Annotated in this window: 46 protein-coding genes (1 of these 46 running past the window's edge); 28 read left to right on the top strand and 18 right to left on the bottom strand. The window is 50.3% G+C overall.

The window, feature by feature from the left end:
• The 4 genes from MoGM_RS10895 to mraZ form a co-directional block, all read right to left on the bottom strand.
• On the bottom strand, positions 1-1,082 hold the 5' portion of the coding sequence (locus MoGM_RS10895; RefSeq protein ID WP_104370075.1) for a penicillin-binding protein. 1,066 nt of this gene lie to the left of the window's left edge; the window shows 1,082 of its 2,148 coding nt (coding positions 1-1,082); it begins with the start codon at positions 1,080-1,082; its stop codon lies off the left edge, out of view.
• An 82-nt stretch (positions 1,083-1,164) separates the two neighbouring features.
• On the bottom strand, positions 1,165-1,680 hold the full coding sequence (locus MoGM_RS10890) for an FtsL-like putative cell division protein (protein WP_233210271.1): 516 nt from the start codon (positions 1,678-1,680) through the stop codon (positions 1,165-1,167).
• A gap of 89 nt (positions 1,681-1,769) precedes the next feature.
• On the bottom strand, positions 1,770-2,714 hold the full coding sequence (gene rsmH, locus MoGM_RS10885) for a 16S rRNA (cytosine(1402)-N(4))-methyltransferase RsmH (RefSeq protein WP_104370074.1): 945 nt from the start codon (positions 2,712-2,714) through the stop codon (positions 1,770-1,772).
• Between the two features lie 48 nt (positions 2,715-2,762).
• Positions 2,763-3,251 (bottom strand): division/cell wall cluster transcriptional repressor MraZ, encoded by a 489-nt coding sequence (gene mraZ / locus MoGM_RS10880; protein WP_104370073.1) that lies wholly within the window; start codon positions 3,249-3,251, stop codon positions 2,763-2,765.
• A 1,265-nt stretch (positions 3,252-4,516) separates the two neighbouring features.
• Between mraZ and MoGM_RS10875 the strand changes: the two genes are divergently transcribed.
• From MoGM_RS10875 to MoGM_RS10850, 6 genes are all read left to right on the top strand, one after another.
• The gene (locus tag MoGM_RS10875; protein ID WP_146078723.1) at positions 4,517-4,888 is read left to right on the top strand and encodes a hypothetical protein; all 372 of its coding nucleotides are present in this window, start codon (positions 4,517-4,519) and stop codon (positions 4,886-4,888) included.
• Positions 4,889-4,922: 34 nt separating this feature from the next.
• Positions 4,923-5,429, top strand: a complete 507-nt coding sequence (locus MoGM_RS10870; protein WP_104370071.1) for a hypothetical protein — start codon at positions 4,923-4,925, stop codon at positions 5,427-5,429.
• A gap of 7 nt (positions 5,430-5,436) precedes the next feature.
• Positions 5,437-5,778 carry a hypothetical protein gene (locus tag MoGM_RS10865; RefSeq protein ID WP_104370070.1) on the top strand — a complete coding sequence of 114 codons (342 nt, stop codon included), beginning with the start codon at positions 5,437-5,439 and terminating at the stop codon, positions 5,776-5,778.
• Between the two features lie 387 nt (positions 5,779-6,165).
• Positions 6,166-6,993 (top strand): glycerol acyltransferase, encoded by an 828-nt coding sequence (locus MoGM_RS10860; RefSeq protein ID WP_104370069.1) that lies wholly within the window; start codon positions 6,166-6,168, stop codon positions 6,991-6,993.
• A 59-nt stretch (positions 6,994-7,052) separates the two neighbouring features.
• Entirely contained in the window at positions 7,053-8,054 is a 1,002-nt protein-coding gene (locus MoGM_RS10855) for a GNAT family N-acetyltransferase (RefSeq protein WP_104370093.1), read from the top strand.
• Entirely contained in the window at positions 8,051-10,645 is a 2,595-nt protein-coding gene (locus MoGM_RS10850) for a hypothetical protein (protein ID WP_146078722.1), read from the top strand. The genes MoGM_RS10855 and MoGM_RS10850 overlap by 4 nt, the downstream gene beginning before the upstream one ends.
• Positions 10,646-10,714: 69 nt before the next feature.
• Here the strand turns inward: MoGM_RS10850 and dgt are convergent, their stop codons facing one another.
• Positions 10,715-12,052, bottom strand: a complete 1,338-nt coding sequence (gene dgt, locus MoGM_RS10845; RefSeq protein WP_104370092.1) for a dGTP triphosphohydrolase — start codon at positions 12,050-12,052, stop codon at positions 10,715-10,717.
• Between the two features lie 317 nt (positions 12,053-12,369).
• On the opposite strand from dgt, the gene dut reads away from it, so the two are divergent.
• The 4 genes from dut (at position 12,370) to MoGM_RS10825 (ending at position 17,173) form a co-directional block, all read left to right on the top strand.
• Positions 12,370-12,807 (top strand): dUTP diphosphatase, encoded by a 438-nt coding sequence (dut, locus tag MoGM_RS10840; RefSeq protein ID WP_104370067.1) that lies wholly within the window; start codon positions 12,370-12,372, stop codon positions 12,805-12,807.
• A gap of 76 nt (positions 12,808-12,883) precedes the next feature.
• The gene (locus tag MoGM_RS10835) at positions 12,884-14,707 is read left to right on the top strand and encodes a tetratricopeptide repeat protein (RefSeq protein ID WP_158249601.1); all 1,824 of its coding nucleotides are present in this window, start codon (positions 12,884-12,886) and stop codon (positions 14,705-14,707) included.
• Positions 14,704-15,552 carry a DUF4292 domain-containing protein gene (locus MoGM_RS10830; RefSeq protein ID WP_104370065.1) on the top strand — a complete coding sequence of 283 codons (849 nt, stop codon included), beginning with the start codon at positions 14,704-14,706 and terminating at the stop codon, positions 15,550-15,552. The genes MoGM_RS10835 and MoGM_RS10830 overlap by 4 nt, the downstream gene beginning before the upstream one ends.
• A 46-nt stretch (positions 15,553-15,598) precedes the next feature.
• Entirely contained in the window at positions 15,599-17,173 is a 1,575-nt protein-coding gene (locus MoGM_RS10825; protein WP_104370064.1) for a murein hydrolase activator EnvC, read from the top strand.
• Positions 17,174-17,243: 70 nt separating this feature from the next.
• Here MoGM_RS10825 and MoGM_RS10820 read toward each other — a convergent pair whose 3' ends face one another.
• Positions 17,244-18,290 (bottom strand): M20 family metallo-hydrolase, encoded by a 1,047-nt coding sequence (locus MoGM_RS10820; RefSeq protein ID WP_104370063.1) that lies wholly within the window; start codon positions 18,288-18,290, stop codon positions 17,244-17,246.
• 651 nt (positions 18,291-18,941) lie between these two features.
• Between MoGM_RS10820 and MoGM_RS10810 the strand changes: the two genes are divergently transcribed.
• The 4 genes from MoGM_RS10810 to MoGM_RS10800 all read left to right on the top strand — a co-directional run bounded on the left by MoGM_RS10810 (position 18,942) and on the right by MoGM_RS10800 (position 22,739).
• Complete coding sequence (locus MoGM_RS10810) at positions 18,942-20,747, top strand: long-chain fatty acid--CoA ligase (protein WP_104370061.1); 1,806 nt, start codon at positions 18,942-18,944, stop codon at positions 20,745-20,747.
• Between the two features lie 44 nt (positions 20,748-20,791).
• Positions 20,792-21,913, top strand: coding sequence for a peptide chain release factor 2 (gene prfB, locus MoGM_RS10805; protein WP_104370060.1), 1,122 nt, complete (start codon positions 20,792-20,794; stop codon positions 21,911-21,913).
• Positions 21,914-22,073: 160 nt separating this feature from the next.
• Positions 22,074-22,211 carry a hypothetical protein gene (locus tag MoGM_RS13185; RefSeq protein WP_172205767.1) on the top strand — a complete coding sequence of 46 codons (138 nt, stop codon included), beginning with the start codon at positions 22,074-22,076 and terminating at the stop codon, positions 22,209-22,211.
• A gap of 12 nt (positions 22,212-22,223) precedes the next feature.
• Positions 22,224-22,739 carry a CYTH domain-containing protein gene (locus MoGM_RS10800; RefSeq protein ID WP_104370059.1) on the top strand — a complete coding sequence of 172 codons (516 nt, stop codon included), beginning with the start codon at positions 22,224-22,226 and terminating at the stop codon, positions 22,737-22,739.
• On the opposite strand, the gene MoGM_RS10795 is transcribed toward MoGM_RS10800, so the two are convergent.
• Positions 22,684-23,076, bottom strand: a complete 393-nt coding sequence (locus MoGM_RS10795) for a VanZ-like protein (RefSeq protein ID WP_104370058.1) — start codon at positions 23,074-23,076, stop codon at positions 22,684-22,686. The genes MoGM_RS10800 and MoGM_RS10795 overlap by 56 nt on opposite strands.
• A 108-nt stretch (positions 23,077-23,184) precedes the next feature.
• Here MoGM_RS10795 and MoGM_RS10790 point away from each other — a divergent pair, with 108 nt between their 5' ends.
• The 4 genes from MoGM_RS10790 to priA all read left to right on the top strand — a co-directional run bounded on the left by MoGM_RS10790 (position 23,185) and on the right by priA (position 29,223).
• Positions 23,185-24,546, top strand: a complete 1,362-nt coding sequence (locus MoGM_RS10790; protein WP_104370057.1) for a sodium-dependent transporter — start codon at positions 23,185-23,187, stop codon at positions 24,544-24,546.
• Between the two features lie 46 nt (positions 24,547-24,592).
• A complete protein-coding gene (locus MoGM_RS10785) occupies positions 24,593-25,567 on the top strand; it encodes a helix-hairpin-helix domain-containing protein (protein ID WP_104370091.1) in 975 nt (324 codons plus the stop codon).
• Positions 25,568-25,570: 3 nt separating this feature from the next.
• Positions 25,571-26,764, top strand: coding sequence for an anaerobic sulfatase-maturation protein (locus MoGM_RS10780; protein WP_104370056.1), 1,194 nt, complete (start codon positions 25,571-25,573; stop codon positions 26,762-26,764).
• A gap of 182 nt (positions 26,765-26,946) precedes the next feature.
• Positions 26,947-29,223, top strand: coding sequence for a primosomal protein N' (gene priA / locus MoGM_RS10775; protein ID WP_104370055.1), 2,277 nt, complete (start codon positions 26,947-26,949; stop codon positions 29,221-29,223).
• A 211-nt stretch (positions 29,224-29,434) separates the two neighbouring features.
• Here the strand turns inward: priA and MoGM_RS10770 are convergent, their stop codons facing one another.
• Positions 29,435-30,943 carry an OmpP1/FadL family transporter gene (locus MoGM_RS10770; protein WP_104370054.1) on the bottom strand — a complete coding sequence of 503 codons (1,509 nt, stop codon included), beginning with the start codon at positions 30,941-30,943 and terminating at the stop codon, positions 29,435-29,437.
• Between the two features lie 750 nt (positions 30,944-31,693).
• On the opposite strand from MoGM_RS10770, the gene MoGM_RS10765 reads away from it, so the two are divergent.
• The 3 genes from MoGM_RS10765 to MoGM_RS10755 all read left to right on the top strand — a co-directional run bounded on the left by MoGM_RS10765 (position 31,694) and on the right by MoGM_RS10755 (position 36,610).
• Positions 31,694-33,742, top strand: a complete 2,049-nt coding sequence (locus MoGM_RS10765) for an HD family phosphohydrolase (RefSeq protein WP_104370090.1) — start codon at positions 31,694-31,696, stop codon at positions 33,740-33,742.
• A gap of 139 nt (positions 33,743-33,881) precedes the next feature.
• Entirely contained in the window at positions 33,882-35,399 is a 1,518-nt protein-coding gene (gene gltX, locus MoGM_RS10760) for a glutamate--tRNA ligase (RefSeq protein WP_104370053.1), read from the top strand.
• On the top strand, positions 35,399-36,610 hold the full coding sequence (locus MoGM_RS10755) for a 3-deoxy-D-manno-octulosonic acid transferase (RefSeq protein WP_104370052.1): 1,212 nt from the start codon (positions 35,399-35,401) through the stop codon (positions 36,608-36,610). The genes gltX and MoGM_RS10755 overlap by 1 nt, the downstream gene beginning before the upstream one ends.
• Positions 36,611-36,831: 221 nt before the next feature.
• On the opposite strand, the gene MoGM_RS10750 is transcribed toward MoGM_RS10755, so the two are convergent.
• Positions 36,832-37,380 carry a gamma carbonic anhydrase family protein gene (locus MoGM_RS10750; protein WP_104370051.1) on the bottom strand — a complete coding sequence of 183 codons (549 nt, stop codon included), beginning with the start codon at positions 37,378-37,380 and terminating at the stop codon, positions 36,832-36,834.
• 34 nt (positions 37,381-37,414) lie between these two features.
• On the bottom strand, positions 37,415-38,017 hold the full coding sequence (locus tag MoGM_RS10745) for an epoxyqueuosine reductase QueH (RefSeq protein ID WP_104370050.1): 603 nt from the start codon (positions 38,015-38,017) through the stop codon (positions 37,415-37,417).
• Between the two features lie 286 nt (positions 38,018-38,303).
• On the opposite strand from MoGM_RS10745, the gene MoGM_RS10740 reads away from it, so the two are divergent.
• On the top strand, positions 38,304-38,678 hold the full coding sequence (locus tag MoGM_RS10740; RefSeq protein WP_104370049.1) for a thioesterase family protein: 375 nt from the start codon (positions 38,304-38,306) through the stop codon (positions 38,676-38,678).
• A 79-nt stretch (positions 38,679-38,757) separates the two neighbouring features.
• On the opposite strand, the gene MoGM_RS10735 is transcribed toward MoGM_RS10740, so the two are convergent.
• Complete coding sequence (locus MoGM_RS10735; RefSeq protein WP_104370048.1) at positions 38,758-39,750, bottom strand: malate dehydrogenase; 993 nt, start codon at positions 39,748-39,750, stop codon at positions 38,758-38,760.
• Between the two features lie 467 nt (positions 39,751-40,217).
• On the opposite strand from MoGM_RS10735, the gene MoGM_RS10730 reads away from it, so the two are divergent.
• The 3 genes from MoGM_RS10730 to MoGM_RS10720 all read left to right on the top strand — a co-directional run bounded on the left by MoGM_RS10730 (position 40,218) and on the right by MoGM_RS10720 (position 47,579).
• Positions 40,218-42,020 (top strand): aminopeptidase P family protein, encoded by a 1,803-nt coding sequence (locus tag MoGM_RS10730; protein WP_104370047.1) that lies wholly within the window; start codon positions 40,218-40,220, stop codon positions 42,018-42,020.
• A 306-nt stretch (positions 42,021-42,326) separates the two neighbouring features.
• Positions 42,327-45,290, top strand: coding sequence for a TIM-barrel domain-containing protein (locus MoGM_RS10725; RefSeq protein ID WP_104370046.1), 2,964 nt, complete (start codon positions 42,327-42,329; stop codon positions 45,288-45,290).
• 99 nt (positions 45,291-45,389) lie between these two features.
• The gene (locus MoGM_RS10720; RefSeq protein ID WP_104370045.1) at positions 45,390-47,579 is read left to right on the top strand and encodes a glycoside hydrolase family 3 C-terminal domain-containing protein; all 2,190 of its coding nucleotides are present in this window, start codon (positions 45,390-45,392) and stop codon (positions 47,577-47,579) included.
• Between the two features lie 154 nt (positions 47,580-47,733).
• Here MoGM_RS10720 and MoGM_RS10715 read toward each other — a convergent pair whose 3' ends face one another.
• The 7 genes from MoGM_RS10715 to MoGM_RS10685 all read right to left on the bottom strand — a co-directional run bounded on the left by MoGM_RS10715 (position 47,734) and on the right by MoGM_RS10685 (position 54,993).
• Entirely contained in the window at positions 47,734-49,521 is a 1,788-nt protein-coding gene (locus MoGM_RS10715; RefSeq protein ID WP_146078721.1) for a hypothetical protein, read from the bottom strand.
• Positions 49,522-49,581: 60 nt separating this feature from the next.
• Positions 49,582-49,965 (bottom strand): hypothetical protein, encoded by a 384-nt coding sequence (locus tag MoGM_RS10710; RefSeq protein WP_104370043.1) that lies wholly within the window; start codon positions 49,963-49,965, stop codon positions 49,582-49,584.
• A gap of 162 nt (positions 49,966-50,127) precedes the next feature.
• Positions 50,128-51,870, bottom strand: a complete 1,743-nt coding sequence (locus tag MoGM_RS10705) for a lipopolysaccharide assembly protein LapB (RefSeq protein ID WP_104370042.1) — start codon at positions 51,868-51,870, stop codon at positions 50,128-50,130.
• A 137-nt stretch (positions 51,871-52,007) separates the two neighbouring features.
• Positions 52,008-52,706 carry a hypothetical protein gene (locus tag MoGM_RS10700; RefSeq protein WP_104370041.1) on the bottom strand — a complete coding sequence of 233 codons (699 nt, stop codon included), beginning with the start codon at positions 52,704-52,706 and terminating at the stop codon, positions 52,008-52,010.
• Positions 52,707-52,721: 15 nt separating this feature from the next.
• Positions 52,722-53,171 (bottom strand): hypothetical protein, encoded by a 450-nt coding sequence (locus MoGM_RS10695; RefSeq protein ID WP_146078720.1) that lies wholly within the window; start codon positions 53,169-53,171, stop codon positions 52,722-52,724.
• A 75-nt stretch (positions 53,172-53,246) separates the two neighbouring features.
• Positions 53,247-54,161, bottom strand: a complete 915-nt coding sequence (locus MoGM_RS10690) for a hypothetical protein (RefSeq protein ID WP_146078719.1) — start codon at positions 54,159-54,161, stop codon at positions 53,247-53,249.
• Between the two features lie 22 nt (positions 54,162-54,183).
• A complete protein-coding gene (locus MoGM_RS10685) occupies positions 54,184-54,993 on the bottom strand; it encodes a C25 family cysteine peptidase (RefSeq protein WP_104370038.1) in 810 nt (269 codons plus the stop codon).
• 1,040 nt (positions 54,994-56,033) lie between these two features.
• Here MoGM_RS10685 and rpsU point away from each other — a divergent pair.
• The 3 genes from rpsU (at position 56,034) to hpf (ending at position 57,517) form a co-directional block, all read left to right on the top strand.
• Positions 56,034-56,225, top strand: coding sequence for a 30S ribosomal protein S21 (gene rpsU / locus MoGM_RS10680; RefSeq protein WP_104370089.1), 192 nt, complete (start codon positions 56,034-56,036; stop codon positions 56,223-56,225).
• Positions 56,226-56,306: 81 nt separating this feature from the next.
• Positions 56,307-57,194 carry a tyrosine-type recombinase/integrase gene (locus MoGM_RS10675; RefSeq protein ID WP_104370037.1) on the top strand — a complete coding sequence of 296 codons (888 nt, stop codon included), beginning with the start codon at positions 56,307-56,309 and terminating at the stop codon, positions 57,192-57,194.
• A 23-nt stretch (positions 57,195-57,217) separates the two neighbouring features.
• Positions 57,218-57,517, top strand: a complete 300-nt coding sequence (gene hpf, locus MoGM_RS10670) for a ribosome hibernation-promoting factor, HPF/YfiA family (RefSeq protein ID WP_104370036.1) — start codon at positions 57,218-57,220, stop codon at positions 57,515-57,517.
• Positions 57,518-57,671 lie beyond the last annotated feature (154 nt).

Here is a 57,671-nt window from a genome sequence, read left to right as displayed (position 1 = left end):
TCGAGCGAGCGTGCCATGTTTATGTCCTGATAGCCGCCCCGTCGCCAGTTGTGGTCTTTCATGTCGCGGCCGTGCATCGGCATTACGCCGCTGCCGGTGTGTATCACATAGCTCGTGTCGGCCACCCCGTCATCGAGTGCCACGAGAAACGATGCCACCTTGAATACAGAGCCCGGCTCGCACCTGTGGCTGATGGCGTGGTTCATTATTTCGTGATAGCGCCCGTCGGCACATTTTGTCATGTTCACTATAGCCTTCACATCGCCGGTCTCCACTTCCATCAGTATGACAACACCCATGTCGCCGTTCACGAGTTTCAGCTCGTCGATCAGTGCCCTCTCGGCAAGATCCTGCATGCTTACGTCTATTGTGGTGACAATGTCGGCTCCGTTCTCCGGCGGCATGACGGGGATGTTCATGAACCTGTTCAATATCTTGCGGCGGTGGGTGATGCCGTTGCTGCCTCGCAGTATTGAGTCGTAAGACAGCTCGAGGCCGAACCGTGCCGTATCTTTCGAACCGAACATGTCGCCTACGGTGCGTTGCGCCAGCGAACCGAACGGACGCCGGCGGGCGTTGAACTCCTCCCAATGGAAGCCTCCCTTGAATTTCGACATGTTGAATACCGGCAGTTTCTTGACTTCCGTGTATGTGTTGTAGTCTATCCGCCTTTTCCATATCGGCCAGTTGCGGCTCATCTTCCTGTGTCCTTTTTCGAGGTGGCGTTTGAACTCGGCTGCCGACATCTGCGGGAATATCCTGTTCAGACCTTCGCATATATGGTCTATGCTGTCGTTCCAGATTGAGTCTTTTTCTTCTCCGCCGGCCTGGAAGTCCATGTATATTTTGTATTCCGGCAGACTGCTGGCCATAAGTTGCCCGTCGCAGCTCAGTATGTTGCCGCGACTGGGTTTCACGCTTACGCTGTCTCGTTTGAGCCTTGCCGCCACGTCTGTCCAGTATTGTTTCTTTGCGGTCATGATATATGCCGCACGTCCGATTACGGCTATGCCGATGAACGTGAACACCAGCGCTATGGCGAAATAGCGCGGCATGACCTTGTTGTTGTCGAACTTACTCATTTCCTTGTCTCCTCGTCTACATTACTTCTTTTTGCCATCGGCAGCGTTTCCGCATGGTCGCCGTTCCCCGCCGCCTGGCTTCTCATTCTTCCGTTATTATAATATACGGTGGTTGCTCGGCGATGTGCAGCAGGCTGTCTTTGTTTTGTCTGAGCAGTTCGAGCACGCGGCTCTCCCTATATCGCTCCGTGAGGGTACTCGAACTCGACAATGCCTTGTATTTGGCATCTTTCAGTTGGGTTTGCAACTTGTCTATCATTATCATGTCCTGTTGGCATTGATAGCGGAAAGCCACATATATTATGGTGAACAGCACAATCAGCAGGAAAGCCCAGATCTGGCTCCTTACCAGCTCGGCGTAAAGGATGTCGCCTCCTATTATCTTCCGGAGCGTGAGCGTCGGCGATGGCTTGGGGTCGTCTTCTGTGGCATGTTTCTTCAGCTGTTGCAGCCTTGTCTCTTTCTTTTCCGCCTTGTCGTCGCCTTTGTCGGTTGTGTCTGTGGCGCCGGTCCTTTTCGCTGTCGTCCTGCCTTTGTCGACATCCGTATTTTCGGTTCCGGTCCCTTTCTCTTTCGTTTCTTTATTGTCTGTTTTCATCCTGTTGCCCTTCTTTGTCAATACATAGCTTTGTCATGTGACTTTCATTCCGCGATTACATCTTCAAGCCATTGCTCCTGAATGCCTGCTCACTGCGAGTGCCCGATCTTTTCAGACACTCTCAGTTTTGCGCTGCGGCTTCTCGGGTTGGCGGCCTGCTCCTCCTCTGTAGGAACAATAACCTTGTTGCTTACGGGTCTGAGCGGCGTTTCCGTACGTCCGAAAAAATCTTGTTTTATGTGTCCGTCGGCGTTGCCTGTCTTCATCACGTTTTTCACTATCCTGTCTTCGAGCGAGTGATATGTGATCACGGACAGCCTGCCTCCGGGCGCGAGCAGTTCGGTGGCCGCGGCAAGCATCTCCCGCAGGGCGTCCATCTCGTGGTTTACCTCTATGCGCAGCGCCTGAAACAGTCTGGCCATGTCTTTTTTAGCCCTTTCTTTCGGCATTATATGCTCTACGGCGGCCAACAGGTCGGTCGTGGTGCATAACCGTTGCGCCTGCCTTTTTCTCACAATGGCCGTGGCGAGCTTGCGTGCTGTTTTCAGTTCGCCGTACAGATACAGTATGTCGGCAATCCGTTCCTCGGCATATTCGTTAAGAATGTCTGCCGCAGTCGTTCCGGCCCTGTTGTTCATTCTCATGTCGAGCGGCGCGTCGAAGCGGAAAGAGAAGCCCCGGCTCTCGTCATCGAGGTGATGGCTCGACACTCCGAGGTCGGCCAGCAGGCCGTCTATTCGTTCAATACCGTGGTATCTCATCCAGTTTTTCAGGTATCGGAAGTTGCTTCGCACGAAAGTGAATCGGTTTTTTGAAGACGCCCCGTCTCCGGCAGATGTGTTGGCCTCGGCATCCTTGTCTTGGTCGAAGCCGAAGAGCCGGCCGCCTTGCGCCAGTCTTGACAATATCTCGCGGCTGTGGCCGCCGCCGCCGAAAGTGACGTCTACGTATGTTCCGTCGGGGCGGATGTTCAGCCCGTCGATGCTCTCGTGCAGTAGCACGGGTATGTGGTATGTGGGTGCTTTCGTTGCCATAAATGTTGTTTTGTGAAACTGTTTGACGCCGGAGTGTGTGCGGCGGTGTTATTTCGGGGAGTGGGAAGCCTGGAGAGACTGGTTTCCGGAATTTTCGTCTCCCATTACCATCTCCAGTTCACGGCCGAAGTCTTCCGCCGTTATCGTCGGCATGTCATTGCTGTCGTTGCTCCATATCTCGATGGTGTCGTCCATCCCTATGAACCTGATGTCCTGTCGTATGCCCGCCATCTGCTGGAAACGCTTCGATATGAGGAAGCGCCCGTTGCCGTCGAGGGTTATTGGCTCGACCTCAGCCACAAACCGGCGGAAGAGTTCCCTGTGGGCTTTGTTCCACTTGTTGAGGTGCGCCTGCAACTCGTCCATCTGCTCGTTCCACACGCTTTCGGGGTAAAGAACGAGACACGGCTGGAACACATCCTTGCGCAGCATCATCCGCTCCTCGCCTGCACTTTGCAGCATCTTGCGGAAAGCTGCGGGAAGGAAAGCCCTTCCCTTGGCGTCTGTCTTTGCTTCGATGGTTCCTAAAAATCGCATACGGACATTAATAAAGGCATTTCGCCGTCAAAATTACATATTTTTCCCCACATTCACCCACTTTTCTCCATACTTTTTGAAGGTTGATTTTAATTTTAATATTGTTAATTTTATAAATCGTTGACAATCAGTGATTTTGCTGTTTGGTGTTAAAGGCCGTTCCAGGTGGGGCGGCGTGCCGGCGAACTGTTCGTTTGCGGGCTTGCCCCGAGGTGCATACGGCAGTGCTGCCGTGCGCTCTTGTCTACACGGTTTTCGTCCGTGTTATCACGATGTATATCACGATGTGGCTTGCGTTTTCGGACGTTATGTCGTAAATTTGTCGCGGACCAAACGATAACAAGTTATGAAGATTATGAATAATATTTACAAACGATGTAAGGTTTCGATGCAGGGCGTTGTCTTGTCGGCGGCATGCCGCTATCCGCTCAGACTTTAATTTATGATACGTTTTATTGTCGTTTTCCGACGCTTACATGCCGGAAAAGATATGTATGTGTCTTTTTCGGCATGTAAGCGTCGGAAAACGGCGGTTTCATCGATGCCCAATGAGGGTCTCGCCAAGATATGGCGAGACCCTCATTGTTTTTTTTATACCACCCAAAACGGCTTGCAACGGGCCGCCCGTTACCCTGCATTAAGTACCCGTTGCGCTCTGTTTGGTATCTCTTTGCGCTTTATTAAGTATCCCATTGCACCATGTTCGGTATTCCGTTGCGGCATGATTTTATATCGAATGCGCTGAAATGGCATATCTGTTGCAAATAACTTTGTTATCGGTGTTGATATAATAAATATACTATCAGAAATCAAAGTGAATACGGCTATAATTTATTCGTTTCTCCACTGCTTGTCAATCAAAAAACACCATTTTACCAATAGGATGTTTGCGCTAATTTATTTTACAAATATATATATATCTTTTAAAGTCGCTCGATGTGTGAAGAAAATCGGCTGCGGATGTTTTTGCGCTCCTCGTAAGTCGGAAATGTACGGATAGTTATTGACGATAGTAGAGAGGTGTCGTAATAAGTAGGAATTACCCTCTCAAAGCGTTATAAGTAAAAAAGTGTATAATATATATTAATTATGCTGCAAGATAAAACAAGAAGATTGTTTTTCTAAAAATATTTATAGCCGATGATATTCAATCACTGACTTATATTTTATAATAGGAAGTGGGAGAAAATAGTAATAACAAAAAACTTTTAGTATTATGAGAAGACTATTTAATCGCATTTTTTTCAGTTACCATTATTGGGGTATTGGCATTTTGTGTGAGTTGTAGTAATGACGAAGAGTTTTGTAATGAATATGTTGGTACAGATGAGCCAAAAGTAAACCAATCGACACTTATTAGTACCTTGCAGGACTTAAATGCGCAAATCTTGGAGTCTGATGAGACACGTGGTTTTCGTGATTGGTCCACAAAAGAAAAAGTAGCAGTTGCACATGCGGATGTTGCTGGTGTGGCTGCCGGAGGAAAGGCGGGCTGTGTATTGGGTGCTAAATTGGGAACAGTGTTGGATAGTCCAATCACTGGAGGAGTTTTTGGCGCTTTTTTGGGGTGGAGTAATTGGGGGTGCATATTCTTCTTGGTTGGCATCTCCGAATACACGAGCAATCCCAAGTCTTAACGTTCCCGGATGTAGCTTTATGGCTAATGAATGTATGATATTAGTAAAAGAAGATTTGTCAGTCAATACAGCGGCTGTTATTGTAAAAGATGATAAGATATTAGAAAGGTTGAATGTTGATGAAGAACTTTTAGAACGGGTTAATCTTGATGAAGAATGTTTGACAGTAGGCAGTATTCATAATATTCTTTTATCTTCATTAGATGGTTCTGTTGTTGTTGATTCTAATGTAAAAAATGAAAGTTTAAATATTTATTGTGATAAACTTCTTAATTCGAAAGAATTTATAAATGAGTGTAAATGGGTGGGAGAAAGTGTTAATGCTGGAACTTTATCTGATGATTTAGTAAATAGTGTTATTTCTCTTTTTAATGATGTCTGTTTAAAAAGCTCTGCAACATCACTAGATGTTGTTTATATAATAAATGAGTATGTTAGGGTAGTTGATGCAACGGACGAACTGACGGACATAGAAAAGAAATGTGTAAAGTACGGTCTTGCAACAGCTTTATATAGCTATCAATATTGGGGCGTGATATAGAATTAATATGAAGTACTTAAAAGTAAATATAGTATTTAATACAGCTCTTTTACTGTGGGCGTTGTCTCCTGTATTTGAAAAGAATGATTTTATATTTTACGCCACGTCATTATTGAGTGTTGCTCTGGCATTGTTTTGGATAGGTGTAATGACTGTTTCTGCTGTAAAACACAAAGATTCTATTTTAGATAGAATTTTGGGTAATACTGATAACGATATGTACACCATTGTGATTCTTCTTTGCGGCGCATTGGTTCAGTATATAGAAGGTACTCGACCGATGCTCTACCTCTGGTCGACACTGCTTGTGATTGCTGTCATCAACTTCTTTTGGCGGGTAAAGAGATAAAGGTAATAGGAACGATAGAATGGAGAAACTTTGTTTATGGCGATTAATAGGACGTGTTTTAAACGAGATATAATACATTCTTGGGAAAAGAAATGGTGATTATGCTTCGTTTATTGAATTTGGCGTAATAATCCGATGAAAATAATCTTGTGGTATCGGTAAGTTGTATGCGGTTTGGTGGTACGATTGTCGGTACTGCAATTCTATTGTGACCGAATAATAAATCGAGCAGTTGTCGTTACGTCAACAACATGTTGGGCAGGTTGATAGGCTGCAAATAAACAATAATGACGATAATAATAAATAATGTAGCCTGTTTCTTGACATTTTATTAGCTATTATCAAAGATTTGTTTTACTTTTGCAGTTTGTTAGCATGTAGAGAGAAATGAAACAGATTACGGAGAAAACCATTGACATCGATAGCATACTGCGCGAGAAAATGGGAGCGAAGGCGAAATTCGTGCCGGCTCCGTTCGTGCGCTGGCTCCGCCATATCATACATCAGGACGAAGTGAACCGCTATCTGTGGGAGAGCCGTCACCTCAGCGGGACGGAGTGGCTCGAAGAGTGTGTGCGCTATCTCGACATGACACTCATAGTGGACGGAATGGAAAACCTGCCCGATAAGGATGACGGCAGGCTGTATACGTTTGTGAGCAACCACCCGCTCGGCGGTGAGGACGGTGTGGCTCTCGGGGCGATCATAGGTCGGCACTACGACGGACGCTTCCGCTATCTGGTCAATGACCTGCTGATGAATCTGCCGGGACTTGCACCTGTATGTATTCCGATAAACAAGACGGGCAAGCAGAGCCGCAATTTTCCGGCAATGGTGGAGAGCGGTTTCAGGAGCGACAACCACATGCTTATGTTCCCTGCGGGGATATGTTCGAGGAGGAGGAAGGGCGAGGTGCGCGATGTGGAGTGGAAGAAGACTTTCGTGGTGAAGAGCGTCGAGTATAAACGGGATGTGGTCCCGATACGTTTCGGCGGTGAGAACTCCGATTTTTTCTACCGGTTGGCAAACTTCTCGGACAGGTATGTGAAGAAGGTTAACATAGCGATGCTCTTCCTCGTTGACGAGATGTACAAGAACGCGCACAAGACTTTCCGTGTGGCGATAGGCAAGCCGATTCCATGGCAGACGTTTGACAAGAGCCGCACGCCGGCGCAGTGGGCGCAGTATGTTAAAGATAAAGTATACGAGCTTTGAAAAGCTGCAACGTGATAATTATTGAAAAAGAGAGAGACAAGAAACTGATTAAACCGGAAATGGAACAGGAAATAATAAGACCGATAGACAAAGAGGTGCTCAAAAGCGAGCTTACGCCGGAGAGACAGCTCCGCATGACAAACAAGAGCAATAACGAGATATACATCATCGATGCCCACAACGCCCCCAACGTGCTGCGCGAGATAGGCCGTTTGCGTGAGATCGCATTCCGTGAGGCGGGCGGCGGTACGGGAAAACCGCTTGATCTCGATGAGTTTGACACGATGGAGAACTGCTATAAGCAGCTTATCGTGTGGAATCCGGAGGCAGAGGAGATTATCGGCGGATACCGGTATATACTCGGCAAGGATGTGGATGTGGACGAGAAAGGGCAGCCTGTATTGGCCACGAGCCACATGTTTCATTTCTCCGAGAAGTTCATGCGCGATTATATGCCATACACCATAGAGTTGGGACGCAGTTTCGTGTCACTCGGTTATCAGAATACGAGCAAGAACGGCTCTAAGAGCCTCTTCGCTCTCGACAATCTGTGGGACGGCCTCGGGGCGCTCACCGTAATACAGCCCGACGTCAAGTATTTCTTCGGCAAGATGACGATGTATCCCTCTTACATACGTAAAGGCCGCGACATGATTCTATATTTCCTGAAAAAGCATTTTGAGGACAAGGATAATCTCGTGATGCCGATGAAACCGCTGATTATAGAGGAAGATCCCGCTGAGTTGGATGCGCTTTTCTGCGAGGAGTCATTTAAGGAGGATTATCGTATACTCAACCGTGAGGTGCGTCGGCTGGGATATAACATACCACCGCTTGTTAACGCTTACATGGGGCTCAGTCCTACGATGAAACTGTTCGGCACGGCAATAAACTATGGTTTCGGTGATGTGGAAGAGACCGGTATTCTGATTGCTGTCGATGAAATTCTCGACCAGAAGCGGGTGCGGCATATAGACTCGTTCATAAAGGAGCATCCGGAGGCACTCGCCATAACGAGCGGTGCCAATAAGGTTATATACCAGGAAAAGGTAGGGGCGTGATGTGCGTTTGGCCGGTGGCAGTCCGTATGTTCAGGCGTTTCATGACGTTTCTGGCGGTCACTGCGCTGCTTGCCACTGTCATTCCTGTTTTCTCTGCCGACTATAAAGCTTACCGGTCGCTCGACAGTTCGGACCCGATAATCTTTTTGGGAGACAGTATTATATATGGCGGCCGCACGATAACACTCGGCGAGCGTACCATATTTGTAGACCCGAGGCTTGACAATGCCTTGGCGGATAATTACCGATACGTTTATAATTCAATACGGGATGCGGTGGCGCATCTTGTCGACGGGACGGAGAATGACCCCATGCGGGTGCTCTTCGCTCCCGGAGTATATTGGGCGGACGATCCCGACACACCGGCGGTTGTGACAGGAAAATACGGCAGGGAGCCGTTCGGAATGGTGATAAGATGTGAAAATCTCCATTTCATCGGACTCACGAGGGATGCCCGTAATGTGGTACTAGCCTCTCAACGAGGCCAGACACAGGGCGCGGTCGGTAATTTTACGATGTTCGATTTTCATGGTGACGGACTGCGGGTGAGCAACCTTACCATGGGCAATTTCTGTAATGTTGATCTCGATTTTCATCTTCTTCCGTCGCTCGGACGCAAGAAGCGGTCCGCGACCATAACACAGGCTCATGTGGCTTACTGTCATGGTGACCGTGTGGTGGCCCGCAATGTCAGGTTTATAAGCAGGCTGAATATGAACCCTCTCAATGGGGCAAGGCGCATATTGTTCGACCGTTGCCACATGGAGTGTACCGATGACGCGCTTACCGGAAACGGGGTATATCTCAAATGTACCCTGTCGCTTTACGGGCAGAAGCCGTTTTACACTACCCATAGATGCGGGGCGGTGTTTCTCGACTGTGATTTCACTGCCGGCGGTTCCAATAGGGATATGGTTTTCTGTAAAGCTCCCGGTCAGGTTACGCTTGTGAATTGCAGGTATCATACAGGTGATTCGGTTTATGTCGGGTGGACAAACTACCCCGAGACGTGGCAGAGATGCTATCAGGCGGGATTTACTATGAACGGCAATCCGTATAAAATAGGTGCCCGCAACCCGGAAAATACCGTTGAAATGGATGATTTGCCGCTTTTATCCGCTTTTTATGAGGTATGCGACGGAGATACGGTATATAATGTGTACAATCTTTTGCGGGGCGATGATGACTGGGATCCGACGGGTATCAGGGGTATGGTGGGATGCGGCAACATGGGCACGGCCCTCGTGTTGAACCGTAAAATGGCTTCGATTGTCACCGGAGGCGGCTCCATTTGTCTCTCTGCCGAGGTTATGAGGCACGGTGGTTATGAATTGTTGAAAGAGTCTTCTGATAGCAATGAGAACATACATTGGCGTGTACGGCCGGGCTTTGAGGATATGGTGGAATTATCGTCTTATGATGGCGACTCAATAAAGGTGACACCCCGGAATAATACCGATGAAACGGCGGTTTTTTACATAGAGGCATATACCGATTGCGGTTTGCGCGGAGCTGTGGGCGTCAGCGTAAGTCCGTCGGTTCTTCCACCTCCTGATTTCGTGGGAAATACTCGGTTGACGATGAAAGGCGGAATGCTTGTCGCTGATTATACTCTCGGTTTGTGCGGCAGAAAAGACGAGTCTCTTGTCACATGGTACCGTTGTGTGGATGGCAGGAAGAACGGCGCCATACCGGTTAAAGTGAGCCGTGGGCGTGTCCCGGAGCGCTCGTACAGGCTGACGACGGCGGATAACGGATATTTCATAATGGCACGTATAGAGCCGAAGCACCGGCGTAGCGAGGCGGGGAATGCAGTCGATCTGATTATGAAAAGAGCGGTGAAACCGTCGGATTTTGGAGAAACGGATATTTCACGGACCGGGGGTTCGGATATATACGAGACAGATTTCCGCACGTTTCCGACCGTAAATCAGGTTCGGGTAATACCCGGATTCTGGACTGTCGACGGGTATAAGCCGGCTGATACCGCTGAATTTCCATGGACGTTTGATACGGATAAAGACATGTGGGCCTATGGACGAGGGTTTAACGGTGCGGTCGGTGAAGGGCTGTTGCAGGCTCAGCGCGGTGCGAGACTGATGTATACTCCTGTTAACGGACATTACGGGGATATGTCGTTGACACTTCAAGTCGATCCCACCAAGACTGCGGGTCAGGGTTTCGGAAGCGCCACGGGGCAATATATGGATATTTGTTTGAAATTTGATACGCGCACGCTGACAGGCTACGGGCTTAGGATAATACGCACGGTGAAGCATGCCAAGGCAGTGGATTTCATGCTTGTGGAATATGCCGGTGGTACCGTAACGCCGCTTACAGACCCTGTTTCGGCTATATGTTATCGTACGGGCTGCACGATAGAACTGCGGATGAGGGGTGACAGTCTTGCCGCGCATGTGGAAACGTCGACCGTATTGCCGTCAAATTCGGGACTGGCCACTGTCGTGGACCTGTCGGCCACGGTGACTCCTAACGCTTTCGGCGGAGCGGCCATACAGCATACAGGTACTTGCGGTGAGAGTACGACAATGCTTCATCGCCTCAAAATAGAATGGTTTGGCCCGGGATGAACAGGAATGTCAATGCGGCAGTTTCCGTCTCATGCCGTATATCGGTATCGGGCGGATTTTAAACCGTTGTCAGATGATAGGCAGGCTTATTCCGCTTATCTTTTGATAAACGTCGAGTGCGTATACGTCCGTCATGCCGCTGATATAGTCTATCACCGCCATCAGCCTTGTCTCTATGTCGTTCGCCTTTATTTCATATTGGCTGCTGACCCTGTCTATCAGTTGCTTGGAGTAAAACCTGTCCGGGTGTGCGGCCGCCTCGATCATCTGTTCCATTAGTGTTTCCATTATTTTGTAACCCGATAGCTCAACATCAAGTACAGGTTTGCTGCGGTAAATCTTGTTCTTTGATATTCTAGAACATAGCGTATAGGCGTCACGTTGACGGTCTGATATATGGTCTATGAGGCAACCGGTGAACTCCCCTGAGAGTATTTCGTCCTCATGCTCCACGAACGCTTTCACGCATTCGCGTTCCAGTGTTCCTATCACGCATGCCCTTATGTATACTATTTTCTCGTTGTCGTCTGTCAGCTGTTCTTCCTCTATGCGGCTAAGGATTTTATTCTTGTCCGTTTCATCGAAGAAACCCAGAAGCAGTTCGATTGTTTCCTCAAATGAAAGAATCATCAGTTTGTTCGCATCCTCTATGTCCATGATCTCATAGCAGATGTCGTCAGCGGCCTCTACGAGATATACCAGCGGATGACGGGCATATCTTAATGGCTCTCCCGGTCCTGACAAGCGTTTTATCCCCATTTCATCGGCAATTCTTTCATATATCTCTTTCTCTGTATTGAAGAAGCCGAACTTGCCGTGCCGTCCTGCCGCTGATGCCTCGAAAGGGTATTTCACGATGGCGGCGAGTGTGGAATACGTCATCACGAAACCTCCGTTGCGTCTTCCTCGGAATCGGTGTGTGAGCAGCCGGAAGGCGTTTGCGTTGCCTTCAAAGTGGGTTATGTCTTCCCATAGCTTGCTGTCTACTTCCGCCTGGAGGCGCTTTCCACTGCCTTCCGTGAAAAACGACTGTATGGCTTTCTCGCCGGAGTGCCCGAAAGGAGGGTTGCCAAGGTCGTGAGCGAGGCATGCCGTGGATACAATCTGCCCTATTTCGTTTATCATCGAGTCTTCCAGTTCCGGATGAATACGCAGCAACTCACGTGCCACATCGTTTCCGAGAGACATGCCCACGCTTGCCACTTCAAGGCTGTGCGTGAGCCTGTTGTGCACGAAAACGCTCCCCGGGAGCGGAAATACCTGTGTCTTGTTCTGCAAACGGCGAAACGGCGCCGAGAAAATCAGCCGGTCATAGTCTCGCTTAAACTCGCTGCGGTCATCGCGCTTTCCGATGTGCTTGTGTTCCTGTCCGAGTCTTTTATTGGTGATTAGCCTTTTCCAGTTCATCATAATGATGCAAAAGTAGTGCTTTTTTATATAAAAATACCATAATTTAGAGGTAAAAGTGTGGGCGTTTGGATATTAATCATTACTTTTGCACATTATAATAATGCGAAAACAACGGTGCGACGGCATGTTGCCCACAGTGTGGCAACCGTGTGACAGCGATGAAACAATTTCCCGGCAGTCATGTGATTATATTATAACGGCCGTATCGCAAAATTATCATGCCCGCTTGTAATGCTTGTGACGGTTGCCATATTGATATGCCGCGGCCATGTAGTGAAAATGATAATGACTGTACATAGACAAACAACATACAGATGATAGATATAAAAGTGATAAACAAAGGTGGTCAGCCGTTGCCTGCTTATGCCACAGGGCAGAGTGCCGGAATGGATTTGAGGGCGAATATAGATGAGCCGGTTACACTCCGTCCGATGGAGCGTTGTCTTGTTGGTACTGGGCTTTATATAGCTCTTCCGCCGGGATTTGAAGCCCAGGTGCGCCCTCGCAGCGGTCTTGCCTTGAAGCACGGACTGACCGTTTTAAACTCCCCCGGAACCATAGACGCCGATTATCGAGGTGAGATAAAGGTGCTGTTGGTAAATCTTTCAACCGATGATTTTGTTGTCAATGCCGGCGAGCGGATAGCCCAGATGGTGATAGCGAGGCATGAAACAGCCCGTTTCATCGAGGTTGACGAGCTTGACGAGACCGAGCGTGGCGAGGGCGGATACGGGCATACGGGGGTGAAATGACCCGGAGTATAGTGGTGTAATCAGTTAATACGTATAGACAGGCCGGCAGATGTGTGCGGATAATAAAGTGAATGAGATGTTGAGGACGTTGTTTCTTTTGTTGGTTTCATTGTTTTCGATGCCGTGGTGTGTAGCCAATGCGTCGCAACGGGATGCCATGGCCGACTCGGCACGCAGTGTTCTTTCTGCCGGTAATTCTTCGGCTGGCACGGTTTCGCCCTCATCGGGCATATTGCATATATCGGATGAGTCGGCCGTTGCCGACAATTCGAAACTCAGATACGACTATTTTTTTCTTCAAGCGATATCCGAGCGTCAGAAAGGTAACAGCTCGGCGGCCTTTGACCTGCTGCGTCACTGCATCGAGATAAATCCCGGTGCGGCCGAGGCTTATTTCTATCTGGCCCAGTACTATATGGCAATGAGAGACAAGGAGAAGTCCATGAGCATGACGAAACGTGCCGTGGAACTGAGTCCCGACAATATATCTTTTCTCGAGACACTCGCCAATCTGTATGCCCAAAACGGTAAATTCGTCGAATCCATCGATGCTTTCGAACACATTGTAGCCATAGACAAAAGCCGTGAGGACATCCTTGAAGTCCTCGTGAGGCTCTATCAGCAGCAGGCCGATTATGACAATGCCATACGGACATTGGAGCGTATGGAGGAGATGGAAGGTAAAAGTGAGCGCCTGTCGCTGATGAAATGCGAGATATACTCAAACCAGAACAATACGGAAGCCGAGTTGTCGGAGATGATGAAGTTGGCCGAGCAGTATCCAAACGACCTTAATTATCGTGTGATGTACGGAGAGATATTGCTTGATAACGGGCAAAACGAAAAGGCTTTGGATGTTTTCAACTCCGTGCTTGCCCAGGAGCCGGACAACAGCAGGGGGCAAATGTCTTTACGTCTATATTATAAAAAACTTGCGGACACACTCAGGGCCGATTCCATGACAGTCGGAATATTGAAAAACAAAAACATGGCCACTGTCGCCAAAATATTCGTGCTTCGGGAGGAAATAAGCCAAAGTGAGAACAACGGCGGCGACAGCACTAAGATATTGGCGTTTTTCGATACTCTGCGCAATATGTCCCAGCCGGACAGCGAGATACTCATGCTGCACGCCACATACATGAACTTGAAGAAAATGCCCGCCGACAGCATACGTCCCGTGCTTGAAAAGATACTGTCGATAGAGCCGGACAAGTCTGCCGCGCGACTGCAACTGCTTGGCTATGCCTTCACGGATGATGACGCCGACAGGGCTATTGCCATTTGCGAGGCCGGCCGTCAGTATAATCCCGATGAGATGGCGTTTTATTATTATGAGGGTATAGCCCGAAACAGCAAGGGCGATGAGGATGCCGCGATAAGCGTGTTGAAAAAAGGGGCGGGCTTCATCACCGGGCAAAGTCCTCCCGATATAGTGTCCGACTATTATTCCCTGCTCGGCCAGTTGTTCTCGGCCAAGGGACTGATGAAAGAGGCGTTTGCGGCATACGACTCATGCCTGCAATGGAAAAGCGACAATGTCATGGCTTTGAACAACTATGCTTATTACCTCAGTGTGGCCGGAGAAAACCTTGATAAGGCCGAGAAGATGAGCTACAAGACCATAAAGGCCGAACCGCAGAACTCCACCTACCTTGATACCTACGCCTGGATACTGTTCATGCAGCAGCGCTATGCCGAGGCCAAGGTGTATATCGATCAGGCTTTGCAGAGCGACAGCACCGTTAGCGACATCATCGTGGAACATGCCGGAGACATATACGCAATGAACGGAGATGCCGTAAAGGCTGTGGAGTACTGGCAGCGGGCATTGAAAGATACTCCCGACAGGAAGATATTGATAAGGAAGATAAAGAAGAAAAAATACATAAAGGAATGAAGCCATTAAGTTTTTTGAAGATTGCGGTCATTGCGATGCCGTTTGTTATGGGTTCGTGCAAATCGTCGAAGACCGTGGAGAAATCTGTGGAGAAGGTGGCCACGGACGATGTGGCGCAGCATCAGATGATTCAAAAAGTATCTGATAATGCGCAGTATGCCAAGTTCATCACCTCCAAAGTGAAGTTTCAGGTGAAAGTGGGAGCGCAGGACCTAACACTCACCGGCAACTTGAAGATGAAGCGCGACGATGTGATACGCCTTCAACTCATGGCCTTCGGTTTTGTGGAGGCCGGCCGTCTCGAATTCACGAAAGACTATGTGCTCATCATGGACCGCATAAACAAGCAGTACCTGAAAGTGCCTTATGCCCATCTTGACTTCCTGCGCAACAGCGGTCTCAATTTCTATTCCCTCCAGGCGCTTTTCTGGAACGAGCTTTTCCAGCCGGGACGTTCCAAGCTGACCGACGAGCAGCTTAAAGACTACAAGGCGAATATTGGAGGCGACGATGTCGTAATATCCTTGGAGAAAGATAAAATGTCGTATAAGTGGCTGGCAGCGAAGAGCACGGGCCTCATCAAGATGGCCAACATATTATATAAGGACAAGTTCCGCGGCAATACACAGCTCAACTGGGACTACATGGAGTTCAAGAAAATGGGTTCCAAGAAGTTTCCTACCAACAACATGATAACCTTCACCACCGGCGACAAGGAAGTGAAACTGGGGCTTATGCTCAACTATCTCGGCAACGACAGCGACTGGGAAACGCGTACCGAGGTGTCCGGCAAGTATCGCCAGGTGAATGTCGATGAAATTCTGCGCAGGTTCATGGCCTTGTGATTTTCGACACCTTTTCTTTGTAAAATCATTGTATCGGCTTTATAAAATGTTGAAGACAGTATTCGGGATATTCATTTTTCTGTTTGTCTTTGCCGTGCCGGCAGAGGCGCAGAAGCGCAAGACCACTACCAGAAAGAGGCCGGCTGTGACTACGGCCCGCAAGCGGACGGCTACGGCAAGGAGCGCGGCGGCCAAGCCAGCGTCGATAAAGGGCTTGCAGAGCGAGCGCGACAGGATAAAGAAGCAGATAAGGCAGCACGAGCAACGGTTGCGCATCAACGAGCGCGACGTGAAAAAACGGTTGCAGAGCCTGATGATGCTCAATACCGAGATAGCCGACAAGCGCAAGAGCATCGATACGATAAAGCGTGTGATCAGCGAGCTTGACTTCAATATAATACAGCATGAGGACCGTCTTGACGAGTTGAATGCGCAGCTCGACGACAAGAAGCAGAAGTATGTCAAGTCCATGCGTTACATGCACCGCAACCGCTCGCTGCAAAATAAGCTGATGTTTGTTTTCAGCGCGAAGAATTTTACCCAGATGTACCGCCGCCTGCGTTTCATGCGAGAATATGCCACATATCAGCGGGTGCAAGGCGAGATGGTAAAGGCCAAGGAACAGGAGGTGAGGCGCGAGCATGCCGACCTGGTGGCTGCCAAGCAGCAGAAAGATGCCATGCTCGACCGTGACGAGCGTGAGCGGCGTGCCTTGGAAACCAAGCAGAGCGAGCAGCAGACCGTTGTATCCACGTTGCAGAAGCAGCAGAAAGAGATACAGAAGATAATCGAGACGCAGCGCAAAAAGGATGCTGCCCTCAATGCACAGATAGATCGCCTCATAGCCATCGAGGTGGAGAAGGCCCGTGCCCGTGCCGCCGCCGAGGCCAAGCGCAAGGCCGAGGCCGAGGCAAAGCGTAAGCGTGAGGCGGAGCTTGCCCGCAAGAAAGCGGAAGCCGAGGCCGCAGCCCGTGAGAACGCGCGCCGCATAGCCGAGGCGAAAGAGCGCGAGGAGAGACTGAAGGCCGAGGCGCAGGCGGCCTCGCGCAAGAGTGCCGCCGAGAAAGCGGCGGCCGACAGGGCCGCGCGCGAAGCCGAGAAAGAACGTGAGGATGCCGAGCGCAAGGCCGCGCGCGATGCCCGTGAGCATGCCAAGGAAGTGGCCGAGGCAAAAAAATCGGCCGACATGGTGTATAAGTTGGATTCCGAAGACCGCAGGATCAGTGGCAGTTTTGAGAGCAACAAGGGGCGTCTGCCAATGCCGATAGCCGGTCCTTACCGCATAGTGAGCCACTTCGGTCAGTATAACGTGGAGGGGCTTAAAGGCGTGCGGCTCGACAACAAGGGTATGAACATACAGGGGCATGCCGGTGCGCAGGTGCGGAGCATATTCGACGGCGAGGTTAGTGCCGTGTTCAGTTTCGGCGGAACCACCGGTGTCATGGTGCGTCACGGAAGTTATATATCGGTATATTGCAATCTGGCCTCGGTAAGTGTGCACCGCGGCCAGAAAGTGTCTGCCCGACAGGCTATCGGCACCGTGGGGCAAGACCGCATACTGCAATTCCAGTTGCGCCGCGAGACAGCGAAGCTAAACCCGGAGGTCTGGCTCGGAAGATAAAATCTTTTTCATTTTAGATAGCAGGGTTTGGGACATCGGTTGGGCTTATTCGATGTTCCAAATCCTGTTTTTATATCAGCATCAGGTATGTCTCTATCGCTTGGGCGATCTCGCTTATGCAGATGAATTCGTCGGCAGAGTGGGAGCGGCACGACTCGCCCGGTCCCAGTTTCAGCGAGGGGAAGGGCATCAACGCCTGGTCAGACAATGTCGGAGAACCGAACGGACGCATCCCCATGTCCGTCATCCGTCTCACGAGTGGATGGCAGGCATCTATCCCCGATGAGTTCAGACGGAAAGAGCGTGCCTTCACATCGCTGTGCAGATGACTGCGTATGATGTCGAACACCTCGCGGTTGTCGTACAGTTCGTTTGTGCGCACGTCTATCACGAAGCGGCACTCGTCGGGCACCACATTGTGCTGTGTGCCGGCGGTGATCATCGTCACGCTCATTTTTACGGCTCCGAGCAGCCTGCTCACCCGCTCGAACCGGTAGTCGCGCAGCCACATCAGGTCGTCGAGCGCCTCGTTTATGGCGTTTATTCCCTCGTCGCGTGCGGCGTGTCCCGAGCGGCCGTGCGCCGTTCCGTCTATCACCATCAGTCCTTTTTCGGCTATAGCCGGCTGCATGCCGGTAGGCTCGCCCACCATGGCTATGTCTATTTCTGGCAGCAACGGCAGCACACGCACTATGCCCTCGCTGCCGGATACCTCCTCCTCGGCCGATGCCACGTATACGATGTTGTATTCACGCTTTCGCCTCAGGCCGGCTCTGTATGCCTGTAAGAGCGCGGTCAATCCGCCTCCGCAGTCGTTGCTGCCCAGTCCGTACAGCCTGTCGCCGTCAATCTCAGGCGCAAAAGGGTCTCTTGTCCATGTGGCTACTGGTTTCACCGTGTCTATGTGGGCGTTGAGCAGCATCGTAGGTTTGCTTTCGTCGTAGTCGTCGCATACGGCAAACACGTTGTTCGCCTCCCTGCGCGGAGCCAGTCCGCGGCTCGTCATGTAGTCCTCTATTATGTCAGCCGCCCGGCTCTCGTCCCGGCTTACCGACGGAGTGGCTATCATCTTTTTGAGCAGTTCCACCGCTTCGTAAACATAGTTGTCATGTGTCATAGTGGTAGCAAAGATACGAAAAAAAACACTTTATGTAGATATAAATACGGGAAAATATAGTGTCGGAAGTATTGGAATGTTGTTGCGCAAAGTAAATAAAAAGTCAAGTATTTAACACTTCGCTTTTCGTCGAAATAGAATACGAATACGATACCGATTGCTATACGATAGGCGATATGCCGCTTAAAACAATGCCGGCGAAAAGCGTGTTTTTCCGCAACGGGATGCCCGTTGGACTGCGATTGGTTGCTTGTTGCGTTGCGTTTAGCGTCCCGTTGGCTTCCGTTTGGCATCTAAACGCGAGCCAACGGGACGCTAAACGGAAAAAATCGGGAGTGATTTCAGGCGGTTTGATGTGGGTGATGCGGGTGGCGGTTGTAAGACTCTGTATGCCAGTGGCTTGCGAAGGTGTCAAAATGCGGTGGTATTTCGAGCCACGGGATTTTAATTTCAAAACAATCGGAAATTTAAACATGTTTTGTAAATATTATTGACGGCCGGGCGGCCGTTGCCCAGTACGGTCGCATCGTCCGGTGAGGCTGCCGGCATTACCGTGCCGCGGCCGTGTGTCAGCCGTCAAAAAAAACGTCATTTGTTTTGTGTTGTGATATATTTGGAGTATTTTTGCATTAAAATAAAAAACGACATATTATGCATGCATTCAGTCATCTTTCCGTGATGGTTCACGAACAGGCAAAGAAATACGGAAGCCGTGAGGTCATGATGTACAAGGACTTCGGCGGCACGGAGTGGAAGTCGTGTTCGTGGAGCGAGTTTTCCGACACGGTAAAGACAGTGTCAAACGCCCTTCTCAATCTCGGAGTCAAGCCTCAGGAGAATATCGGTATATTCTCTCAGAACTGTGTGCAATATCTCATGTGCGATTATGGCGCGTGGGGAGTGCGGGTGGTGACGATACCTTTCTACGCCACGAGCAGTGAGCAGCAGATACAGTTCATGATAAACGACGCCCGGGTGAGGATACTCTTCGTGGGCGAGCAGGAGCAGTATGACAAGGCACGGCGGGTGTTCTCCCACTGCCCGTCGATGGAGCGCATAATTGTTTTCGACGGTCAGGTGCGCATTGCCGAGCATGATGCCAACGCCATGTATTTCTCAGACTTCCTTAAACTCGGCGGGGGGCATCCGCGACAAAGCGAGGTGGACAATATGTATGCCCAGGCCTGCGACGAGGATATTGCCAACATACTGTATACAAGCGGGACCACGGGCGACAGTAAGGGTGTCATCCTGACCCACGGCCAGTATAATCATGCGCTCACGGCCAATCATCACTGCGTGCCGCTGACGGAGAACGACCGGGTGCTCAACTTTCTGCCATTTGCCCATATATTCGAGAAGGCATGGGCTGTGCTCTGTCTCTGCGAGGGAGCGTCGCTGATAGTGAACACCTATCCTCAGGAGGTGCAGAAGTCAATGCGCGAGACGCATCCTACGAGCATGTGCGCCGTGCCCCGTTTCTGGGAGAAGGTGTACTCGGGAGTGCTCGAAAAGATAGAGAAGTCGAACCCCGTGCAGCGCAAGGTTTTCAAGAACGCGCTGGCTGTAGGCCGCAAGCATAACATCGAGTATCTGAGCCGCGGCAAGCGGCCTCCGGTGGCGCTGCATTTCGAATACGAGATGATAAACAAGACGATATTCAGCCTTGTGCGCAAGGAACTGGGGCTTACACACCCCAATATCTTCCCGACGGCCGGAGCGGCGATAGCCCCCAAGGTAGAGGAGTTCGTGCATTCCATCGGTCTGAACATGCTTGCGGGATACGGTCTTACGGAGAGTATGGCCACGGTGAGCTGCAACCACTTGGGAAAGCCCTATTCGATAGGGTCGGTAGGCTATCCGATAGACAGTATAAAGGTGAAGATCAGCGAGGAGGGCGAAGTGTTGCTCAAAGGGCCTACCATCACTCCCGGCTACTACAACCGCGAGGACCAGACGAAAGCGTCGTTCGACGAGGAGGGGTATTTCCGCACCGGCGACTCGGGATACATGAAAGGCGGGGAACTGTTCTTGAAGGAGCGTATAAAAGACCTTTTCAAGACATCAAACGGAAAATACATCGCTCCGCAGATGATCGAGACCACGCTGCTTGTAGACAAGTATATAGACCAGATAGCGGTCATAGCCGACATGCGCCAGTTTGTGTCGGCGCTGATAATCCCCGAGTATTCGCTGCTTGAAGAGTATGCCCGTGAGCACGGCATCGCTTTCGGCAGCCGGGAGGACCTTTGTGCAGATGAGCGTATACGAAAGATGATGATGGAGCGCATAGACACGCTGCAACAGCAGCTCACGCACTACGAGCAGGTGAAGCGGTTCACGCTGTTGCCCAATCACTTCACGATGGAGCGGGGCGAACTGACGAACACGTTGAAGCTCAAGCGTCGTGTCGTTGCCGAGAACTACAAGAAAGAAATAGACAGGATGTACGAGTAAACAGGTGGTTTGCTTATAACAGTCCATAACACATATATTGGAAAATGATAACTTCTGATCAACTGAAAGATATTATCGAGCGTGCCGACGCCTTGCGCCGCTATCTCGACATAGACAGGAAAAAGATAGAATTTGAGGAGGAAGACCTGCGCACGCAGGCGCCCGACTTCTGGGAAGACCCTAAGCGTGCCGAGGAGCAGATGAAGAAAGTGAAGGGCATAAAACGGTGGATAGACGGATATGCCGAGGTGCGCACGTGTGCCGATGAGTTGCGGCTCGCTTTCGATTTCTACAAGGAAGAGATGGTCACCGAGGAGGAAGTGGACGACAACTACGCCAAGGCCGTGGCGGCGATAGAGAGTCTCGAGCTGAAAAACATGCTCCGCCAGAAAGAAGATCCGATGGACGTGGTGCTGAAGATAAACAGCGGTGCCGGCGGCACCGAGAGCCAGGACTGGGCGTCGATGCTGATGCGCATGTATCAGCGCTGGGCCGAGGCTCACGGCCATAAGGTGACGATAAGTAACCTTCAAGACGGCGACGAGGCCGGAATAAAGAGTGTGACCATGCAGGTTGAGGGTGGAGAGTATGCCTACGGATACTTGAAAAGCGAGAATGGAGTGCACCGCCTCGTGCGGGTATCGCCTTTCAACGCACAAGGCAAGCGGATGACGAGTTTCGCGAGTGTGTTCGTTTCGCCGCTTGTCGACGACACGATAGAGGTATATGTGGATCCGGCCAAGGTGAGCTGGGACCTCTTTCGAAGCGGCGGTGCCGGAGGTCAGAACGTCAACAAGGTGGAGACCGGCGTGCGCCTGCGCTACCAGTATGTGGATCCCGACACGGGAGAAGAGGAGGAGATACTCATCGAGAACACTGAAAGCCGCAAGCAGCTCGAAAACCGTAACAACGCCATGCGGCTGCTCAAATCGCAGCTCTATGACCGGGCTATGAAGAAACGTCTCGAGGCACAGGCCAAAATCGAGGCAGGAAAGAAAAAGATAGAGTGGGGAAGCCAGATACGAAGCTACGTGTTTGACGACCGGCGGGTGAAAGACCACCGCACCAATTATCAGACAACGGATGTGGACGGCGTGATGGACGGTGATCTCGACGGGTTTATCAAGGCTTATCTGATGGAGTTCCCGGTAAACGATGAGCAGTGATTCGGCCGGTGAAAAGTCGTCTGACGCCATTGCGGCAGGCTGTAAGTCCGCACATTATTTGCAGTGACCAGTCAGGGTGCGGTGCCATCGGGATGTGTACAGGCGGCAAACGGCATGCAATGAATAAAAATCCGATAACAAAATAAAAACCGAAAGAACTATGAGTAACAAGAACAATGCACGCCGTGCGGCATACAGGGCACGGCAGGAGAAAGAAGGGCGGAAAGTCATAATATGGATAGCGGTGGTGCTCATGTTGCTGGCCGTGTGCAGTTTTGTGGCATTCTCGGCAATTTGACGGCCGCAAATCATGAGTGGTCTTGAAATAGAGCGCAAGTTTCTTGTGCGCGGTGATGCCTACAAGCGTCAGGCGTCGGGAAGCAGCCGTATAAAACAGGGGTATATATGCAGCGGCCGCGGGCGCACGGTAAGAGTGCGTATCCGTGACGGCCGCGGCTATCTTACCATCAAAGGGCCGTCTGACGGGCATGGCATGACACGCTATGAGTTTGAGAAGGAGATCACGTCCGGTGAGGCGGAAGAACTTTTCAAACTGTGTGAGCCGGGGGTGATAGACAAGACCCGCTATCTCGTCAGTGCAGGCCGGCATACATTTGAGGTGGATGAGTTTTATGGAGAGAACACGGGACTCGTTATGGCCGAGGTAGAGCTTGGCTCGGAAGACGAGGAGTTCGACAAACCGGAATTCATCGGTGATGAGGTGACGGGCGACCGGCGGTTTTACAACTCAAGCCTCCGCTCGTATCCGTTCAGTCTTTGGGGCGCTTCTTTGCCGCAAGAATACCGAACAGGGCCGCAAGAGTGATGCCAACGGTGTTTGCCGCAAGGTCGAGCCAGTCGCCGCTGCGCCTTCCGTCTGTGCAGTGCTCCTGCAACAGCTCGATGGCTCCGCTCATTATGACCGGGGCCAGCCACGCCATGAGAAACAGTCGGCTGGCATTCAGGGAAGGATGCCGCCGCAGGTATTCGAGCCATATAACGCCGCATGTTCCGCCGTACATTATTATATGTACCCACTTGTCTATGAACTCCACATTGTCGAGTTCTGTTTTTGGCGGAGTGAAGAACGATAAATACCAGATTACCAATATCAGCAATACCGAAAACGGATATTTTCTTATTAATTGATATAAATATTGCATATAAAGTTATTATCAGGATACAAAAGTAAGATTTTTTCCGTATTTTTGCAACTCACAAGTAATCTAATTTTTTATATTCCAATATTTGTAAACTAAGAGAATTGCTATATGGCACAGTTGGAAAGAGCTAAATTCGGCAGCAAGCTGGGCATCATTCTTGCTACGGCGGGTTCGGCGGTCGGTCTCGGAAATGTATGGCGCTTCCCTTATATGGCGGGCGAGAACGGTGGAGCGGTGTTTATAATCATGTATCTGGGATGCGTGTTGCTGCTCGGAATACCGTGCATGGTGAGCGAGTTTATCATCGGACGGCATGGACAGTCGAACACCGCCCGTGCCTACGGCAAGCTTGCCGGTAAGTCCCTATGGCGGTTTGTGGGATATATGGGTGTGCTGACGGGTTTTCTGATAACCGGCTATTATGCGGTCGTCTCCGGCTGGTGCCTTCAATATATCTATGCTTCCTTGCTCGGCCGTCTGCAAGGCGACACCCAGTATATAAAAGACTACTTTGTGGCTTTCGAGCAGGATCCGGTCAAACCGATATTCTGGATGGTGATGTTTCTCTTTGTCACCCATTTCGTAATATCCCATGGGGTGCGCGACGGAATAGAGAGGGCATCGAAGGCGCTGATGCCCACGCTGTTCATCCTCCTGCTGTTCATCGTCGGAGCGTCATGTACGCTGCCGGGAGCGGAGGCTGGTATCGCGTTTCTTTTCAAGCCCGACCTGGCCAAGCTGAATGCGGATGTCTTTTTCAGTGCTCTCGGTCAGGCGTTTTATTCTCTCAGCATAGCCATGGGTTGTGTATGCACGTATGCGTCTTATTTCAGCAGGCACACCGATTTGCCGCGTTCCGCCATACAGATAGGGATTATAGACAGTATGGTTGCCATTCTCGCCGGCCTTATGATATTTCCCGCTGCGTTTTCCGTTGGGGTAAATCCTGATTCCGGCCCGTCGCTGATATTCATCACGCTGCCCAATGTCTTCCATCAGGCTTTTGCGGCGATGCCTGCCGTCGGTTATGTGGTGTCGTTGCTGTTTTATGGCCTTCTGGCGCTTGCGGCCCTCACGTCGCTTATCTCCTTGCATGAGGTAAGCACGGCGTTTTTCCACGAGGAGTTTCACATCTCACGAAGGCAGGCCGCTCTTTTCGTCACGATGGCATGCTCGGTGATAGGCGTTTTCTGCTCGCTATCGCTCGGACGGTTCGACGGTTTGCAGTTGTTCGGCATGCCGTTGTTCGAACTCTTCGATTTCGTCACAGGCCAGATATTCCTTCCGGTCGGCGGTTTCCTCACCTGCCTGTTTGTCGGTTGGTTTGTACCTCACAAGATAGTACGCGACGAATACACCAACAACGGTACATTGCGTACCCGTTTCTTCCACCTCTATCTGTTCTGCGTGAAGTATGTATGCCCCGTGTGCATAGTCATAATATTCCTCAATCAGTTCGGACTTATATAGTTGCGGGTGGATGACGGATATAGTCGCTTGTTCCTGACAAATGAAAATGCGGTTGAAGCCATATTATAATAAGTCAGACCGTAAGTCGCTGTTGGGGCTTATTGTCGTTGCGGCGGTCGGATTGGCTGTTGTGGTTTTCATGGGAAATGACAATCGTTTGGCGTCCGGTTTGCGGGAAACGGCGGTTTTATCGGATGATAGCGGAAGCAGTGTAAAAAGTGTATCCGATGCCGGCAGTTGTGAGGCGGGGTTTGTAAAAAGTGTACCCGGCATCGAAAACGGGCGGTTTCATCGGCAAAATGATAGTTGTTACCGGCAGGATGGAGAGTATTATGCCGTTGAATGTCGGAAAACCGAACTATTTTTCTTCGATCCCAATACCGCCGACAGCACCGCTCTGTTGCGTCTCGGACTACAACCGTGGCAGGTTCGCAATATATATAAGTACAGAGCGAAAGGCGGAATATATCGCAAGGCATCGGATTTCGCCCGTCTTTACGGTCTGACGGTGGCCCAATATAAAGCTCTAAAACCTTATATCCGCATTTCTCCCGACTATAATCCCGCTTCCACGCTTGTCGAAGCGGAGCGATACGTGCGTGACACCGTGAGATATCCGGTTAAGATCGGCGAGTCGGAACGTATCGTATTGAACAGCTCCGACACATCGCAGTTGAAACGGGTGCCGGGTATCGGAAGCGGCTTTGCCCGTGCGATAGTGGATTACCGTGAGCGGCTCGGAGGATATCTAAGCATTGACCAGCTCGATGAAATCGACGGTTTCCCGTCCGAATCGAAGCGTTTCTTCATTATCGGCAGTCAGGATGTGGCAAAACTGAATGTCAACAAAAGCACGCTTACCCGTTTAAAGCGTCATCCTTATATTGGATATTTCCGTGCGAAAGCCATTGTCGACTACCGACGTTTGCACGGAACGCTGTCGAGTATCGATGATTTGAGCCTTCATCGCGACTTTACCGAGGATGCGATAAAACGCCTTAAACCTTATATAGAGTATTGAACGATGAGCATACTGCAACCATTCTCCCGTCCGTTCTATGTGATGGCGAAGCCGACCGGCTCTCGGTGCAACCTTTCATGCAGCTATTGTTATTATCTCGAAAAGAAGAAAATGTACGATGAAACGGCTGATTTTTGCATGTCGGACGACCTTCTCGACCTTTTCACCAGGCAGTATATAGAGGCTCAGGCCATGCCGGAGGTGCTTTTCACGTGGCATGGCGGTGAGCCGTTGCTGCGGCCGTTGTCTTTCTATGAGAAAGCGTTGGAGATGCAACGGCGCTATGCCGGCGGCCGCCGGACAGACAATTGCATCCAGACCAACGGCACGTTGATCAACGATGAGTGGTGCCGCTTTTTCAGGGACAACGGTTTTCTCGTGGGAATATCGATCGATGGTCCACGGCGTTTTCATGAACCGATGCGCGGCGCGTCGTTCGACAGGGTGCTGCGAGGCATCGATCTGCTTGAAAAACACGGTGTGGAGTGGAACGCGATGGCCGTGGTCAACAGTCAGAACGCCGATTGTCCGGTAGAGTTCTATCGCTTTTTCAAGAGCATCGGGTGCCGTTTCTTGCAGTTTACGCCTGTCGTTGAGCGTATGGACTGCACCCATTCTTTGATGCCCGGCACGGTGGAAGGCGGCATGATGACAAGCGCTTCCGTATCGGCGGGGCAGTGGGGACGTTTTCTCTGCGGGCTTTTTGACGAGTGGCTGCGTGCCGATGTGGGTGAGATCTTTGTTCAATTGTTCGATGCTACGCTTGCAAACTGGGCGGGGGTACCGCCCGGAATATGCTCGTTGGCACCGGTGTGCGGCCATTCCGCCGCCTTGGAGCATAACGGCGATCTTTATAGTTGCGACCATTTCGTGTTTCCCGATTATAAGCTCGGCAACATACGTCGCGATACCATTACCTCGATGATGTACGGACAGAGGCAGATTGCTTTCGGCAACGCCAAGCGGCTGTCGCTTCCCCGGCAGTGCCGTGAGTGCGGTTTCCTTTTCGCCTGCAATGGCGAGTGTCCTAAAAACCGATTTGTCCGCGACCGTTACGGCAATCCCGGACTGAACTATTTATGCTCGGGATATCACCGCTTTTTCTCCCATGCCGCTCCTTACATGGACTATATGAAAGCCGAACTTGACGGAGGCCGTGCTCCGGCAAATGTCATGTCGGTGGCCGGCAAGCTATGAGTAGCGTCGGCTTGCGTCTGTTCATATTGCCGTGATACTAACTTCAGTGTCCGTGCCTTTGGTTCTTTACCGCCAAATGCTTACCTTTGCATATCGTAACGGGGATTTTCAGATATGCGAACGGAGCGTGAAGCATTCGTGGTGTCGCATGTTTCCGTATGCTCCCGACAAGACATCAGGTCATGATTTACGCAGATATAATATTGCCGTTGCCTCTCGACGGGCTTTTCACTTACTCCGTGCCGGAAGGACTTGCGGCGCAGGTGCGTTTCGGCGTGCGTGTGGCGGTGCCGTTCGGAAAGACCAAGATACACGTCGGTGTCGTGGTCCGGGTGCATGGCGAAGCTCCGCAGGGCTATAAGGTGAAGCCCATCATGCGGGCGCTCGATGCAGAGCCGGTGGTGACGGAAGGGCAATACGGCCTCTGGCGTTGGATATCCGATTACTATATGTCGCCTGTCGGAGAGGTTTACAAAGCCGCTTTGCCGTCGGGCTTGAAGGCTGAAGACGGTTATAAGCCCCGAAAAGAACTCTATGTGCGCCTCACTTCCCGGTTCAGCACCGCCCGTGCGCTGCATGTCGCGTTCGATATGCTTCGCCGTGCCGACAAGCAGCGCCGTGCGTTGACCGAATATGTATCGCTCGCTTACGGCGAGGATGCCGCCGGAGATACGCTGCCTGCCGTGCCTGCCGAAATCACCCGTGAGGAGCTTATGAACTCGGCGCATACGGATGTATCGGCAGTCACGGCTCTCGTGAAGCGCGGTGTGCTTGAGACATACGAGCGAGAGGTGGGGCGCCTCAACAGCGGCGGCGTCCCGCATCCAGAGAGAATAAAGCCCCTGAGCGGCCCGCAGCGGGATGCTTACGACAATATAGTGCTTTCTTTTCTTCAGAAAGACGTGACCTTGCTGCACGGAGTGACGTCGAGCGGCAAGACAGAGATATACATACACCTCATACAACAGCAGATAGACAGTGGCCGGCAGGTGCTTTATCTGTTGCCCGAGATAGCCTTGACGGTGCAGATTATGGAGCGTCTGCGCAGTGTTTTCGGCAGTCGTCTCGGCATATACCACTCCAAATACTCCGACGCCGAGCGGGTGGAGATATGGAAAAAACAGTTGTCGGCGGCTCCATACGATATAATTCTCGGAGCCCGTTCGGCCGTCTTGCTGCCTTTCAGCCGTCTCGGTCTGGTGATAGTGGACGAGGAGCACGAGAGCAGCTACAAGCAGCAGGACCCAGCTCCACGCTATCATGCCCGCAGCACGGCCATCATGCTTGCCCACGCCATGGGGGCGAAAACTCTGCTGGGCACCGCCACTCCCTGCATGGAGACATACCATAACGCCACGGTCACCGGCAAGTATGGCTATGTGTCGCTCACCGAGAGATACAAGGGGGTGGAGCTTCCCGAGATACAGGTGGTCGACGTGAAAGACCTGCGCCACCGGAAAATGATGAGAGGCCCTTTCTCTCCGTTGCTTTTGACGAGAATACGGGAGGCTATAGAGCGGGGAGAGCAGGCCATATTGTTCCAGAACCGCCGCGGGTTCGCGCCGATGATAGAGTGCAGGCAATGCGGGTGGGTGCCCCGTTGCGAGCACTGTGACGTGAGTCTGACGTTTCACCGCAACATGAACACCCTCACCTGTCATTACTGCGGGTTTACGTACACCGTGCCTCACGAGTGTCCGGCATGCGGAAACACAGAGTTGAAAAGCCGTGGAGCGGGCACAGAGAAGATTGAGGATACAATCCGTGAGATTTTTCCCGAGGCACGTGTTGCGCGCATGGACCTCGACACCACCCGCACACGTAACGCTTACGGCAGGATAATAAGTGATTTTTCGGCCGGCAAGACCAATATTCTTGTAGGCACGCAGATGATAAGCAAAGGTCTTGATTTCGGTCGGGTCAGTGTCGTCGGCATACTCGATGCCGACTCGATGATGAACTATCCCGATTTCCGCGCCTACGAGCAGGCATATATGATGATGGCGCAGGTGGCCGGGCGGGCCGGCCGTCGCGGGCGCCGCGGGCTTGTGATCCTGCAAACCAAGAGTCCCGACGTGCCGTTGATAGGTCAGGTGGTGAACAACGATTACGCCTCTCTATATGCCGACCTGAAGTCGGAGCGCACGGCATTCCGCTATCCGCCGTTTCGCAATCTTATATACATATACCTGAAACACCGCAACGATGATACGGTGAACACTGCCTCAATAGAACTCGGAAGCCTGCTGCGCTCGTGGTTTGCCGACCGTGTGCTTGGTCCCGACAAACCGGCGGTGGCGAAGGTGAAGACGCTGAACATAAGGAAAATAGTGCTCAAACTCGAACCCGGCATAGACCGCCGTGAGGTGCGCCGCTATCTTCTGATGGCGCAAGAACGCCTCACCACGGACAAGCGTTATGCCTCGTTGCAGATATATTTCGATGTGGATCCGGGGTGAGGAGTGTACTTTCGAGGAGTGATGAGTGTGTAGCGGGGAGTGGGATTACCAACATAAAGTATATATGCAAAGGAACAGAAGATAGTCTCACTCTCCGCTACACACTCATCACTCCTCGAAAACACATTCTTTTCTCCAAGAATATCTCTATATTTAAAGCGGAAAGGGCACCCACCGGGTGCCCTTTCCGCTTTAAATATAGGAAGAATGATTATAATTTAATGTCCACTCCGAGACCAATCACACGGTTTGTGCGTGTAAATGAGTTTGTAGTCATGGCCGGTGCCGTGCCTGTCGACATGTCGTAGTCGTCGTAGAGAGTCTGGAACCATGCGGCGTTCAATTTCACTTTCTCATTTACGTTGAAGCCTATGCCGAGTCCGTATGAGTATGAGCTTACGTTGAAACTGATGTCGTTCATGCCCGCGTCTTTCATGTCGTATGCCGTGCGCTGCATTCCAGCGCTCACCTGCACACGCTTGCAGATGTCGTATTCCGCTCCGAAGAGATACTCGTTGCTGTCGCCGAGCATGTCTTTGGTGTATTGTTTTGTGTCTGCGTCGAAGTAGTGATGCCATCCGGCCATTACCCTGAACTTCGGCGTGAACTCATATTGCGCGCCCACGGCGAGCAGCGCCGGTGTGTCTTCGGCCACTGTGTTGCCGTCGGCATATTTGTCGAGCAGAGCTATTCCCTTTGCGCTTGCGCTGTTTGCCGACTTGTTTTCGAGGCGCATGCGGGTCTTGAACTCATATTTCGCCGCAAGGTTCAGCTTGCCGGCTTTGTAGTCGATGCCGATAATCGGAGCCACGCCCCAGCCTGTCTGGTCACAGTTCAGTTCGATGTCTTGCGTGGCCGCGGCGAGGGCACCCGTCTGTGCGGCAGCCTGTTTCAGTCCTGCTGCTGCCTGTGTGTTGCCGGTTCCCTCCATCATGCCGGCGTATTGCAGCAGTCGCGATGTGAGGTCACCGAAGTGCTCTGTCGCCGATACCATGCTCGACGTGCCGTTGTCGATATGCTCAATGCCTATGTTCTTTACGTATCCGTAGTAGTTTGCCGAGCCGTAGAGCATGCGCACGCCTCCGTATACCGACAGGTTGTCCGTCACCTTGTATGCCGCTCCGAGCGTAAAACCGTAGTAATACTGGCGTCCGCGCATGTAGGAGTCATACTGATAGCCGTTTCCCATGCTGTGGCCGGCCATGTCGGGGATACCCAGTGCGCCCAAAGCCTGATACATCCCGTTCACCGCATTCTTATATGTTGTCACTCCGGCAACCACCTGCTCGAAAGAGCCGAGACCGTTGTCGAACTCACATTTTCCGCCGCCGCCGGTGATTGCGAAACCGAACTGGAAGCTCCACTTGCCTTTGTTGTATGCCGCTTGCAGCGAAGGTATTATGGGGGCATCTGCCTTTCCTTCAAATTCATGCACCATGCTGCCCGGATTTTTCATGTTATATGCGAAGAGCGGGAAGCCTGTCTTTATTTTTCTCGTCTGGTGGGCATTCTGCAAGTTGAGCGACAGATGGATGCCCTCACCGAGGAATACCACACCCGCCGGGTTGCTGTATACTCCGTCAATGCCTATTGCCGCGTCGCGTGCCGGATTTCTCAGGAATGCCACGTTTTGGTTGGTGTTTGTCAGCAGTCCGCCTGCCATTACGGTCTCTGTCACCGCCATCAGTGTGGCGATAAAAGCGATTTTTAACGTTTTCATTACAAATATACTTTAAAATTGGTTGCAAAGGTAAATATATTGTTCTTTATTTCCTTAAAATAGGTGTTTAATTAAAGTTAATTAACTATTATGCGATTTCCGATTAACAATCGGATAATAACGTTTAGATACATAAAACTGTATTTAATCGCAGTCTTGATTTTTTTGCTTTCCCACTTTCTTTATTCTTTGAAATGTAATGATAAAGTCACGGATTTAACGTTTCTTTTTTCATCGAAATAGAAAACGAAGGCGATACGCACCGCTATATGCAATGCGATATGCCGCTTTTCGCCATAGACGAAAAGCGGTGTTTTTCCGCAACGGGGTACCCGTTGGAGTGCGTTTGGTTGCTAATCGCGTTGCGTTCAGCGTCCCGTTGGCTTGCGTTCAGCGTCTAAATGGAAGGCAACGGAACGCTGAATGGAAAAAATAGTGAGGGTAGGTGGGGTGAGTTTGGTAGAGGGATGTGGGCGTGGTAGGCGTATTGAGCTGACGCACAGGCACTTGTGAAAAACGGCTTATAATTCGCTTATTTCCGGCCTTTGGCTTTTAATTTTGAAACAGGCGAAATATGAGAGGCAATTTGTAAATATTGTTGATGGCCGGCGTTTTTTCGACAGGTTCGGTCGTTTTGCCATCCGTGATGCTATGTGCCCGTGCAAAACTCTAAAAAATCACCGCTCATCCGGTGTATGTCGTTTTTTTTATTTATCTTCGCACCTTATAAGCACATATTTCAATATACTTATGAGTAATTTCAGACTTAGATACGACTTGACATTGCGCAGCATCTTTATGCGTGTGGCTATTGTCGTGGGCGCCGTGGTGCTGACTGTTTGGGCGATGCCCGGCGACAGTGCGGCCAACTTCTATGCGGAGCAGGGGCGGCCGTGGAGATACGGTGATCTCACCGCTCCGTTTGATTTCCCGATATACAAGTCGAAGGAAACGGTGAAGCACGAGCGCGACAGTCTGATGCGGCAGTATGAGCCTTATTATAATTTGGACAAGGAGGCAGAAGGCCGGCAGGTGCGTAAGTTCGTATCCGACTACTCCGACGGCATACCCGGCCTGACGGACGATTTCATAAGTATCATAGCCAACCGCCTGCACAATATTTACCGTCGCGGGATAATCAGCTCGTCGGCATACGCCAATCTCGGCGATGACACACTCAGGGTGATAAGGGTGGTGAACGGAAAGAATGCGGTAGCCGTGAGGCTTAGGGACGTATACTCCGAGAAGACGGCATACGAGCAGCTCTTCCTCGACAAGACGTTGTCGTCCCATAAGCAGGCGTTGCAGCGTTGCAACCTCAACTCGTATATCGTGCCCAACCTGGTGTATGACAAGGAGCGCAGCGACGCCAGTCTGGCAGATATGCTCAACACCATTCCGCTGGCCAGCGGAATGGTACAGAAAGGTCAGAAAATAATCGGTCGGGGCGATATAGTGAGTGAAGACGTATACCGTATACTCGAATCTTTCAAGCTCGAAACCGAGAAACGGAACCGCAACACGGTGCAGATGAGGCTCACAATGATGGGTGAGACCATATACGCCGCTCTCTTCCTTGTGTGCTTCACTATATATCTCACGCTTTTCCGCAAAGACTATTTCGAGAAGCCGAGGAGCATAGCGATGCTCTACTCGCTGATATTGGTGTTCGTCTTGCTCACGTCGGTTTTGGTGCGCAATAACATAGGGCATGTCTACATACTGCCATACGCCATGGTGGCGGTGTTCGTCCGTGTGTTCATGGACTCCCGCACGGCCTTCATCACCCACTTCACGATGGTGATGATATGCGCCTGCATGCTGCAATACCAGTTTGAGTTTGTCGTGGTGCAGTCTCTGGCGGGGCTTGCCGCCATCTACTCGCTGCGTCAGTTGGAGTATCGCTCGCAACTGTTCAAGACGGCCCTGCTGGTCGGTGTGGTGTGCATGGCCGTCAACGCCGCTTTCGATCTCATACGGGCATCCGCGCTGAGCGACTTCGACGCGAGTACGTATAATTATATAATAGTGAACAGCATCATGCTGCTCTTCGCTTATCCGCTGCTCTATCTCATTGAGAAGACATTCGGTTTCACGTCAGACATCACGCTGATAGAGCTGTCCAACACAAACAACGCGCTGCTGCGGAAATTGAGCGAGGTGGCTCCCGGCACCTTCCAGCACTCTATAATGGTGGGAAACCTGGCCGCCGCCGTGGCAAACAAGATCGGGGCCAAGAGCCAGCTCGTGCGTACCGGCGCGCTGTATCATGACATAGGAAAGATGTCCAACCCGATATACTTCACGGAAAACCAGTCGGGAGTGAACCCGCACAACAACATGTCGTGCATAGAGAGCGCGCAGGTCATCATCAGCCATGTGACGGAGGGACTGAAAATGGCCGAGAAAGCCAACCTTCCGGCAGTGATAAAGGAGTTTATCAGCACCCATCACGGACTCGGAAAGGCCAAGTATTTTTACATGAAATACAAGAATGAGAACCCGGGCACCGACGTGGACGAACTGCTGTTCACTTATATCGGCCCCAACCCGTTCACCAAGGAGCAGGCCATACTGATGATGGCGGACACCGTCGAGGCCGCGTCGCGCTCGTTGCCCGACTATACCGAGAAGTCGATACGCGACCTTGTGAACCGCCTTGTGGACGGACAGCTGGCCGACGGCTATTTCCGTGAGTGCCCGATAACGTTCAGAGACATAGCATACGCCAAGACGGTGATGATAGACAAGTTGAAGACCATGTACCACACGAGGGTAAGCTATCCGCCGGCCAAGTAGTAGGCGACGTGTCGGCGTGGCACTTTCGGGAAGCCCAAAAACAGCCGTCGGCGGTGAAAAAAAGGTAAAAAGGGATATAAATGAAAAAAAAAGTGTAATTTTGCAAAAAATATCTACTTGTCTTTAAGTATATTAACAAATGGCAGAAAGAAAAGTAAGGGTGCGTTTCGCACCGAGTCCTACCGGGGCATTGCATATCGGCGGCGTACGCACCGCGCTGTATAATTACCTCTTCGCCAGAAAGCACGGCGGCGAATTTATTTTCAGAATAGAAGATACCGACTCCAACCGCTTCGTTCCCGGAGCCGAGGAGTATATCATAGAGTCGTTCCGTTGGCTCGGCATCAATTTTGACGAGGGTGTGTCTTTCGGAGGCAGTCACGGCCCGTATCGCCAGAGCGAGCGGCGCGGCATATATAAGGAGTATGTGAGGCAACTGCTTGACGGGGGCAAGGCATACATAGCTTTCGATACCCCCGAGGAGCTGGAAGCCAAGCGTAAGGAGACAGATAATTTCCAGTATGACGCCCATACCCGCATGCAGATGCGCAACTCGCTGACCATGACGAAAGAAGAGGTGGACAGGCTGATAGCCGACGGGTATCAGTATGTGGTGCGTTTCCTTATCGAACCGGGCAAGGCCGTACACGTGGACGACCTCATCAGGGGCGATGTGAGGATAATGAGCGACATTCTCGACGATAAGGTGCTTTACAAAAGCGCTGACGAGTTGCCTACATATCATCTGGCAAACATAGTGGACGACCATCTGATGGAGGTCACGCATGTCATACGCGGAGAGGAGTGGCTGCCCAGCGCGCCGCTCCATGTGCTGCTCTACGAGGCTTTCGGATGGACAGATACCATGCCGCGTTTCGCCCATTTGCCGCTCCTGCTCAAACCGGAAGGCAAGGGTAAGCTCAGCAAGCGCGACGGCGACAGGCTCGGGTTTCCGGTCTTTCCGCTTGAATGGCACGACCCGAAGACGGGCGATGTGTCTGCGGGCTTCCGTGAAAGCGGCTATTTCCCCGAGGCGGTTATCAACTTCCTCGCTTTCCTCGGATGGAATCCCGGCACCGAACGGGAGATATACAGTCTCGAAGAGCTCGTGTCGCTGTTCGACATATCCAAGTGCGGCAAGGCCGGAGCACGCTTCGATTATCAGAAAGGAATGTGGTTCAACCACGAATATATACTGCGCAAGAGTGCCGGCGAGATAGCCGAGGCATTTGCGCCGATAGTTCGTGAGCACGGTATTGACGAGCCGATCGAGCGTATTACTGCCGTCGTCGCCATGATGAAAGACCGTGTCAGCTTCGTCAGCGAGCTGTGGCCGCTGTGCTCTTTCTTCTTCGTAGCTCCTACGGAGTATGACGAGAAAACACGCAAGAAGCGCTGGAAGGAAGACTCCGCGGACGTGATGACCGAGCTTGCGGATGTGCTCTCCGGACTGGACGACTTCTCGGTGGAGAACCAGGAGAGTGTGGTCGAACGGTGGATAGAAAGCAAGGAGTATAAGCTCGGCAACATAATGAATGCCTGGCGGCTCACCCTCGTGGGAGAGGGCAAGGGTCCCGGAATGTTCGACATATCGGCTTTCCTCGGTAAGGATGAGACGATAGCCCGGATGAAACGTGCAATCGAAGTGCTTGGCTGATGTATAATATAGCGATATACTTGTATCTTCTGGGAGTGGCGATAGCCGCTTTGTTCGACAAGAAGGTGCGTACGATGTGGCGCGGAGAGCGTGCCGCTTTCGACAAGTTGCGCCGTGAGGTCGACCCCGAGGCAAGTTATGTGTGGTTTCATGCCGCCTCTCTCGGCGAGTTCGAGCAGGGACGGCCGCTCATGGAGCGGTTGCGCAAGCTGCATCCGGAGTATAAGATACTGCTTACGTTCTTCTCTCCATCAGGATATGAAGTGCGGAAAGACTACGACGGGGCGGATATCATCTGCTATCTGCCGCTTGACACGCCTTTCAATGCCCGCCGTTTTCTGCGTCTTGTGCGTCCGGTGAAGGTGTTTTTCATAAAGTATGAGTTCTGGTACAACTATCTTCACATCCTTAAACATCGCGGAGTGCCGGTATACAGCGTATCGAGCGTGTTCCGCCCGGATCAGATTTTCTTCCGTTGGTATGCCCGTGAGTATGCGAAGGTGTTGAGGTGCTTCACCCGTTTCTATGTACAGAACGATGTCAGCCGTGAGCTTTTGGCCAAGATAGGCATCACCGATGTCACTGTTACGGGCGATACTCGTTTCGACAGGGTGCTGAGCATCCGTGAGCAGGCCAAGGACCTGCCTGTCGTAGAGGCGTTCAAGGGCGACGGCAAGGTGTTTGTCGCCGGTTCGAGTTGGGCTCCCGACGAGGATATTTTCATACCGTTCTTCAACAGTCATAAGGATTGGAAGCTGGTCATAGCGCCACATGTGGTTGCGGAAGAGCACTTACGGCAGATTGCCGATAAGTTGGATGGCCGTGTGGTGCGTTATACTCAGGTCACGCCCGATGAGGCACGGCGCGCCGATTGCCTTGTAATAGACTGCTACGGACTGCTGTCGAGCATATACCGCTATGGCGATGTGGCATACGTTGGCGGCGGGTTCGGCGTAGGAATACACAATGTCCTTGAAGCGGCGGTATGGAACATACCTGTGGTCTTCGGTCCGAACAACGGACGTTTCATAGAGGCTCAGGGGTTGAAAGCTGCCAACGGCGGCTTTGAAATATCCTCGAAAGACGATTTTGACCGTATAATGACACGCATGATGACAGACGGCAAGGCACTGGCCTGTGCGGGCAAGGCTGCCGGCGACTATGTGTCCTCATGCACCGGGGCTACGGAAAAGATACTGGACGCTATCTGAGTCAAGAATATCGGGTTATGACCCGTTTGTTTGCTAATTGTATATGACGATATAACGGGTTGCCTGTGGTAAGGCAACCCGTTTTCTTTCCGGAACATTCACTATGCTGTTGTGTAAAGCAATATTGGTTGTATCATTTTACGTTATAAGTTTCTCACTTTACGATACAAGCAAGTATTGCTTTGCAATATGCTCTTTTTCACTCAATGACATAAGCCGCGTCACTTAGCGGCGGAATCCCCGTCACAATCATAATCACAATCCATCTCGTTCAGATACCACTTCGAATACTCTATGTAATGGGCTGAGAAACTTTCTGCCTGGTCGGGTCTTGTGGTCTTGATATACTTTGCCGGAACGCCGCCCCATATCTCGTGAGCCCCGATTTTCGTGCCTTGCAGCACGAGCGCGCCTGCCGCAACCACCGCTCCTTCTCCTATCTCGCAGTGATCGAGAAGCGTGGCTCCCATCCCTACGAGCGCTCCGTCGTGGATCGTACATGCGTGTACGGTGGCATTATGCCCGATGGATACGCGGTTGCCGATATGCGTCGGGCCAGTGGTGTTGGTCACATGTATGCACGCTCCGTCCTGGACATTGACTCCGTTGCCCATCGTTATCGGAGCCACATCGCCTCTGACCACGGCGTTAAACCATACGGAACACTCGTCGCCCATTGTCACTTCGCCCACGATAGTGGCGTTCTCGCTGAAATAACAGTCTTTTCCCCACTTCGGAGTGAGGCCTTTTATTGATTTTATCAGTGCCATATATTTGGTGTATTATAATTTTAAGCTCTCCGCGTCACGGTTCCGGTTTCGATATGTTGGGGTTGCCGCGCATGCTGAACTCGCATCCGCAGTACTGTTGATTATAAAAGTCATACTCTTTGATTATAGCCGCGCGTCGTTCGCTCAGTCCGCCCTTGCGCCAGTTCTGCTCCCAGAATGTCACGTCGGGATATGCTGCCGTGGCCTCGCGTCCGGCCTCGTTGATCTGTTCGAGGCTCTTCCACCGGCTCGATGCCAGTGTCGTGGTTATCACGCCCAGCCCATGCTCATGGGCATATCTTGCCGTATCGAGCAGGCGTGCTTTGAAGCATAGCAGGCAACGACCTCCCCTTTCCGGCTCGTTTTCCATTCCGCCCATCTCTCTTAGCCATGCCGCATGGTCATAGTCGGCATCCACTATTTCGAGACCCAGCGCCTGTGAATATCGTGTGCATTCGTCTTTTCTGGCGATATACTCCTCAATAGGATATATGTTGGGATTGCAATAGTATATCACGGGGGTGATTCCGTGCTGCATCATACATTCTATTATCGCCGACGAGCATGGCGCGCAACATGTGTGCAGCAACACCCTGTTGGCTCTTCCAGGCACTTCTATGTTGAATTTCTTTTTCATTGGTGTTGTGTCTTACCCTGCAAAGTTACGTCTTTTTATGCCGATAAATCATTATTTTTTGTGCTTTTAGCGTTTTGAGGTCGTCTTTTGAATGTTTTTGTGTTATCTTTGCAGAATACAGGTTGCCCGTCTGCACAGGCTGGCGGGCATAGCGATTGAATTGAATCGGGTTTTCCTCGCATTCGGTTTACTTTCTTTTTGATGGGATAACAACATGCTCACGGATTATTTTTTACGGTTATTGATAGTAGATTGATATTAAGTTGAACATAAAACGAATTTAACCATGCTTGAAAAAGGATTAACTCACACGAGCCGTATCATTGTTGCCAACTGTGATACAGCTGTCGCTTTGGGCTCAGGCGACCTGCCTGTGCTTGCCACTCCACGTATGGCTATATTGTTGGAGAATGCTGCAATGGTCGCCGTGGCGACCGAATTGCCCGACGGCAGCACCACTGTCGGCGGCCATATCGATGTGTCTCATCTTAAACCGACACCGATCGGAGCCGTTATCGAAGGCACGGCCACTCTTGAAAAGATAGACGGCCGGAAGCTGTACTTTAATGTAAAAGCCGTTCAGGAAGACGGAACAGTGATAGGAGAGGGCACCCACCTGCGCTTCATCGTAGACAGGGAAAAGTTTATGGAGAGGTTGTGACCGGTGCTTTTTTTATTTCCCAATAACCGAAATCGGGGCGCTTCTGTTTGAAGCGCCCCGATTTCGGTTATTATTTGACTTACAGATTCGGGTTGATCTTGCTCCACTCGCTGATAGCCGGAACGATGTTCAATGTAACCAGCTCGTCGCGCATCTTGCAGAGGTGCTCATAGCTTGCGTCGAGTTTGGCGTTCTCCTCGTCTGTTCCCTGCGGCACGTTGTAGTGGCAACCGTCTGCGTCGATGGTCGTGTCCATCGCCATCATGATGTTATTGTACTTGCCTGTGTTCACGTATGTTCCTGCGGGGAAGCGGAAAGCCTCGCCACCCATTGCCGAGCGAATCATCTCGACAGACAGGTAAGAAGGACTCTGGAACGAAGAGCGGCCGCGCAGCTTGATGATTGCGGCTCCGCCCTGTGTCACGTCTTTCTTCATCTGCTCCCATTCCTCGGCTGTGAACTCGTCAGTGCCGATGATGTCTGTCAGGTTGCGGCCTGCCACTTTCACATGGCTGCCGAACACCGCCATCTGCTCGCCGTGTCCGCCGTATGTCGCGCAGCCGGTGATTTCGGTCTGCATCACTCCGAACTTCTTTGCCAGGGCACTTTGCAAGCGTGTGGTGTCGAGCGCTGCGAGAGTTGTCACCTGACCCGGTTTCAATCCTGAGTAAAGCAGTGTCACCAGACCGGTCAGGTCGGCGGGGTTGAATATGATTACCACGTGCTTCACGTCGGGGCAGTATGCCTTGATGTTCTTGCCCAGTTCCTCCGCAATCTTGCAGTTGCCGGCCAGCAGATCCTCGCGTGTCATTCCCTCTTTGCGGGGAGCGCCGCCCGAAGATATGATGTATTTGGCGTTTGTCAGAGCCTCTTTGACATCTGTGGTGGCCGTGATTTTCACGTCACCGAAACCGCACTGGCGCATTTCCTCGGCCACGCCTTCGGGTGAGAACACGTCGTAGAGACAGATTTCACTTGTCAGACCCATCATCAGGGCTGTCTGAACCATGTTTGAGCCAATCATGCCGGCAGCGCCGACGATTGTCAGTTTTTCGTTAGTTAAAAATGCCATAATCTCTTGTTGTATTTTAATTATTCAATGTTTCGCTTGTGCGTAAAAGCACCGCAAAGTTAGCAAAAAAATGCTAATAGCGTTAATCTGCGGCTCATTTAAAATTGTTATTAATCTATAAACGGTGTCTTTTGCCGGTTTCCGGCATAGTCTTTCAATTGTTATTGCTATCTGAGGTTTGCATAAAGTGAATGGGAAGCCGTTGGCCCGCAAGGTGTAAATGGATATGTATGATTACTTGCCGCTCAGAGTCAATATGATATCCGTTATTCAAATTCCTTGCGTTTTTCTACAGGCTTCCCTGTTTGTATTTTTAATTCCTTTTTTCAATGATATTGTTTTCTTTTGTCAAATATGCCTTTTTGTTTTGTCATTAGCGGGAATATCCGTATATTTGTCATTTTTAGAGTAAAGATTATCATAAGCGGCAAACAACGGGATAAGAAGCATTTATATAATTTATCGATATGTCAGATACAACAAAAGACACAATAGCCTCGCGTCTCTCCGATTTGCGTGAGGTGATGCGCCGCGAGCGTTTGGCGGCATTCATCTTTCCGAGTACCGACCCGCATTGCGGCGAGTATGTGCCCGACAGGTGGAAAGGCCGGGAGTTTATCAGCGGGTTCGACGGCTCGGCCGGCACGGCGGTAGTCACGATGAGTGAGGCTGCGCTGTGGACAGACTCACGCTACTTCCTCGCTGCGGGCGAACAGCTTGCCGGCACGGAGTTCGTGTTGATGAAAGAGCGGGTGGAGGGCACTCCCACCATCGCCGAATGGCTTGGGCGTAAGCTCGCCGTGAGCGACACGACCGAGGTCGGCATCGACGGCATGACATGTCCGGCGGCGGATGTCGACACCCTGAGAGCCGGGTTGAGAGCCAACGGCGGGCTGACGCTGCGCACCAATTTCGACCCTCTCGCCTTGATATGGAAAGACCGCCCCGAGGCTCCTCTCGCCCCTGTCGAGCTTCATCCCGTGGAGTATGCCGGCGAGGATTGCCCGTCGAAACTCGCCCGTGTGCGTGCCGCCATGCGTGAGCGTCACGCCGAGGGCATGCTCGTGTCGTCGCTCGACGATATCGCATGGACGCTCAATCTGCGTGGAACCGATGTACACTGCAATCCCGTTTTCATGTCGTACCTGCTTGTCACCCATGTGTCGGCAGTGCTGTTTGTCGACAGCAGGAAGATAACAGACGGTGTGGCCGCCTATCTCGAAACCTGTGGTGTTGAGTTGAGGGAGTATGGCGACATAACATCGGCACTTAGGGCATACGGTGAGTACAATATACTCATGGACGGTTCGCTGACGAGCCATACGTTATATAATAGCGTGCGCACGCACGGGCGGATAGACACGGCGTTGCCCATAACGGCGATGAAAGCCGTGAAGAACGCCGTAGAGGCCGACGGCTTCCGCCGCGCCATGGTTCGTGACGGCGTGGCCATGGTGAAATTCCTGTGCCGTTTGCGTGCCGAGGTGGAGCGTGGCGGTCTGACCGAACTTGGTGTCTGTAGGCTGTTGGCCGGATATAGGTCTGCGCAGCCTTTGTTCCGCGACCTCTCTTTCGACACTATCGCCGCCTACGGGGCGCATGGAGCCGTTGTGCACTACGAGCCGACGGAAGGCACGGATACGCCGCTCGAACCTCGCGGCCTGCTGCTCATCGACAGCGGGGCACACTATCTCGACGGTACGACAGACATTACGCGTACCGTCGCGCTCGGGCCTGTCGACGATGAACAGCGCCGTGTGTATACGCTCGTGCTCAAAGGTCACATCGCCCTCTCTATGCTGAAGTTCCCTCATGGTGCCGCCGGCACGCAGCTCGATGCCGTGGCCCGTGCCGCGATGTGGCGCGAGGGCATGAACTTCATGCACGGCACGGGACACGGAGTGGGCTCTTATCTCAACGTACACGAGGGACCGCACCAGATAAGGATGGAGTGGCGGCCGGCACCGTTGCTTCCCGGAATGACCGTCACCGATGAGCCGGGTATATATATTGCCGGCCGCTTCGGTGTGCGGATAGAGAACACGCTGATAGTCGTCCCTTATATGGAGACAGGCTTCGGGCGCTTCCTGCAATTCGAGCCGCTCACCCTATGCCCGATAGATACCGCGCCGATTATACCGGAAATGCTCACCGACGAGGAAAAACGTTGGCTCGATGATTATCATGCCCGTGTGTTCGGTACTCTGTCGCCGCTTCTTGAGGCGGAAGAGGCCGACTGGCTGCGCCGCGCCACCTCTCCCATTGGTTGATATGGGTTTGCGGCCGGAAGCATGCCGGCCGCAAATCATTTAAGCATGAAGTCATGAAACCTTCATGTTCAGGCGGTTCGGCATTCGTGTTTTTTGTCACTCTTGTGTTTGCATGTTGCCGCAATGCAGTAGTGTTTCATTATCGGAGCAATGCAAGCCTATCTTATCCATGCTGCTGTTTATACTGCTCCTTGCATCCGCAATCGGTCTGGTTTCCCGCAAGTTGTAAAAAGTATCCGGCGTATCCCGTCGATTGGATACTTATTAGTATCTTTGCAGAATAAACAGCAATACTACTTATATAAAATGAATAAAGCGAAAATATTCATCGCGGCGATGCTTATCGCTGGTGCGTCGGCCGTTTACGGCGCAGGGTTTGTAAAGTCCGGGCAGAGCGTGACCGTGTCTTTGCCGCAAGCGGATGCCGGTTGTGCGCGCACGGTGAGGCTGACGGTGATAAACGAGAGAATTATAAAGGTGGAGGCAACACCCGACAGCGAGATACCTTGCAAGCGTAAGAGCCTCATCGTGGTGCCGCAAAAGGGTAAGACTGCATATACTGCCACGGAGAGCGACACGGCAGTCACGGTGGAGACAGCCTCTCTCACCGTCACGGTGGATAAGCGCACGGGGAAGACGGCATACCGTGACCGCAGGAACGGAAAGACTATACTGAGCGAGGCCGACGGCGGAAAGAAGTTCAAGAGATTTATTTCCGGACAGACCGTAATGCCCGAGGGTTATCATCCCACATCGCCGGACGAGATAAACTGGGGCAAGACAGGCGACCTCACGCGGATATCGCTTGACGACAGGTCTGGATATACATGGCATTTGCAGTTCGATGGCAACGATGATGAGGCCATATACGGACTCGGTCAGCACCAGTCGGAAGACATGAACTATAAAGGAAAGAATGAAGAACTGTTCCAGTACAACACCAAGGTGAGCATACCTTTCGTCGTTTCGACAGCAGGCTACGGTCTGCTCTGGGACTCGTATTCATACGGGCGTTGGGGAAATCCGGATGATTACGTGCAGCTTGGAGAGGCATTCACATTGTATAATAAAGACGGGAAGCGGGGCTGTCTCACAGGGACGTATGCCGAAAAGGGCGGTAGAAGGATAGTGCGTGACGAGGATTCACTGTATTTCGAGAATTCGAGAGAGATAGTGAACCTGCCCCGTAAGTTCAGGCTTAACGGCTCGCGGGTGCTGTATGAGGGATGGCTCGAAGCCCCGGAGTCGGCCGATTACCAGTTTATCCTTTACTATGCGGGATATACCAAGGTATATATAGACGGCCGTCAGGTAATGCCGGAGATATGGCGCAAGGCGTGGAACCCCAATGCGCGCAAGTTCAATGCCACACTGTTGAAAGGCCGCAAGACGAAAATAAGGATAGAGTGGCAGCCCGACGGCGATGTGAGCTACTGCGGACTTCGTGTGGCCACACCCCGGAGCGAGTCCGACAGGCGTCGCGTCAGCATCTGGAACGAGATGTCCAAGGATATGACCTATTACTTCATTGCCGGCGATGACATGGACGAAATAATATCGGGCTACCGTGCTCTCACAGGGCGTGCGCAGGTAATGCCGCGCTGGGCGCTTGGTTTCTGGCAGAGCCGCGAACGCTACAAGACGCAGCGGGAAGTGGTAGACAATATGTCGGAGTTCCGCAGGCGCGGCATCCCGTGCGACGTGATAGTGCAAGACTGGAACTACTGGCCTGATCCGGAGTGGGGCAGCCATAAGTTTGAGACTTCGCGATATCCTGACCCGCAGGCAATGTATGACACGATACACGCCATGCACGGGCGGTTGATGATCAGTTGCTGGCCGAAATTCTATGAGTCGACCGCCAATTTCAAGGAGCTTGACGCCAACGGGTGGATGTATCGCCGTGCGGTAGAAGACAGCATAAAGGACTGGGTGGGGCCGGGCTATGTCGGTTCGTTCTATGATGCCTACTCGGCCGGTGCCCGCAAGATGTTCTGGCGGCAGATGGATGAGAACCTTTATTCCAAGTATGGCAAGGGGATGGACGCATGGTGGATGGATGCCAGTGAGCCGAACGTGCGCGACTGCACGCCCATCGACTATCGCAAACAGCTCTGCGGCCCTACGGCCATGGGCACGAGCGACGAGTATTTCAATGCCTATTCCATAGTGAATGCCGACGCGATATACAACGGCCAGCGATCGGTTGACCCCGATAAGCGTGTGTTCCTGCTTACGAGGAGCGGTTTTGCGGGCTTGCAGCGTTACAGCACGGCCACATGGAGCGGTGACATAGGCACGAGGTGGGAAGATATGAGGGCGCAGATAACCGCCGGTCTCAACTTCTCCATGGCCGGAGTGCCCTTCTGGGGAATGGACCAGGGTGGCTTCACGACCGAGGACCGTTATGTGAAAGCGCAGAAACTGTTTGACAAGACGGGCCGTGAGAACGACGATCTGCGTGAGTGGCGTGAGCTGAATGCCCGCTGGCATCAGTTCGGTTGCTTCGTTCCGCTGTTCCGCACGCACGGTCAGTGGCCGGCGCGCGAGGTGTGGAACATCGCTCCCGAGAACCACGAATGCTACAGGACGATAGTGGAGTATACAAAGCTGCGCTACCGCATGATGCCCTACCTCTATTCCATGGCAGGCTGGGTGAACCGCCGTGACTATACTGTCATGCGAGGACTGGCGATGGATTTCGCCGGCGACAGGAATGTGTTTGACATCGCCGACCAGTGGATGTTCGGCCCCGCTTTCATGGCTTGTCCGGTCACCGAGTACAAGGCGCGTGAGCGACAGGTATATTTCCCGGCCGGATGCGGATGGTACGACCTGTATACCGGAAAGCATATCGACGGAGGGCATGAACAGACGGTAGATGCCCCGTATCACCGTATGCCGGTGTTCGTGCGGGAGGGAGCCATCATTCCCTTCGGCCCCGATATTCAGTGGAGCGACGAGCGGCAGGCCGATACCATCGACCTGTATGTGTATGCCGGTGCCGACGGCCGCTTCGAACTGTATGAGGATGAGGGTACAAACTATAATTATGAGAAAGGTCGCTTCGCCACGATAGACTTCTCGTATGACGATAAGACCCGGACTTTGACAATAGGCAGTCGCCGTGGTTCTTTCAAGGGTATGCTGAAAGAGCGTGTGTTCAATATCGTTATGGTGGGAAAAGACCGTGTACGGCCGCTGAATCTTGACAATCCGGAGGGGGTGAGGGTGAGCTATGACGGACGGCGGGTGAGCGTCGCGCTGTGACCTGCCGGCGTGCATGTAATCTGCCGGGAGGCATATATTGTCATACGGCATTCGAAAAACAATCAGGATCAAAACCGATAAAATAAAAAACAGGACTATATGAAAAAACAAATCATTGCCCTTGCGCTGTTGGCTGGCTCGTTTGTAGCAGCTGGTGCGCAAGTGTACCTTGACCCGAAAGCACCGATAGAAGAGCGGGTGAAAGACGCATTGTCGAGAATGACGACCCACGAGAAAGTGCGGATATTGTATGCACAGAGTAAATTCTCCTCTCCGGGAGTGCCCCGCCTGGGCATACGGCAGCTCAACATGGCCGACGGACCTCATGGAGTACGGGAGGAAATAGAATGGAACTCATGGAGTGCTGCCAAATGGAACAACGACTCTATTGTGGCGTTCCCCTCGCTGACGTGTCTCGCCGCCTCATGGAACAGAGACCTGAGCAGGGCTTACGGAAACGCGGTGAGTGAGGAGTTTGCCTTCCGCGGCAAGGACATCATGCTCGGCCCGGGCACCACAATCGCCCGCATGCCGCTCAACGGGCGCAGTTTCGAGTATATGGGCGAAGATCCGTATCTGGCCGGAGAGATGGCCGTGCCCTACATACAGGCGGCTCAGGCCAACGGCGTGGCATGTTGCCTGAAACACTTTTTCCTGAACAATCAGGAGGTAGACCGTTTCGGGGTGAACGTCAACGTCAGCGAACGGGCCGTCAACGAGATTTATCTGCCCGCTTTCGAGAAGGCCGTCAGGCAGGGTGGTCTGTGGACGATAATGGGCTCTTACAACAAGTGGCTGGGCGAATGGTGCTGTGAGAACGACTCGCTGCTCAACGGGATATTGAAGCGCCGGTGGGGCTTCGACGGTGCCGTGGTGAGCGACTGGGGCGGCACGCACACCACCATGGGAGCCGCGCTGGGCGGTCTCGACATCGAAATGGGAACAGACACCGACGGCAAGACGAAAGACAAGAGCAAGGGATACAACACATACAAGCTGGCCGATGCCTTCGAAAGGCTTATCAACGAAGGTAAGATACCGATGAGCGTGCTTGATGACAAGGCGGCACGCGTGCTGCGCACGATATTCCGCACGTCGATGAACGCCGGCAAGGTGATTGGCTCGCAATGCTCAGAGGCTCACTACGATGTGTGCCGGCAGATAGGCGAGGAGGGCATCGTGCTGCTGCAAAACCGTGGCGGCGCGCTGCCGATAGATGTCTCCCGCTGCGGACGCATACTTGTGGTGGGCGACAACGCCGTGCGAAACATGAGCGAGGGCGGTGGCTCGTCGGAGTTGAAAACAAAGTTCGACATATCACCGCTCAATGGACTGCGCCGTGTGTATGGCGATAGGGTGGACTTCGCCCGTGGCTACTATGCCGGCCGGGCACGCTACGGCAGCGCGGACAAACTCAGTCCTGATTCGCTCGCCCGCTTGCGCGCCGAGGCATTGGATAAAGCCAAGAGTGCCGACATTATTATCTTCATAGGTGGAATGAACAAGAATTTCAGGCAAGACTGCGAGAACAACGACCGTGAGGACTATAACCTGTCGTACGGCCAGAACGAACTCATTGCCGACCTTGCACGGGTGCAGAAAAACATTGTCGTGGTCACCTTCGGCGGCAATCCTTATGCCATGCCGTGGGCGCAGGCCGTGCGTGCGATCGTGCACTGCTGGTATCTCGGCTCGATGTCGGGAGAGGCGCTCGCCGGTGTGCTGTCAGGCGCAGTGAACCCGAGCGGCAAGCTGCCCGTGACATTCGCTGCGCGGCAGGCCGACTACCCCTGTTTCCAATACGGCAGGGAGGGCTATCCCGGCGTGGACATGCAGGTATACTATAATGAAGGCATATTTGTTGGATACCGTTGGTTCGACACCAAAGGCGTGCGCCCCCGCTTCCCGTTCGGCCACGGACTGAGCTACACCACGTTTAAATATGGCAAGCCGGTGCTCTCTGCCACCTCGATGACCGCCGGCGACAGCCTTACGCTCACCGTGCCGGTGACCAACACTGGCAAGAGGGCAGGCAAAGAGGTGGTGCAACTGTATATCGGCGATGAGAAAACAAGCGTGGAACGGCCGGCGAAGGAACTCAAAGGATTTGAGAAAGTGGCTCTCGAACCTGGTGAGACGAAGACGGTGTCGTTCACGATAATTGCCGACGATTTGAGCTTCTACTGCGAGAAAACCCATGGTTGGGTGGCCGAGCCTGGTGTGTTCCGGGCTTATGTCTGCGCATCTGAGACTGACGTGAGGGGCACTGCGGTGTTTGAACTGAAATAAAAACGTTTAAATGGTAAAATGGTAAAAATCATTGCAGATGATTTTTACCATTTTCTTTATCTTCAAATACCGTCCTTTCTCTTCTTTATTATCGTCAGTTATTATAATTTAAGTTTGTACATTTGTCTGGTACATTAGTGGCGCATATCTTTATTCATTTAAAAACCCTCACGTAACAAGTGTCGTCTTTCTTTCTGTATATGGCAAACGGTGATATAGCCCCGTTGTTGTTGCGCAGTCCGTAGGCGAGGGCTTCCATGTCCGGGTATCTGGGGATGTATGTTTCCGTGGCCTTGCCCGTCTTTCGGTTTATCTTGATTACCGAATGGTCGCACTCCGCCAAACTGTTGTCCATGTCCGGGTCGGAATATTTTATCAGGCAGTATATGTATTTGCCGTCGGTTTTCATCGATTCGACAGTCTTTCGGAATGTCATGTTGTAGATTTTCAGTATGTCGTAACTGTGGAACAAAGTGGTGTCCGGTTCGGGAAAATTGCCCGTGTCTATCTCGAAAGCGGTGTATTTTTTGTACGGTTCGCCGTAAATATCCTTCGTGACGTATATATATCCCGAGTAGCCGTCGGTGTAAAACAGGTCTTCGTCCGTGGCGCAGGCAACGGGACTGTTATAGTAATATCCGGTGAAACTCTTTTTGTTGCATGGTTCCAAGTTGCCGAAACGGTGTTTCATCTTGCCGTCTTTCAGGCTGAACGCCGCGAAATAAGGCTTCTGCGAGTCGTAATATCTTGCGTCGAAAGGATTTTTGGAAAAGTCATTTTCATATTCTTCCCTTGAATATTGCAGTGGCCATGTCTGCTCCTGGCATGGATAGAGTATGTAATCCTTAAACTTGCAGAAAGTGAAGTGCTTATAGAAAAACGAGTCGGTGAACAGCTCGAAGTCGGGTGCGAATATCTTTTCTTTCTCTCCCGTCTGCGCATTTCTTATCAGTATGGCCGGTGAATTAATGTAAGAGTAGTTTTTTTGTCCCGGAATATTAATGCTGTCTAAAAATATGTGGGGCAGAGAATACGAGATGCCTATCCTTTCGCTGTCGAGAATGGCGGGGCTTAGCGGGATGTAAAATACCTGTCGTGTGTTTTTTAAGTGCCGGTAGTTCTCTTCCGGAATTTCTATAAACGCCCTTTTCTCGATGCTGTCCGGCTTGATTATTTCCGGAGAGGCAAACCGGTTGTTGTCCAGTTTGTAGTGCAGGATGCCGTTTTCAAGGTTATCGTTGAACAGCAGGTTGTCGTTTTCAAAGGCGGGTAATCCGTATATGGAAGAAATCGGTTGGTCATCGGTGTCTATCGGGTATTCTTTGAATTTAAGCCTTGCCTTTCGGGATTTCGATGTTGCTGTCGTCACAAGTTTGTGGGTGGCGGCATCTGTTTCTATGTCGAACGTCTTGCATTCCAATTTTCCCTGATATGCGATTATCTGTTTGGCAAAGTTGGGACTTATCTCGGTCGGGTCGCCTCCTGTAAGCATCTCACCCGTGCTTCTTTTCAATTTGAGAATATAAGTGCCCTGTAAATCGTGCATGTTGAAACTGAAAATCCCCTTGTATTTAAATCCCGTGTCGTATATATAGTGGTCGGCGATATGCCCGTTGTTTTTGTTGTATCTTTCGGCAGTGGCCTTGTCTTTATATACGGTGATGAGAAGAGTGGTTTTTTTGCTGTCGATGCTCTTCAAGTTGTTATGGAAATTAGGAATGTATGCTTCGCACCTCAGGCATATCGTGGGTGAATACATGGCTGCATAGATGGTGTCGCTCTCAGTGTCTACCTCTTGCAGCAACTCTTTCAGCCGCTGCTCGCTGCCGGGTATTTGCCGTATTTGGAAATCGTTGTCTGTCATTTCTCTCACCAGGTCGCGATCCTGTGCGTGAGAGAAATGTACAGAGCAGAGAAAGGATATTATCAATAATATTCTCATGGGGTATGATTGTCAATCGTTTTTATATCTGGGGTTCTCTTCCAATTCTGGTTTTTCCAACTATAACATAATCATTCCGATAAAGGCGAGATTACCGTATGTCAGTTTTATCAGATACTCTCCCGAAAGGTTTTCCGGCAAGGTGTAAGTCCGGCTGTCGTCGGTGATAATGTCTTCGTATATCACGGTTCCCTCATCGGCCATTGATAGCAGTTGGATGCCATATCCCTGCATCCCGCTCTCAAAATATAACGTATGTCCTGCCGAATATACGGTCGGAGCCTTGGCCGGAACTTTGGGCTTTGGATTAGAAAGTGTTTTGCTTTGTTCATAATAAGTATGAAATGAAATCATTTCGAATACATTGTTGTCTGCCTTATTGTCTGCCACGCAAATTGCGGAGACGAGGAACAGAAGCGTGTAAGCGATAATTCTTTTTGTCATAATGTCGTGTATTAAAATTTTACTGCTGCAAAACTACGGAATAATTAATCGTTTGCCAAATAAAACGAGTACACTTTTTACACACCCGTTCGCTTCGTTTCTTGTAAGTGCTGTTTAATCAACGGATTACAGCGAAAGTACATTTTTTACACACCTGCACTTTTATATGGATTTGATGTTATGATTGAGAGATTTTGTTCCTTCACAGTTGAAAAGTTTTTTGTTTATGCTGCTCCTGATGTTCGTTATCCTTTGTTTGGACACGTTCATCAGCACGGAAGTCTCGTTTGGAGTGAACAGAAATCTCGTGAGTATGGATACGTTTTTTTCATAGCTTGTGAGATTGGCTTGGCTGTCGTTTATTCTTTCGTAGAAGCGGGGCATGTTTTCCTCTGTTATTCTGTACAGTTCTTGCCATTCTTCGGCCGAAGGTGTTTTCAGCTTGCCTGCGTATATGTGCATCTGTTGTATTATGGCACAGTTTAGCAGAGCCTGTCCCGCGGTGCAGGATTCCGGCATGTTGTTCTCTTTGCATATCACCGTCATGGTTTGCCGCAATTTTTCCACCTCGTTCTCTTTTATATCTTTGTATGTGGTGAAGTCGTCTCTCAGCATCCTGGCTTCTGTCTCAGCCTTGTTCAATCGGGAAAGAATATCAAAGTATTTTCTGTTTGCGGTCGCTGTCTCTCTGTTTTTCTTCCGTTTGTACCGCCTTATACTTATATATAATATATAGATGCCGGCCAAGAATATCACGGAGAAAAGGGTTGCCATGTATTTGTAGCGTTCAGCTTCTCGTGTCTTGGCTTCCGCAATCTTCCGGTTCTCTGTATAGTTGTAAAGTGCCTGCATCTTTATTATGTTTTCCGAGGAGCTGAGAAATGATGAGGAATCGTTTATTTGGGCAAACAAGGACGCATATTTGACCGTGGAGTCCGCTATGCCGAGTTTTTGATATACACGCATAAGGCCATGATACCCGCATTCGAGATTGTTTATGTTTGATGGATAAGACAATAGTTTCCGATAGAAATGTTCTGCGGAGTCAAGTTTTCCGATGCCTTCGTAATACTTGCCTTTATTATCGTAATAAACTTCTCGTCCTTTTATAATGTTTCCGTTGCAGTCGAATAAGCTTGGGTTTTGTTCGCATTCATCCATTGCGGCTTTTGCTTTGCCGTATAATCCCTTCATCAGATATATATTTATTGCTTGCGGCAATGCTCCTGTGGCCAAATCGTCGAGTCCCAATTCCTTATATTTTTTGTATGCGTTCATACATATATATAATACGGAGTCGTATTTACCCCGCATGTGATAGGTGGATCCGAGATGCTCATAGAATATTATCGCCGCTATGGTGTCCTTTGCTTTTTCGGCGTATGCCACGGCTTTCAGCTCGGCCTCATGTGACAATTCGGGCGTTAGCTGGTGGTAAAAGAGCGTGGCTATCTGCCCGTATATCCTGCTGAGCGTTCGGAAATCGCAGTCGACGGCACTCGTGTCGGCAAACGTCGTTGCGTTTCGGAAGTGGAAGAGGGCGGTCGGGGCGTCTCCCCTGTCCCGATACACGCATCCGAGCATGTAGTTCGCTTTCATCTTGTCGTTGCTGTTGCCGTGGCTATTGAAATGCTCTGCCATTTCCTCTACCCCGGCCATCGTGTCCAGCGGGATGTCGGTCTTGTTCATGGCCTGTGTCAGCAACAGCATGTACCGCATTCTCCTGCTTTCCGACATATTGCCGGCCTCATCCCCGATGCTGCTGAGAAGTATAAGGGTTGAGTCGGGATTGCTTTCTATTATTTCTTCCGCATGCGTCAGTATGTTGTCGGTTTTTCTATGGCCTGTACACGACAGTGACAATGTTATGGTCAGCAGGTATATCAGTTCGGGGATATATTTCATTACCTTTGCTTTTGTTTTGTATCACAAAGGTAATGAAATATTTTCTTATTGGTAATATATTTTGTCAAAAAAGCATCGGATGCCCGTGATGTGGAACTTGCAGATAATCCGTAGTCACAGGCTTACAATACACTTGTTCATTTGTCTTTCCGCGGCATCAGTTTCACGGTCTTTGTCGTTCCGTTTTCAAGCGATACTTTTGCAATGGCGTAAGGCTTTGGAAGCGTTGCTTTGCCTATGCTCGTTTCTTTTGCCTTAACTGTTATTCTGTCAGCCAACCGGCCTTTAACATCGTAAATATGAATACCTTTTATTTCTTTTTCGGATGTTATTTGATATGTCGTGCCGGCATCTGAAATGTGGAAACAGTTATCGGTCGTATTGTCAATACCGGCAGTTACGAATACTTTCCCCTCTAAATGTAAGTCTTTCCATCCGTCGGCCGTTTTGTAAAGTTCGAGGCTTTCTTCCGGAACGTACATCGTGCATGTTGTCAGTTCTGAGTTCAGGAAAACATCCTTTCCTAATCTCGGTGGGACGAGTGCGCGGCAATTAACCGACTGATCTTCGTAATAGGAACTTCTTGTATACCACGTTTTAGTAACATAGGCGAACGCCCTATCTCCTATTGAATCAACTGTTTCCGGTATCAGTAAGCCGAGAACCTTTTTGCCTTCAAGTGCACATGGGGCTATTGTTTTCAGTTTCTCATCAGAATATTCTATGGCATTGCCATCGCCGTATATATAATAGTATAGCACACTGCCGTCTAACGAATATATTGAACCGTCATATGTTTTTTTAAGGCATGGATTGTCTTCTGATATTTGTGGCATATAATTATTGTACGGCTATTCTCTAAAAACATTATTCCCTAATGTCGGAAAGTTACCTGTTATAATGAAATTACGTATATGCTGCTCAAAGAATGCTCCATCTGATACGTGCTTTATTCCCTTTGGCAGAAGGAGATTGTCTAACGTGCTGGATTTGTCGCATGATTTGTCGCATTTAAATCCGTATGCCGGAATGGTATCGATGTCGGCTTCTTTCAGATTAAGCTCTTTCAACTTTGTTATGAGCTCTTCCCTTATATACTCATAGTCTTCATCCAACAGTGTTCCGGTGACAGTCAGATATTTTATTGTTTCTTTTTGCTCATCCGTCAGCAAAAAATCCAGCGGTTCCTGCCCGGCATGTACACTTACGGAGTCGGGTCTCGGCTGTGCGTTCGCTTGCATTGCGAATGCCATGCAGGCAACCATGCAGCACTGTATAATGATAAAAATTCTCTTTCTCATGATGTGTCTGTTCTATTGTCGGTGGTTAGTAGTGCTGTTTCATCCATTTAATTTTGGTCTCACCATGCCGTTTTTTTACTTCACAACAATCTTTTTCCTGTTATGAATATATACGCCCGGCTTCAATGTCCCCGTCATTTTGCGCCCGCTCAGGTCATGGAAAACATCTTCGTCGGCCTTATTGCTTTCAGCCGTAACACTCTTTATACCCGTCACAAAGCCGCCTAAGAATGGGTCGTCCTTATACGTGGTGTGTGAGAGATGCTCCTCTGCCGGGTCGCCTGTGTAGCTCGGAGCCTTGTATACGAGCCGGTCGTCTTCCACGTATGCGTTCAGGAAGTGCTCTGTTTCACAGGGTGGTAAAGAGGGAGAATAGATATAAGCGTCAAGGTAATGCAACAACAAGCCCTCCCCATAAAGTGAGCCTATCCCGGAAATCATGTTTCGATATAAAAACTCGGGCTTGTAACTGGGATGCTGATTCATTCTGGCCGTGACGTCCAAGATGCGTTCTTCTTTCCCGTTTTCAAGCGTTACGGGTTGAATGCCGCTTATAAAATATGTTATCTCGTTGTCCGGACTTCCGATAAACTCGCCGACATTTAAGTTGAAGTCGTATAGTATAATTTCATTATCGGCCATTGAATAAGGAAAACCGTAAATATCGTATTCGAATCCGTTGCTTTCGCTCATTTCCATGTATTCGTCGTGGCTCGCATATACTATTCCGTCTTTTTCGCGCAGTCCGATAATGTATTGCCGTTCGCCCCTGTTGCCTTTTTCGTCGATATTCGTCCTGTACAGCTTGTAATAAGTATTACCGTTAAGCTCGTAAGGCTCGTCAAGTTCGAACAATGAGAATGTATGTGTTTCGTGACAATCGTCCCAATGAGCGTACGACCACTTGCATCCTGTGGTGAACGGGCGCGCCGAAACGTTGCCGGCAACGGCCAGCAAAACGGCTGATAGGGTAATTAATAAATACTTCATATTGGTGATAGTTTTATAATTGTTATTGTTCAATGATGAATTCCGCTCCTTGTCTGACTTCAAAATCACCTTTGATGGTGACATCCTCACATTCCTTTAATCTCAGACTGCCGCCGGCTTCAACAGTGACCGGTCCCAAAGGTTTATTGTCTGTAACGTTGCTGCCTATAACAACACTGTTTTTATATGGATAAACGACTCTTTTGCTTATTGTCTCATTTTGTATAAACTTTATATAGCTGATATATCTGTATGGTTTATAACCTTCTTTTGTAACACAAATGTCTATTTCGCCATCGCATAAGTTTGTAAAAGTTGCTGTTTTGGTATTTGATACTACTTTATAATAAGATTTACCGGAGTTTGAACTCATAACGCATATACGGCATTCTTCTTCCCCTGTATCTACTATCAATTTGTTTTCATCAAACTTTAAAGTTATATTTTCAAAAGAGTTGGGCGTTTGGGTGTAAATGGGCATTTCTGGATCTCCAATAGGATTAAGTCCAAACATTATCCATCTATATCCAGAATTTATATTACAAGAATTTATAAATGCAATTTTTGTATTACTAACAACTTCTGCAAAGTTTTTACTTCCTTTACTATCTTTAAATAAACATTTATAAAAAGTTCCATCATATTCTTCTGATATTCCCAGATTATTTTTGTTCCTATTTCCTAAGCCCTCTCTTGAAGCACCTAAATATGCAATAATTCCATTGTCTTCATTCCGAATGGCAACATTACCGTTTGTGTTTACTTTAAGTTGGGCGAATGACGGACATGCGAAGCAACTTACGAGGATGATGTGTGATAAAGTTTTTTTCATAGGTATTCTGTTTTATTATGTTATCAATTGCTTTTTGCAAATATATTAACAAATCGATTGATTGTGTTTCTTTTTCGCACATGTTTTATGAAAGATTAACATATATACGATTCTCTCATCCCATCGTATCGCCAAATGTATCGTGATAATCCTTGCTATGTGGGTGTTTTTGTGGTAACTTTGTGCAGTACGAATATTCCGACATTATGAATAATATGACATTCTTATTACAAAAACACTATCTGTGCCTGTATATTTATGCAATAATCGAAGACTATAAAATATGACATTGTCGTGCGGCAGACTGCCATACGCATCTTTTTACACCTATTTTTAGATATACGGCGACTGCCGGATGCCGTGTTTGCGGGGCTTCACCACTGTGTGAAGCCCCGCAAACACGTTTATACCGGAATGTATATTTATGCAAAACGTGGCCTCACCGGTCTCTGGTATGTGTCGCCACGCCCCGCAACGGGCTATCCGTTGAGCCGCATTTAGATGCCGAATGGACGGCGTTTAGCCGTTAAACGCGTCGCGACCGGTATCCGAATGCGATATGGTTGGTTGCCCGTTGTGGGAAAACGGCCTTGTTATCATGATTTGTCTACGCACCAAGGTGTCATCGGTGACAAACGTGTCATTTTTCAATGGTTATTTCGCCGCTTTTCATTCCGTTTTGCATAAATATACGTTCGTGGAGACGATGCGCGTTGTTTGAATAATGTTTACAGAATGCGGATGCGTGGATAAAATATGGTTATCATGTAAGGGTAAAGGCGGATTTAACGGAGGATGCCGTTAAATCCGTCGCCATTGGCTGCCTGTCCTTTTGTCGTCGTTTGCAAATAAAATCGGAGTCATCATGATTATGGTGGGGCAATAATTTGGTGAAAAACATTGTAAAGGTCGAAGAGTAATCAAAAAAGTGTCTGAATATTTGGCTGTTAGATAATTTAATTGTAATTTTGCAGCCGCAAATCGTGGCCTTGGTCTCGATACGTGTAAGTTTAATTAAAAATTTAAAACAAAAAGACAAAATGATTATTGTACCGGTAAAAGAAGGCGAAAACATCGAGAAAGCCCTCAAAAAGTTTAAGAGAAAGTTTGAAAAGACTGGTGTCATCAAGGAACTTCGCGCACGTCAGCAGTTCGACAAACCCTCTGTCTTGAAGAGACTTAAGATGGAGCACGCCGTTTACGTACAGAAAATGAGAAACACCGAGGAATAAAATAATCTTCGGAAAATTTGGTAGTTTGAATATATTTCCGTAAATTCGTTGCCGAAAGATTGATGTTTGGCGAGGCGTTTTATGGTTATCGAACAATTTTTGAACTACTTGCGCTATGAGCGGAACAGATCACCGCTGACGGTGCAAAACTACGAAAAAGATCTTCGTGATTTTGAGTCGTATTTCAAAAGATTGGATAATCAACTCTCTTGGCAGTCGGTAGATTCCGATGTTATCCGTAAATGGATGGAGAGTATGATGGATAAAGGAAACGTTGCAACCTCGGTTAACAGAAGACTGAGTGCTCTGCGTTCCTTTTTTCGTTTTGCTCTGATTCGGAATTTGGTGGGCAAAGACCCGACACTTGTTGTGAAAGGGCCCAAGCGAGCCAGGCTGTTGCCGCAGTTTGTCCGGCAAGACACGATGGATAAACTTCTCGATGAAGAGGAGTGGTGGGATGATACATCTTTTAAAGATGTCCGTGCACGTACTATTTTATCAGTGTTCTATGAAACCGGTGTGCGGCTTTCAGAACTCACGGGGCTGGACGATTCGGATGTGGATATGGTCGGTCGGCAGATAAAAGTGACGGGAAAAGGAGATAAACAACGCGTCATACCTTTTGGGGATAGTCTTGAAAAAGCTCTGAAGAAGTATCGGGATATGCGCGATGAAGTCGTGCTGCCTGTATCGCAAGCTTTTTTTGTAGACGACAAAGGAGAGCGGATGAAACAATATAATGTGCGGACATTGGTGAAAAATCATCTTTCGAGAGTTCTCACTCAGAAGAAACGCTCCCCGCATGTGCTTCGTCATTCTTTCGCTACGGCCATGTTGAACAACGGCGCAGGCATAGAAAGTGTGAAAAAACTGCTTGGGCATGCCGGACTCGGCACAACGGAGATTTATACTCACACAACGTTTGAGCAGTTGAAGAAAGTTTATAAAGAAGCCCACCCAAGGGCATAACCTTATTAAAACAGGAGGTAACTATGGAAATTAAGATTCAGTCAATTCATTTTGACGCTACCGAAAAATTACAGGCGTTTATCGAAAGAAAAATCGCCAAGTTAGAGAAGTCTTACGAAGAAATACAGAAAGTAGAGGTGCAATTAAAGGTTGTGAAGCCCGCAACAGCTCAAAACAAGGAAGCAAGCATAACGGTTACGGTGCCGGGAAGCACGCTTTTTGTGGAAAAGGTGAGTGATACATTTGAAGAGAGTGTTGACCTTGGAGTCGACTCAATGCGGGTGCAACTTCAGAAATTCAAGGAAAAATCAAGGAATTATTAAAAAAAACCTTGAAAAGTTTTGGTAATTAAAAAATAATGCCTATCTTTGCAGCCGTTTTCAGACAGGTTGTAACTCGAAAGAGAACGGCTGCAATGAAAAGCCTCTTTAGCTCAGTTGGCCAGAGCACGTGATTTGTAATCTCGGGGTCGTTGGT

The sequence above is a fragment of the Prevotella sp. MGM1 genome (assembly GCF_002933775.1).
Lineage (GTDB): Bacteria > Bacteroidota > Bacteroidia > Bacteroidales > Bacteroidaceae > Prevotella.
The sequence above is the reverse complement of the archived record's forward strand: the minus strand, read 5'-3'. Positions and strand labels throughout refer to the sequence as shown.

Coding starts and splice junctions, on each gene's coding strand:
- MoGM_RS10890 (WP_233210271.1), bottom strand. CDS start 1,680: ATGAAAACAGACAATAAAGAAACGAAAGAGAAAGGGACCGGAACCGAA.
- rsmH (WP_104370074.1), bottom strand. CDS start 2,714: ATGGCAACGAAAGCACCCACATACCACATACCCGTGCTACTGCACGAG.
- mraZ (WP_104370073.1), bottom strand. CDS start 3,251: ATGCGATTTTTAGGAACCATCGAAGCAAAGACAGACGCCAAGGGAAGG.
- MoGM_RS10870 (WP_104370071.1), top strand. CDS start 4,923: ATGATATTAGTAAAAGAAGATTTGTCAGTCAATACAGCGGCTGTTATT.
- MoGM_RS10865 (WP_104370070.1), top strand. CDS start 5,437: ATGAAGTACTTAAAAGTAAATATAGTATTTAATACAGCTCTTTTACTG.
- MoGM_RS10860 (WP_104370069.1), top strand. CDS start 6,166: ATGAAACAGATTACGGAGAAAACCATTGACATCGATAGCATACTGCGC.
- MoGM_RS10855 (WP_104370093.1), top strand. CDS start 7,053: ATGGAACAGGAAATAATAAGACCGATAGACAAAGAGGTGCTCAAAAGC.
- dgt (WP_104370092.1), bottom strand. CDS start 12,052: ATGAACTGGAAAAGGCTAATCACCAATAAAAGACTCGGACAGGAACAC.
- dut (WP_104370067.1), top strand. CDS start 12,370: ATGATAGATATAAAAGTGATAAACAAAGGTGGTCAGCCGTTGCCTGCT.
- MoGM_RS10835 (WP_158249601.1), top strand. CDS start 12,884: ATGTTGAGGACGTTGTTTCTTTTGTTGGTTTCATTGTTTTCGATGCCG.
- MoGM_RS10830 (WP_104370065.1), top strand. CDS start 14,704: ATGAAGCCATTAAGTTTTTTGAAGATTGCGGTCATTGCGATGCCGTTT.
- MoGM_RS10825 (WP_104370064.1), top strand. CDS start 15,599: ATGTTGAAGACAGTATTCGGGATATTCATTTTTCTGTTTGTCTTTGCC.
- MoGM_RS10820 (WP_104370063.1), bottom strand. CDS start 18,290: ATGACACATGACAACTATGTTTACGAAGCGGTGGAACTGCTCAAAAAG.
- MoGM_RS10810 (WP_104370061.1), top strand. CDS start 18,942: ATGCATGCATTCAGTCATCTTTCCGTGATGGTTCACGAACAGGCAAAG.
- prfB (WP_104370060.1), top strand. CDS start 20,792: ATGATAACTTCTGATCAACTGAAAGATATTATCGAGCGTGCCGACGCC.
- MoGM_RS13185 (WP_172205767.1), top strand. CDS start 22,074: ATGAGTAACAAGAACAATGCACGCCGTGCGGCATACAGGGCACGGCAG.
- MoGM_RS10800 (WP_104370059.1), top strand. CDS start 22,224: ATGAGTGGTCTTGAAATAGAGCGCAAGTTTCTTGTGCGCGGTGATGCC.
- MoGM_RS10795 (WP_104370058.1), bottom strand. CDS start 23,076: ATGCAATATTTATATCAATTAATAAGAAAATATCCGTTTTCGGTATTG.
- MoGM_RS10790 (WP_104370057.1), top strand. CDS start 23,185: ATGGCACAGTTGGAAAGAGCTAAATTCGGCAGCAAGCTGGGCATCATT.
- MoGM_RS10785 (WP_104370091.1), top strand. CDS start 24,593: ATGCGGTTGAAGCCATATTATAATAAGTCAGACCGTAAGTCGCTGTTG.
- MoGM_RS10780 (WP_104370056.1), top strand. CDS start 25,571: ATGAGCATACTGCAACCATTCTCCCGTCCGTTCTATGTGATGGCGAAG.
- priA (WP_104370055.1), top strand. CDS start 26,947: ATGATTTACGCAGATATAATATTGCCGTTGCCTCTCGACGGGCTTTTC.
- MoGM_RS10770 (WP_104370054.1), bottom strand. CDS start 30,943: ATGAAAACGTTAAAAATCGCTTTTATCGCCACACTGATGGCGGTGACA.
- MoGM_RS10765 (WP_104370090.1), top strand. CDS start 31,694: ATGAGTAATTTCAGACTTAGATACGACTTGACATTGCGCAGCATCTTT.
- gltX (WP_104370053.1), top strand. CDS start 33,882: ATGGCAGAAAGAAAAGTAAGGGTGCGTTTCGCACCGAGTCCTACCGGG.
- MoGM_RS10755 (WP_104370052.1), top strand. CDS start 35,399: ATGTATAATATAGCGATATACTTGTATCTTCTGGGAGTGGCGATAGCC.
- MoGM_RS10750 (WP_104370051.1), bottom strand. CDS start 37,380: ATGGCACTGATAAAATCAATAAAAGGCCTCACTCCGAAGTGGGGAAAA.
- MoGM_RS10745 (WP_104370050.1), bottom strand. CDS start 38,017: ATGAAAAAGAAATTCAACATAGAAGTGCCTGGAAGAGCCAACAGGGTG.
- MoGM_RS10740 (WP_104370049.1), top strand. CDS start 38,304: ATGCTTGAAAAAGGATTAACTCACACGAGCCGTATCATTGTTGCCAAC.
- MoGM_RS10735 (WP_104370048.1), bottom strand. CDS start 39,750: ATGGCATTTTTAACTAACGAAAAACTGACAATCGTCGGCGCTGCCGGC.
- MoGM_RS10730 (WP_104370047.1), top strand. CDS start 40,218: ATGTCAGATACAACAAAAGACACAATAGCCTCGCGTCTCTCCGATTTG.
- MoGM_RS10725 (WP_104370046.1), top strand. CDS start 42,327: ATGAATAAAGCGAAAATATTCATCGCGGCGATGCTTATCGCTGGTGCG.
- MoGM_RS10720 (WP_104370045.1), top strand. CDS start 45,390: ATGAAAAAACAAATCATTGCCCTTGCGCTGTTGGCTGGCTCGTTTGTA.
- MoGM_RS10715 (WP_146078721.1), bottom strand. CDS start 49,521: ATGAGAATATTATTGATAATATCCTTTCTCTGCTCTGTACATTTCTCT.
- MoGM_RS10710 (WP_104370043.1), bottom strand. CDS start 49,965: ATGACAAAAAGAATTATCGCTTACACGCTTCTGTTCCTCGTCTCCGCA.
- MoGM_RS10705 (WP_104370042.1), bottom strand. CDS start 51,870: ATGAAATATATCCCCGAACTGATATACCTGCTGACCATAACATTGTCA.
- MoGM_RS10700 (WP_104370041.1), bottom strand. CDS start 52,706: ATGCCACAAATATCAGAAGACAATCCATGCCTTAAAAAAACATATGAC.
- MoGM_RS10695 (WP_146078720.1), bottom strand. CDS start 53,171: ATGAGAAAGAGAATTTTTATCATTATACAGTGCTGCATGGTTGCCTGC.
- MoGM_RS10690 (WP_146078719.1), bottom strand. CDS start 54,161: ATGAAGTATTTATTAATTACCCTATCAGCCGTTTTGCTGGCCGTTGCC.
- MoGM_RS10685 (WP_104370038.1), bottom strand. CDS start 54,993: ATGAAAAAAACTTTATCACACATCATCCTCGTAAGTTGCTTCGCATGT.
- rpsU (WP_104370089.1), top strand. CDS start 56,034: ATGATTATTGTACCGGTAAAAGAAGGCGAAAACATCGAGAAAGCCCTC.
- MoGM_RS10675 (WP_104370037.1), top strand. CDS start 56,307: ATGGTTATCGAACAATTTTTGAACTACTTGCGCTATGAGCGGAACAGA.
- hpf (WP_104370036.1), top strand. CDS start 57,218: ATGGAAATTAAGATTCAGTCAATTCATTTTGACGCTACCGAAAAATTA.